The 57671-nt window shown below is 35.3% G+C and carries 59 protein-coding genes (1 of these 59 only partly in view); 41 read left to right on the top strand and 18 right to left on the bottom strand.

Features of this window, described 5'->3' with window-relative positions; all coding sequences use genetic code 11:
• The 6 genes from J2W95_RS00510 to J2W95_RS00485 all read left to right on the top strand — a co-directional run.
• A protein-coding gene (locus J2W95_RS00510; RefSeq protein WP_310002822.1) for a carboxylesterase/lipase family protein crosses the window boundary here: on the top strand, positions 1–930 show its 3' portion. The gene continues 669 nt to the left of window position 1, outside the view; the window shows 930 of its 1599 coding nt (coding positions 670–1599); its start codon lies beyond the left edge, outside the window; its stop codon occupies positions 928–930.
• Between the two features lie 30 nt (positions 931–960).
• Complete coding sequence (locus tag J2W95_RS00505; protein ID WP_310002820.1) at positions 961–2046, top strand: alpha/beta hydrolase; 1086 nt, start codon at positions 961–963, stop codon at positions 2044–2046.
• A 94-nt stretch (positions 2047–2140) separates the two neighbouring features.
• On the top strand, positions 2141–2743 hold the full coding sequence (locus J2W95_RS00500; protein ID WP_310002818.1) for a flavodoxin family protein: 603 nt from the start codon (positions 2141–2143) through the stop codon (positions 2741–2743).
• 18 nt (positions 2744–2761) lie between these two features.
• Positions 2762–3484 (top strand): carboxymuconolactone decarboxylase family protein, encoded by a 723-nt coding sequence (locus J2W95_RS00495; protein WP_310002816.1) that lies wholly within the window; start codon positions 2762–2764, stop codon positions 3482–3484.
• A gap of 6 nt (positions 3485–3490) precedes the next feature.
• Entirely contained in the window at positions 3491–4543 is a 1053-nt protein-coding gene (locus J2W95_RS00490) for an alpha/beta hydrolase (protein WP_310002813.1), read from the top strand.
• 11 nt (positions 4544–4554) lie between these two features.
• Positions 4555–5043 carry a cupin domain-containing protein gene (locus tag J2W95_RS00485; RefSeq protein ID WP_310002811.1) on the top strand — a complete coding sequence of 163 codons (489 nt, stop codon included), beginning with the start codon at positions 4555–4557 and terminating at the stop codon, positions 5041–5043.
• A gap of 140 nt (positions 5044–5183) precedes the next feature.
• On the opposite strand, the gene J2W95_RS00480 is transcribed toward J2W95_RS00485, so the two are convergent.
• The 5 genes from J2W95_RS00480 to J2W95_RS00460 form a co-directional block, all read right to left on the bottom strand.
• Entirely contained in the window at positions 5184–5603 is a 420-nt protein-coding gene (locus tag J2W95_RS00480) for a DUF2141 domain-containing protein (protein WP_310002809.1), read from the bottom strand.
• Between the two features lie 11 nt (positions 5604–5614).
• Entirely contained in the window at positions 5615–6640 is a 1026-nt protein-coding gene (locus tag J2W95_RS00475; RefSeq protein WP_310002807.1) for an NAD-dependent epimerase/dehydratase family protein, read from the bottom strand.
• Positions 6641–6695: 55 nt separating this feature from the next.
• Complete coding sequence (locus tag J2W95_RS00470; protein WP_310002805.1) at positions 6696–7061, bottom strand: VOC family protein; 366 nt, start codon at positions 7059–7061, stop codon at positions 6696–6698.
• A gap of 109 nt (positions 7062–7170) precedes the next feature.
• On the bottom strand, positions 7171–7539 hold the full coding sequence (locus J2W95_RS00465; protein WP_310002803.1) for an iron chaperone: 369 nt from the start codon (positions 7537–7539) through the stop codon (positions 7171–7173).
• Positions 7540–7566: 27 nt separating this feature from the next.
• Complete coding sequence (locus J2W95_RS00460) at positions 7567–7872, bottom strand: EthD family reductase (RefSeq protein ID WP_310002801.1); 306 nt, start codon at positions 7870–7872, stop codon at positions 7567–7569.
• A 272-nt stretch (positions 7873–8144) separates the two neighbouring features.
• Between J2W95_RS00460 and katG the strand changes: the two genes are divergently transcribed.
• Positions 8145–10424 (top strand): catalase/peroxidase HPI, encoded by a 2280-nt coding sequence (gene katG, locus J2W95_RS00455; RefSeq protein WP_310004252.1) that lies wholly within the window; start codon positions 8145–8147, stop codon positions 10422–10424.
• Between the two features lie 69 nt (positions 10425–10493).
• On the opposite strand, the gene J2W95_RS00450 is transcribed toward katG, so the two are convergent.
• The 6 genes from J2W95_RS00450 to J2W95_RS00425 form a co-directional block, all read right to left on the bottom strand.
• A complete protein-coding gene (locus J2W95_RS00450) occupies positions 10494–10883 on the bottom strand; it encodes a DUF1398 domain-containing protein (RefSeq protein ID WP_310002799.1) in 390 nt (129 codons plus the stop codon).
• A gap of 20 nt (positions 10884–10903) precedes the next feature.
• Positions 10904–11338, bottom strand: coding sequence for an acyl-CoA thioesterase (locus tag J2W95_RS00445; protein ID WP_310002798.1), 435 nt, complete (start codon positions 11336–11338; stop codon positions 10904–10906).
• Positions 11339–11448: 110 nt separating this feature from the next.
• Positions 11449–11871: a VOC family protein gene (locus J2W95_RS00440; RefSeq protein WP_310002796.1), complete on the bottom strand. Its 423-nt coding sequence runs from the start codon at positions 11869–11871 to the stop codon at positions 11449–11451.
• A 1-nt stretch (position 11872) separates the two neighbouring features.
• Positions 11873–12949, bottom strand: coding sequence for a DNA alkylation repair protein (locus J2W95_RS00435; protein ID WP_310002794.1), 1077 nt, complete (start codon positions 12947–12949; stop codon positions 11873–11875).
• Positions 12950–12958: 9 nt separating this feature from the next.
• On the bottom strand, positions 12959–13339 hold the full coding sequence (locus J2W95_RS00430) for a nuclear transport factor 2 family protein (protein WP_310002792.1): 381 nt from the start codon (positions 13337–13339) through the stop codon (positions 12959–12961).
• Positions 13340–13503: 164 nt separating this feature from the next.
• Positions 13504–13800 (bottom strand): RNA polymerase alpha subunit C-terminal domain-containing protein, encoded by a 297-nt coding sequence (locus J2W95_RS00425; protein WP_310002790.1) that lies wholly within the window; start codon positions 13798–13800, stop codon positions 13504–13506.
• A gap of 150 nt (positions 13801–13950) precedes the next feature.
• On the opposite strand from J2W95_RS00425, the gene J2W95_RS00420 reads away from it, so the two are divergent.
• Complete coding sequence (locus tag J2W95_RS00420) at positions 13951–14502, top strand: DUF4494 domain-containing protein (protein WP_310002788.1); 552 nt, start codon at positions 13951–13953, stop codon at positions 14500–14502.
• A 72-nt stretch (positions 14503–14574) separates the two neighbouring features.
• Here the strand turns inward: J2W95_RS00420 and J2W95_RS00415 are convergent, their stop codons facing one another.
• The gene (locus J2W95_RS00415) at positions 14575–15018 is read right to left on the bottom strand and encodes a CHRD domain-containing protein (RefSeq protein WP_310002786.1); all 444 of its coding nucleotides are present in this window, start codon (positions 15016–15018) and stop codon (positions 14575–14577) included.
• A 342-nt stretch (positions 15019–15360) separates the two neighbouring features.
• On the bottom strand, positions 15361–15657 hold the full coding sequence (locus J2W95_RS00410) for a hypothetical protein (RefSeq protein ID WP_310002784.1): 297 nt from the start codon (positions 15655–15657) through the stop codon (positions 15361–15363).
• Positions 15658–16073: 416 nt separating this feature from the next.
• On the opposite strand from J2W95_RS00410, the gene J2W95_RS00405 reads away from it, so the two are divergent.
• The gene (locus J2W95_RS00405; protein WP_310002782.1) at positions 16074–16304 is read left to right on the top strand and encodes an HTH-like domain-containing protein; all 231 of its coding nucleotides are present in this window, start codon (positions 16074–16076) and stop codon (positions 16302–16304) included.
• A 271-nt stretch (positions 16305–16575) separates the two neighbouring features.
• On the opposite strand, the gene J2W95_RS00400 is transcribed toward J2W95_RS00405, so the two are convergent.
• A complete protein-coding gene (locus J2W95_RS00400; RefSeq protein WP_310002779.1) occupies positions 16576–17826 on the bottom strand; it encodes an NAD(P)/FAD-dependent oxidoreductase in 1251 nt (416 codons plus the stop codon).
• 93 nt (positions 17827–17919) lie between these two features.
• Complete coding sequence (locus J2W95_RS00395) at positions 17920–18987, bottom strand: class I SAM-dependent methyltransferase (protein WP_310002778.1); 1068 nt, start codon at positions 18985–18987, stop codon at positions 17920–17922.
• A gap of 203 nt (positions 18988–19190) precedes the next feature.
• Here J2W95_RS00395 and flxA point away from each other — a divergent pair, with 203 nt between their 5' ends.
• The 32 genes from flxA to J2W95_RS00235 all read left to right on the top strand — a co-directional run bounded on the left by flxA (position 19191) and on the right by J2W95_RS00235 (position 52026).
• Complete coding sequence (gene flxA, locus J2W95_RS00390; protein WP_310002776.1) at positions 19191–20711, top strand: flexirubin biosynthesis tyrosine ammonia-lyase FlxA; 1521 nt, start codon at positions 19191–19193, stop codon at positions 20709–20711.
• Positions 20712–20875: 164 nt separating this feature from the next.
• Positions 20876–21607 (top strand): flexirubin biosynthesis SDR family reductase FlxB, encoded by a 732-nt coding sequence (flxB, locus tag J2W95_RS00385; RefSeq protein ID WP_310002774.1) that lies wholly within the window; start codon positions 20876–20878, stop codon positions 21605–21607.
• A gap of 16 nt (positions 21608–21623) precedes the next feature.
• On the top strand, positions 21624–22859 hold the full coding sequence (locus J2W95_RS00380) for a beta-ketoacyl-[acyl-carrier-protein] synthase family protein (RefSeq protein ID WP_310002772.1): 1236 nt from the start codon (positions 21624–21626) through the stop codon (positions 22857–22859).
• Positions 22852–23103, top strand: coding sequence for an acyl carrier protein (locus tag J2W95_RS00375; protein ID WP_310002771.1), 252 nt, complete (start codon positions 22852–22854; stop codon positions 23101–23103). Before J2W95_RS00380 ends, J2W95_RS00375 begins: the two co-directional genes overlap by 8 nt.
• 3 nt (positions 23104–23106) lie before the next feature.
• Positions 23107–23988, top strand: coding sequence for an LpxL/LpxP family acyltransferase (locus J2W95_RS00370; protein WP_310002769.1), 882 nt, complete (start codon positions 23107–23109; stop codon positions 23986–23988).
• A 174-nt stretch (positions 23989–24162) separates the two neighbouring features.
• On the top strand, positions 24163–24603 hold the full coding sequence (locus J2W95_RS00365; RefSeq protein WP_310002767.1) for a hotdog family protein: 441 nt from the start codon (positions 24163–24165) through the stop codon (positions 24601–24603).
• Positions 24604–24712: 109 nt separating this feature from the next.
• The gene (locus J2W95_RS00360; RefSeq protein ID WP_310002765.1) at positions 24713–25162 is read left to right on the top strand and encodes an acyl-CoA thioesterase; all 450 of its coding nucleotides are present in this window, start codon (positions 24713–24715) and stop codon (positions 25160–25162) included.
• A gap of 1 nt (position 25163) precedes the next feature.
• Complete coding sequence (locus J2W95_RS00355) at positions 25164–26291, top strand: beta-ketoacyl-[acyl-carrier-protein] synthase family protein (protein WP_310002763.1); 1128 nt, start codon at positions 25164–25166, stop codon at positions 26289–26291.
• On the top strand, positions 26291–26908 hold the full coding sequence (locus tag J2W95_RS00350) for a 3-oxoacyl-ACP synthase (RefSeq protein WP_310002761.1): 618 nt from the start codon (positions 26291–26293) through the stop codon (positions 26906–26908). The genes J2W95_RS00355 and J2W95_RS00350 overlap by 1 nt, the downstream gene beginning before the upstream one ends.
• 2 nt (positions 26909–26910) lie before the next feature.
• Positions 26911–27168 carry a phosphopantetheine-binding protein gene (locus J2W95_RS00345; protein ID WP_310002759.1) on the top strand — a complete coding sequence of 86 codons (258 nt, stop codon included), beginning with the start codon at positions 26911–26913 and terminating at the stop codon, positions 27166–27168.
• 105 nt (positions 27169–27273) lie between these two features.
• Positions 27274–28476, top strand: a complete 1203-nt coding sequence (locus tag J2W95_RS00340) for a beta-ketoacyl-[acyl-carrier-protein] synthase family protein (protein WP_310002757.1) — start codon at positions 27274–27276, stop codon at positions 28474–28476.
• 9 nt (positions 28477–28485) lie between these two features.
• Positions 28486–29550 carry a beta-ketoacyl synthase N-terminal-like domain-containing protein gene (locus J2W95_RS00335; protein ID WP_310002755.1) on the top strand — a complete coding sequence of 355 codons (1065 nt, stop codon included), beginning with the start codon at positions 28486–28488 and terminating at the stop codon, positions 29548–29550.
• Positions 29547–30311, top strand: a complete 765-nt coding sequence (locus J2W95_RS00330) for a polysaccharide deacetylase family protein (RefSeq protein WP_310002753.1) — start codon at positions 29547–29549, stop codon at positions 30309–30311. Before J2W95_RS00335 ends, J2W95_RS00330 begins: the two co-directional genes overlap by 4 nt.
• Positions 30301–30936 (top strand): flexirubin biosynthesis/transport protein LolA2, encoded by a 636-nt coding sequence (gene lolA2, locus J2W95_RS00325; RefSeq protein ID WP_310002751.1) that lies wholly within the window; start codon positions 30301–30303, stop codon positions 30934–30936. The genes J2W95_RS00330 and lolA2 overlap by 11 nt, the downstream gene beginning before the upstream one ends.
• Positions 30902–31549, top strand: a complete 648-nt coding sequence (lolB2, locus tag J2W95_RS00320; protein WP_476400169.1) for a flexirubin biosynthesis protein LolB2 — start codon at positions 30902–30904, stop codon at positions 31547–31549. Before lolA2 ends, lolB2 begins: the two co-directional genes overlap by 35 nt.
• 2 nt (positions 31550–31551) lie before the next feature.
• The gene (locus J2W95_RS00315) at positions 31552–31926 is read left to right on the top strand and encodes an ApeI family dehydratase (RefSeq protein ID WP_310002746.1); all 375 of its coding nucleotides are present in this window, start codon (positions 31552–31554) and stop codon (positions 31924–31926) included.
• Between the two features lie 5 nt (positions 31927–31931).
• Positions 31932–33113 (top strand): DUF2062 domain-containing protein, encoded by a 1182-nt coding sequence (locus J2W95_RS00310; protein WP_310002744.1) that lies wholly within the window; start codon positions 31932–31934, stop codon positions 33111–33113.
• Between the two features lie 3 nt (positions 33114–33116).
• Complete coding sequence (locus J2W95_RS00305; RefSeq protein ID WP_310002742.1) at positions 33117–36806, top strand: MMPL family transporter; 3690 nt, start codon at positions 33117–33119, stop codon at positions 36804–36806.
• 2 nt (positions 36807–36808) lie between these two features.
• A complete protein-coding gene (locus tag J2W95_RS00300) occupies positions 36809–38326 on the top strand; it encodes a phytoene desaturase family protein (RefSeq protein WP_310004250.1) in 1518 nt (505 codons plus the stop codon).
• Between the two features lie 11 nt (positions 38327–38337).
• Positions 38338–40005 carry a C45 family autoproteolytic acyltransferase/hydrolase gene (locus J2W95_RS00295; protein ID WP_310002740.1) on the top strand — a complete coding sequence of 556 codons (1668 nt, stop codon included), beginning with the start codon at positions 38338–38340 and terminating at the stop codon, positions 40003–40005.
• Positions 40005–41303, top strand: coding sequence for a flexirubin biosynthesis putative acyl-CoA ligase FlxY (gene flxY / locus J2W95_RS00290; protein ID WP_310002738.1), 1299 nt, complete (start codon positions 40005–40007; stop codon positions 41301–41303). The genes J2W95_RS00295 and flxY overlap by 1 nt, the downstream gene beginning before the upstream one ends.
• 232 nt (positions 41304–41535) lie before the next feature.
• Entirely contained in the window at positions 41536–42417 is an 882-nt protein-coding gene (locus J2W95_RS00285) for a pirin family protein (protein ID WP_310002736.1), read from the top strand.
• A 223-nt stretch (positions 42418–42640) separates the two neighbouring features.
• Positions 42641–43138 (top strand): thiol peroxidase, encoded by a 498-nt coding sequence (gene tpx, locus J2W95_RS00280; RefSeq protein ID WP_310002734.1) that lies wholly within the window; start codon positions 42641–42643, stop codon positions 43136–43138.
• A gap of 9 nt (positions 43139–43147) precedes the next feature.
• Positions 43148–43522, top strand: coding sequence for a diacylglycerol kinase family protein (locus J2W95_RS00275; protein WP_310002732.1), 375 nt, complete (start codon positions 43148–43150; stop codon positions 43520–43522).
• 18 nt (positions 43523–43540) lie between these two features.
• Positions 43541–45985 carry a DNA translocase FtsK gene (locus J2W95_RS00270; protein WP_310002730.1) on the top strand — a complete coding sequence of 815 codons (2445 nt, stop codon included), beginning with the start codon at positions 43541–43543 and terminating at the stop codon, positions 45983–45985.
• A gap of 438 nt (positions 45986–46423) precedes the next feature.
• The gene (lolA1, locus tag J2W95_RS00265) at positions 46424–47089 is read left to right on the top strand and encodes an outer membrane lipoprotein periplasmic chaperone LolA1 (RefSeq protein ID WP_310002729.1); all 666 of its coding nucleotides are present in this window, start codon (positions 46424–46426) and stop codon (positions 47087–47089) included.
• A gap of 8 nt (positions 47090–47097) precedes the next feature.
• Positions 47098–48549, top strand: coding sequence for an LptF/LptG family permease (locus tag J2W95_RS00260; protein WP_310002726.1), 1452 nt, complete (start codon positions 47098–47100; stop codon positions 48547–48549).
• Position 48550: 1 nt separating this feature from the next.
• Positions 48551–49684, top strand: coding sequence for a 3,4-dihydroxy-2-butanone-4-phosphate synthase (gene ribB / locus J2W95_RS00255; protein ID WP_310002724.1), 1134 nt, complete (start codon positions 48551–48553; stop codon positions 49682–49684).
• Between the two features lie 791 nt (positions 49685–50475).
• On the top strand, positions 50476–51231 hold the full coding sequence (locus J2W95_RS00250; protein WP_310002722.1) for a hypothetical protein: 756 nt from the start codon (positions 50476–50478) through the stop codon (positions 51229–51231).
• Between the two features lies 1 nt (position 51232).
• A complete protein-coding gene (locus tag J2W95_RS00245) occupies positions 51233–51628 on the top strand; it encodes a DUF5675 family protein (RefSeq protein ID WP_310002720.1) in 396 nt (131 codons plus the stop codon).
• A gap of 10 nt (positions 51629–51638) precedes the next feature.
• Positions 51639–51863 (top strand): hypothetical protein, encoded by a 225-nt coding sequence (locus tag J2W95_RS00240; protein ID WP_310002718.1) that lies wholly within the window; start codon positions 51639–51641, stop codon positions 51861–51863.
• Complete coding sequence (locus tag J2W95_RS00235) at positions 51850–52026, top strand: hypothetical protein (protein WP_310002716.1); 177 nt, start codon at positions 51850–51852, stop codon at positions 52024–52026. Before J2W95_RS00240 ends, J2W95_RS00235 begins: the two co-directional genes overlap by 14 nt.
• Positions 52027–52683: 657 nt before the next feature.
• Here J2W95_RS00235 and J2W95_RS00230 read toward each other — a convergent pair.
• From J2W95_RS00230 to J2W95_RS00220, 3 genes are all read right to left on the bottom strand, one after another.
• Positions 52684–53757, bottom strand: coding sequence for a cellulase family glycosylhydrolase (locus tag J2W95_RS00230; protein WP_310002714.1), 1074 nt, complete (start codon positions 53755–53757; stop codon positions 52684–52686).
• Between the two features lie 1336 nt (positions 53758–55093).
• Positions 55094–55690 carry a P-loop NTPase family protein gene (locus tag J2W95_RS00225; RefSeq protein ID WP_310002712.1) on the bottom strand — a complete coding sequence of 199 codons (597 nt, stop codon included), beginning with the start codon at positions 55688–55690 and terminating at the stop codon, positions 55094–55096.
• A gap of 247 nt (positions 55691–55937) precedes the next feature.
• Positions 55938–56753, bottom strand: a complete 816-nt coding sequence (locus J2W95_RS00220; RefSeq protein WP_310002711.1) for a transcriptional regulator — start codon at positions 56751–56753, stop codon at positions 55938–55940.
• Between the last annotated feature and the right edge of the window lie 918 nt (positions 56754–57671).

The raw sequence follows: 57671 nt of genomic DNA, 5'->3' as shown, positions 1-57671 counted from the left end.
CTTCTGACTATACCATCAGCAAAAGGACTATTTCAAAAGGCTATAATTGAGTCTGGAGGTGGACGTGATGGCGTGCTCACAGCCAGACCGATAGATGAAGAAAATGTTGACTTACATTATCCAGTTTCTGCTGAAAGTATTGGAGTTAATTTTGCAAAAAGATATAATATTGAAGGTACAGATGCTGATGCATTAAATAAATTGCGATCACTCAGCGTTGCAGAAATTATTGATGATGGACAAGAAACAGCAGGGCCAAATGGACCACCTACTTATTCGGGGCCTATTCTTGATGGACGTTTGGTAACCGAAACAGCTGAGAGTTCGTATAAAGCAGGAAGACAGCATCGAGTTCCGTTAATTATTGGATCGAATAGTGCAGAAGTGCCGGGTGGTTTTGTTAATGCAAGTTCAAAAGAAGAATTGCTTTCATCGTTTGGTAGTTTGAAAGATGAATTTTCAGCGGCCTATGACCCTGATGGCAAAACTGATTTTGAAAAGATACTGACACTTGTCAACACTGATAAAGTTTGGGCAGAGCCAGCTCGCTTCACTGCAAGGGCTTTTACAACCAAAAAAGTGCCTTCGTACTTATATTTTTTTTCATACGTACCTGAATCCATGAAGGAAAGAATGAAGTATGGAGCATCTCATGCATCGGAGATTCCATATGTATTTGACAATCTAGTCGAAGGATATGGTTTTAAGCCGGTACCAAAAGATAAGGAAGTGGCTAAAATAATGAATGCTTATTGGGTTAACTTTGCTAAAACGGGTAATCCAAATGGTAAAGAATTACCAAAATGGGAAGTTTACAACACAAATAAAAATGAAGTGTTCGAATTCAAAGTTGATGGATCTGCGGGTAATGTCAATGATAATAGGAAAACGCGATTGGATGTAATTGAGAAGTCTGTAGAGAAAAAGTAAACAGTAGTAAATAGAGATAAATAAAATAAGATGAATAACAAAATCATTAGCTATTGGAGTGTTTATTGTTTGTTATTGGTAATGGCCAGCTCATCACTTATAGCGCAAAAAAAAATAAAACAAAAACCGTTACTAATTGAAGAGCAAGGGAGCTTTGCTGTTGGAGGTAAAGTCTTAACAAATCCTGGTATATTCGATCCATATAAACCCACTCCTGAAGGACAAACTTTTCATGGAGACCATGCTTATGTTTTTTATCAAATTCCAACAAATGCACACAAGTTACCATTAGTGATGTGGCACGGCATAGGTCAGTTTTCTAAAACATGGGAGACCACTCCCGATGGACGAGAAGGGTATCAAAATATTTTTCTCCGCAGAAACTTTCCTGTTTATGTGATTGACCAACCAAGAAGAGGTAACGCAGGAAGAAGCACCGTAGCGGCTACCATCAATCCAACACCTGATGAACAGCAATGGTTTGATGTATTCCGTATAGGTATATGGCCCAATTATTTTGAAGGAGTTCAATTTGCTAAAGATTCAATTACACTCAATCAATATTTTCGTTCTATGACACCTAGTATTGGTGCTATTGATAGTAATCTTAATTCGGATGCGGTTTCAGCATTATTCAACAAAATAGGTCCTGGAATTTTGGTTACACATTCCCATTCTGGTGGTATGGGATGGCTCACTGCTGTAAAAAATAAAAATGTCAAAGCAATAGTAGCTTACGAACCAGGTAGTGGATTCTTGTTTCCTGAAGGTCAAATCCCATCACCTTTAACAAGTTCGGCGGGTTCTCTAGAAGCGAGTTCCGTTCCAATGAAAGACTTTATGCAACTTACCAAAATACCTATTGTTATTTATTATGGAGATAATATTCCTGAAAGCCCTTCAAACAATCCTGGTGCAGACGGATGGAGAGTACGTCTCCAAATGGCACGCTTATGGCGAGATGCAGTAAACAAAAACGGCGGTGATGTCACTGTTATTCATCTGCCAGAAATAGGGATTAAAGGTAATACCCATTTTCCTTTTTCAGATTTAAATAATATTGAGATTGCCGACATAATGAGTAAATGGCTAAAGGAAAAAGGTTTGGATAAGTAAAATCTTTAGTCAACTATTTAGGAGTCTTGTTTCATTTAGCAATTAATCCATCATAAAAAAAATAAAAATGAAGAGGCTAACAACATTTTGTTTTATGATAACCACAGTAATTCTTATGTTTTCGGGTTGTAGTAAAGCGCAAGAAACACAACAGAAAAAGGATGGATTCCTAACTGATAAAAATGTATTGATTGTGTATTTGTCAAGAACTAAAAACACTAAAGCAGTCGCTACGATTATTCATAAAAATACTAGCGGATCACTTGTAGAACTTGAATTAGAAAATCCTTACCCTGAAGATTATAAAGCAATAGTTAGTCAGGTAGCAAGGGAAAATGAAACGGGTTTTCTACCACTTCTAAAAACAAAAATTGATCATGTTGAAAAGTATGATATTGTGTTTGTTGGTTTTCCAACTTGGGGAATGCAATTGCCACCACCGATGAAAAGTTTTTTAAAACAATATAATTTGAGCGGGAAAATTATTATTCCTTTCAATACCAATGCTGGGTATGGAATTGGAAGCAGTTTTCAAACAGTGAAAGAGTTATGTCCTAAAAGTACTGTGTTGGAAGGATTTTCTACTAAAGGTGGAATAGAAAGAGATGGTATTTTATTTGTGATGGAAGGTGAAAAAGAAAAACAGGTACAGATTGAAGTTCAAAATTGGTTGAAAGAAATAGGTTTAGTTAATTGATGCATTAAACAAATGAAAATGAAGACATTTTTAAAAGAAATACTATATGTTACGATTGTAATTGTTGCAGTCAATGTGAATGCGCAAAGTGGTGCTGTCCAGAATTTAAGTAATAAAGAACAAGCAATTATAAGTATTGCGGCAGTTACGGCAAAAGGTGATTTAGAAAAGCTAAAAACAGAACTGAATGCTGGGCTGGACTCTGGTTTGACTGTCAATCAGATCAAAGAAGTTCTTGTTCATCTGTATGCCTATTGTGGATTTCCCCGCAGTATTCGTGGATTACAAACTTTTATGACAGTATTAGAGCAGCGTAAAACCAAAGGTATTAATGATGTTGTGGGCATAGAAGCATCACCTATAAAAGTTGGGGTTAGCAAGTATGATCGGGGCAAAGCTATTTTGGCAGAGCTAACTGGCACATCACAAGACGGTCCAAAAAAAGGTTATTCTGCATTTTCTCCTGAAATTGATGTCTTTCTCAAAGAGCATCTTTTTGCTGATATTTTTGAACGGGATATTTTAACTTATGCTGAAAGAGAGTTGACAACAATATCGGTACTTAGTAGTATTGGAGGTGTAGAACCTATGCTTCAATCGCATCTGAATATATGTCTGAATGTTGGTTTAACTCCAAATCAATTACAGCAATTTATAGGAGTAATCAAATCAAAAATAGATGAAAAAGAAGGAGAGGTAGCTCAAAAAGTTTTGAACGAAGTCTTAAAAACTAAAAAATAAAATAGCATGAAAAAGATAATATTTCTACTGACAGTGATTACATCAGGAATAGATGTAGATAATCTAAAAGCACAAAATACATATAAGCAAAATCCCTTTACTTTGGTTTATGAAGGAGCCATTACCAAAAATGAAATAGGAAAAGTAAATATTCATCCTGTCACCTATAAAATTAAAGAGATTACAATAGTTGCCAATGTTTACACACCAGCAAATTTTGACTCATCAAAAAAATATCCTACAATAGTTATTGCTCATCCTAATGGTGGAATAAAAGAACAGGTGTCAGGTTTATATGCACAACGATTAGCAGAACAGGGTTATATTACTATCACTGCAGATGCGGCATATCAAGGTGGAAGCGGTGGTGAGCCTCGTAATGTGGATAAACCGGCAAACCGAATTGAAGATATACACGCAATGGCTGATTTTATTTCTCAATATAATGGGGTTGACACTTCAAAACTTGGATTACTCGGGATTTGTGGCGGTGGTGGTTATTCTTTAAAAGCAGCCCAATCAGACAAGAGATTTAAAGCAATTGCCACTTTAAGTATGTTTAATTCGGGTGTGGTAAGACGTAATGGTTTTATGAACTCACAATTTTCAACAATTCAGGAACGATTAAAACAAGCTTCAGATGCTCGTGCCCAAGAAGCAGCAGGTGGCAAAATTATGTACGTGGGTGATACTCAACTTACGGATAAACAAATAGCAGCACTACCTTTCGATTTATATCGTGAAGGATTTGAGTATTACGGCAAAACACATGCTCATCCTAATTCTACATTTAAATACACAAAGAGCAGTCTGATGGATTTAATGACTTTTGATGCCAGCACCAATATGGACTTGATAAACCAGCCTTTGTTGATGATGGCAGGAAGTAAAGCGGATTCCTTTTATATGACGGACGACGCATTTAATAAAGCCACCAATACGAAAACAAAAGAATTATTTCTAATTGATGGAGCTACACACATACAAACCTATTGGAAACCCGAATACGTATCGCAGGCAGTGAATAAATTGGTGAATTTTTATCAAATTAATCTTTAAAATTTAAAAAGATGAACTTTAAAAAATTAGCTATACTATTTATGATTGGAGTGTTTGCGTTTTCTTGTAAAGCACAAAATAAATCGACACTTTCAACAAAAACAGAATCACAAGAATCAATCATTTTTCCCAAAGGCGAAAAAATAACCAATAATAATTTTATGGGTGCAGTATGGCTGAATAATTTGGTTCAAGCCGATAGTGTAAATCAAAATGCCGTTGGGAGCGTAACCTTTGAACCAGGTGCAAGAACAAAATGGCATTCCCATCCGGCAGGACAGATTATATTGGCGCTTGATGGTGTAGGATATTATCAGGAAAAAGGAAGTCCGAAAGTTATTGTAAAAAAAGGAGATGTTGTAAAATGCCCAGCTAATATTCCTCATTGGCATGGTGCAAGTTCAGATACAAAATTTATTCAGGTAGCAATAACAGGAAGAGAAAAAGGGGAAACAATTTGGTTGGAACCAGTAACTGATGAGCAGTACAATCATTTATAATTTCCAAAATGTGTAATTTTAGAAATATTGAATTGGTTTGTATTTCTTAATGATATTGTGTGTAGGTTTAATGGTATTGCTAAAGTCAGATAGTGTTTGATACAAGATTTCCGTGTCATCTGGAACCAAAATTTTTATTGTTAGTCAAGTAATTTTATCATTATTGACTTATTGTTATTAATTTCAATTTTACAATCATTAAAAGTTGGTTTAGAAAACTTTGGTTTAAAATTATTTGAAAATCCATAAGGTTCTGTTGGTATCCCAATGAAATTCAAATTGCATTTTTTATCAGAGTTTATATCTTGATACAGAGAAATTGCATAATCATCTTGTGTTAAATCTTTCAAGACAAAAACTATTGTGTCATTTGTGACAACTTTAGAACCAGTTCTGTATTCTTTGCCTTTCAAAAGAAATGATTTTTCATTGTTGAAAATTCCTACTTCAACGCTGCCTTTCTGAGTCTTTACATTTGTTACAGTAATTTTTAAATCAAACTTTTCTGCTTCGAAAGAGAAGTTATATAAAGAGATAAATAGAAATAGTAAATAGTTCATAAGTTCTTATTTTATTTGTCCGAATTGAAGAAATGGTCCATCCATTTCTTGTCCTGGTTATGAAATGCAATTAATGGCTCAGATTGTTTTTGTAAATAATTTTTTATTGGCTTTTTAAAGATTGAAATAAATTTTGTTTTAAAATCTGATAATTTATGTTTTTCATTTTCAAAATAATTTTCCAAAGTATCGTTTCTAAAGTGCAATATGTTGTTCAAAATATCTCCATCATCGTAAAAGCCACAATGGAAATTCTTTTCAGCAAATGACTTTGGATGAAAATCAACATCTCCTAAACCATAAATACTAAATGAACGGGACAAAAAGTCTTTATAAGTTATCCTGCAATTTTCACCACCTCCTAAATTGAATATCTTTTTTGATAATTGTTCTTGGTGCTCTATTGCATTGACAAATGCTCTCGCCGTATCAACTGGAGTTGCAATTTCTAAGGAAGTTTTTAGTGGTTGATGAAACATTAATTTAGAGATTTTATGGCCACCCATTATAGCTGCCAATCTAAAGATAGTCCAATCAAGTTTGCAATTTTGTATTATATTTTCAGCTTCAATCTTTGTTTTGGCATATTCATCACCGAGACTTGGTTTTAAATTGTCATTGCTATTTATAAATGGATTCTCAAGTCTGTCTCCATAAACAGAAATAGATGAACTGTAAATAAAAAAGGCTTTTGGCGAGTTTATTTCTAACGACCTAATTAATTTTTCAGTCCCGACTGTATTTACAAGATAAGATAGTTTTGGTTTTTCGTCAGCGAGTGGAGGTATTATTGCAGCAAGATGTATAACGATTTCTTGCCCAGCCCCAATAGTATTTAAATCATTCTCATTAAATATGTTTCCGTAAACAATATTAATTTCATCCTTATAGGAATTGAATTTTCTTTTAGATTTAGATGATTTTACATCAAAAACGGTAATATCGTACAGCTCCTTATTTTTGTATAGTTGTTTTAATACTTCAAATCCAATTGTTCCAGAAGCTCCTGTTAATAATATTTTTTTTCTCGCTTTCAATATGATGTTTTTTATTTATTAAGTATAAGCTTCTAATTCTTTCAAATAGATTCTACTATTTATAAAACTCCCCAATATGCCATAGAATTCCTGACGGATCGTGGATAAAACATTCCTTGCCCCAATCCATTTCTCGGATAGGAACTAATTTTACATTTTCATATTTGGCAAGCAAGTCCAATCTCAAAAGTTCGTTCCAAAATTGCTGAACATCTTCGACTTCCAAAAAAAGCATAGTGTTATCTATCCAATCTTTGACATCAGCGTCCTGTAGATAAAATCCGATTCCTTTGGTTTCAAAATAAGAGAAATTAGGTCCCAATATAATTTCCTTAAAACCTAAGTCTTGATAAAAGCTTCGGGAAATCTGAAAGTCTTTGGAACCAATAAAAGGTCTGATTGATTTGGCTTTGTGAATCATTTTTTTAAATAAGCTAAGTTACTAAGAGTCTAAGTTACTAAGTTTCTGAGGTTCTAAGTGAGATATTTTGTTTAATCTTAGAAACTTAGTATCTCAGGTCCTTAACCGCTTATTTTTCACCATATTTCAACTCATTTTCCTTAACCCTAAACACAACGATCTGTTCTATCAGCCAGTAGGGAATTGGGTGGTCAATAGGAAACTGAACGGAACCTTTTCCCTGTTTATAATTGGAAAGTTCATTGGCAAACTCCGTGTGCCCTGTTGGTGTTGCATAAAAGCCTATGTGTTTTTTATAGCCTGCAAAATAGACCAAAGGTTTTCCGTAGGTCTTGTAGGCGGGCATTCCATAGGAAATACTTTCCACGGCTTCGGGAGCTTTTTTTATAATGGTCATTCGAACTTTTTCCAAAAGAGATTGTATGTCTTTTGGGAAGGTTAGGATGTATTCTTCAACAGAATTAAAATCGGTTTTCATGCCTTATTGTTTTTCGTTGTTTAATTATTAGCTTCCAATTAAAACGGTCGGTAATCCACCTGTAGAAATTCGGTTGGCATCTGCGGCGACTTCTTGCATACCTGCTGATGACATCGCCGACTGAAATGCTTCAGGAGATTCAAAAGGCATTGTAAACATTTGGTAGAAAGGCTGTTGGCCGTTGGGAGTGGGGAGAAATTTTGTTACCGTATAGGGTTTTGCAGTTATAGGTATCCCTGTTTTTTCATGTAATAAAGCGATATGACTAACATATTCATCTTCAAATTGTTGCACATTGACAGGTTGCGGATAGAGTACGATTAATTTTAGCATGTTATTGTTCTATTTTTTGATGCCTACTCTAGTTGGTTTTCGGCTTACCCGTTTAATTGTGCTGATTTTTGCATTAAAATTGAGGTTTTAAACTGTGATTTTGACCTAACTAAATTACAAATAAAAAAGGGATTAAGATCAAATTCAGAATTAATCTAAATTGAAGTTTTACGCTATAACTATAAATTTTATCTATCAAAAAAATAATTTAGATAAATTTAATTTTGTTAAATTAGTCGTAAGTTTTTAAAAATCATTAAATTATGGAAAATATGGAAAATCAGAATGGTCATTCAAGCGGGGAAGGTAAATGTCCATTTTCGGGAGATAGCCCAAAACAAAGTTTAGACTCAAAAAGAAGAAATAATAATTGGTGGCCCAATCAGTTACAAGTTGGAATTCTTCGTCAAAATTCAAACCTTTCCAATCCGATGGACGAGGATTTTAATTATGCGGAAGCCTTTAAAAGTCTTGATCTTGAAACTGTAAAAACGGATTTACATGCACTCATGACTGACTCACAAGAATGGTGGCCGGCCGATTTTGGTCATTATGGCGGTTTATTCATAAGAATGGCATGGCATAGTGCAGGGACTTACAGAGTAGAAGATGGTCGTGGTGGTGCAGGCGCAGGACAACAACGTTTTGCTCCGCTAAACAGTTGGCCAGATAACGTAAGTCTTGATAAAGCAAGAAGATTATTATGGCCTATCAAACAAAAATACGGAAGAAAAATATCGTGGGCAGATTTGATGATCTTAACTGGGAATATTGCCTTAGAATCTATGGGCTTTAAAACATTTGGTTTTGCCGGAGGAAGAGCCGATGTTTGGGAACCGGAAACAGCTGTTTACTGGGGCTCTGAAACTACATGGCTAGGTGGTGACGAACGTTACAAAGACGGTTCCGAAGGTGTACCGCAAGAACATGGAGTTGTTACATCTGACGATAATCCTGATGGACATATTCATTCTAGAAATTTAGAAAAACCGCTTGCAGCCGTACAAATGGGGCTTATATATGTAAATCCGGAAGGTCCAGACGGTAATCCGGATCCTATTGCGGCTGCCAGAGACATAAGAGATACTTTTGGTCGTATGGCTATGAATGATGAAGAAACAGTGGCATTAATTGCGGGTGGACATACATTTGGTAAAACGCATGGCGCAGCTCCTTCTGATCACGTGGCAGAAGAACCTGAAGCAGCTGGTTTAGAACTACAAGGTTTTGGATGGAAAAATAGTTTTAATTCTGGTAAAGGTACAGATGCTATTACAAGTGGTCTGGAAGTTACCTGGACAAAAACGCCAACACAATGGAGCAATAACTTCTTCGAAAATTTATTTGGTTTTGAATGGGAACTTTCTAAAAGTCCGGCCGGTGCACACCAATGGGTAGCAAAAAATGCTGAACAAATCATCCCTGACGCTTTTGACAGTTCTAAAAAGCATTTACCAACAATGCTTACAACAGATTTATCATTACGATTAGATCCGGAATATGAGAAAATATCACGACGTTTTCTTGAAAACCCGGATCAGTTTGCAGATGCTTTTTCACGTGCGTGGTTTAAATTGACACATCGTGATATGGGGCCTGTTACACGCTATTTAGGAGCAGATGTTCCTCAAGAAGAATTGTTGTGGCAAGATCCTATTCCGGCAGTAAATCATGAATTAATAGATCAGAACGATATAGAGCAATTAAAAGGAAAAATTCTAAATTCAGGATTAAGTGTTTCTCAATTAGTTGGAACTGCCTGGGCATCGGCTTCTACTTTTAGAGGATCTGATAAACGGGGAGGAGCCAATGGAGCACGTATAAGGCTAGCTCCTCAAAAAGATTGGGCTGTAAATAATCCGGCTCAGCTTAAAAGCATCCTAGATAAGCTAGAAAGTATTCAGGCAGAATTTAATGCTGCGCAAGGTGGAAAGAAAGTTTCATTGGCCGATTTAATTGTTTTAGCAGGTTGTGCAGGAGTAGAGAAAGCAGCTGCCGCAGGAGGAAGCTCAATCAGTGTGCCTTTTACGCCAGGCCGTATGGATGCGTCTGCAGAGCAAACTGATATTGAATCTGTTGGATTTTTAGAGCCTAAAACAGATGGATTCCGTAATTACCGTAGAACAAAATCATCTGTTGCAACAGAAGAATTGCTTATAGATAAAGCACATTTATTAACGCTTACTGCACCAGAATTAACAGTGCTTTTAGGAGGATTACGTGTATTAGATATAAATGCTGATGGATCTAAAAATGGTGTATTTACACATCGTCCTGGTCAGCTTACAAATGATTTCTTTGTAAACCTGCTTGATATGAATACACAATGGCAATCTGTTTCTAACGATAAAGAACTTTATACAGGAAATGATCGTTCAACAGGTCAGCCAAAATGGATTGGTACTCGTGCCGATCTTGTTTTTGGTTCTAATGCGGAATTAAGAGCTCTTGCTGAAGTTTACGCAAGTAGTGATGCTCAGGAAAAATTTGTAAAAGACTTTGTGGCAACATGGAATAAAGTCATGAACCTAGATCGCTTTGATTTGGACTAAATAATTATCTCCTATTTTATTAAAAAGGCGGTCTGTTTTCAGACCGCCTTTTTTATTTTATTATAAAACTTAAACTGAAATTTTTTCAATTAAAATTGTAGCTCCTGATTGATCAAAATAAGTGCAGGTCATTTCAATAATATCAACTCTCCATCGTGCAATTCCACATTGACCAGCATGATTGCAAAACGTTAAATAATCGGTTTGACCGTCTTGGTGCATCACTAAAAATTCGATGAATCTCTCTTTATTGGCTGATGTGGCAATTTTTATTTCATCATATTTTTCATCTGAGGCAACAGAGTAATTATTTACTCCATAATATTGAACTTTGCCATCATTTACAAAAGTATCGTATCCTTTTACGCCTAAGATAATTAAATCTTGTATGTAATTAGGAAAATCAGCACCACTTTTTACTTTAGAATGGGCTTCTTTTATTTGTTCTATTGTAAACATATTTGATTTTTTTGGATTAATTATAACGAGATAAAATCAGCTGTTTTTGGAAAAACACTTAGGGCATCAACAACAACTTGTGGAGTAGGAGTGGCTAGTTTACGGATTTTAGTATCCATCCAGGCACCATCAACAGTAATAATGGCACATAATACATCTTCTTTGTAAAACTCATGAACAATTGACCAACGGGAGGCATCGACTTTCATTTTAGCCATTTTGGTTTGCATGATAATTTCATCCGATAGATTGATTTCTTTTCTAAAAACACATTCTTCCCTAAATAATATTGGGCCAATATGTTCCGTTTGCATCACTCTTAATGTTAATCCTAATTGTGCTAGTATTTCAACACGGTGTTGTGCTCCAAAATCATAATAGGCACTGTGACGTAAATGAAAATTTGGATCTAAATCAGACCAACGAAAGGATAGTTGCTTGCTAAATGTAGCCATAGGGTTTTTAATTTATGTATGTTTTGTAAGCAAATATAACGAGGATTTTCATAAGGGCAAAGCGAACGGATCGATCATAGAATCTAATTATAGAATAATTCCGTATTCAGCTAAGCATCAAGAAGTGTCTGTATGTCAAACTTGGTCATTTGCATAAATGCTTGTATAACTCTTGGTGATTTTTCTGGGTCAGCCATAAGTTCACCTAAAACTCTTGGAACTATTTGCCACGAAACACCAAATTTGTCATCGAGCCAGCCACATTGATTATAGATTCCGCCTTCGCCTAATTTTTGCCAATAGTGATCAATTTCTTCCTGTGTTTCACATTCTATGACATAGGAATTAGCAGGCGAAAATTGATACATTGGACCACCATTTAAGCCCATAAATTTATTACCGTTTAATTCAAAGTTTACTACAAATTGATTTTCGGAAGAGATTTTTGAGTTTTTGAAAATAGAACAATAATGCTCAGCTGCTGCTTTGGCTTGTCCGTCAAACCATAAGCAAGGATAAATTTGATTTGCCATTTTATTTTAATTTTAAGTAAAAGTCTTTTTCCTGTTTGTCAAGTTTTTCAATAGCATATCGCAGTGTGACTCTTGGCATTGTGGGTGCGAATCGATTCAAGAAATCAATCAGCTTTGTTTTGTCTTTTTTTCCGGCTTCCCTTATCCAACTTCCAACGGCTTTGTTTATTAGTTCTTCTTTGTCGTTCAAAAGGATTTCGGCAATTTTGAAAGTGTCATCAATTTGACCTTTTTTAATAAAAGCATATGTGCTGACAATGGAGGTTCTTCGTTCCCAAATATTTCCCAAATTTGCCAATTGGTACAATATTTCTCGTGGTTTGTCTAATAAATATTCTCCGATAATGTTATACGCGCCCCTGTCCACAAAATCCCAATTATTGAGTCGGTCGTGTCGTTTTAGATAGAATTCAAATAATTCTTTCTTGCGTTCGGTCGTGGTTTTTTTGTGTTTAGCCTGAAAGTCCATAATACTAACTGCACCCATTCTTATTTCATAAAAATCACTATCGAGTAAAATGTCTATTTCGGCAAGGGGCATTTGTGTAAAATCTTCAGCTGTTTTAAAAATGTCTCCAAACTTTACTCCAAAAGCTTTTGTTTTATTATCATTTCCCTTGAAGTATTTTTTAACTTTTCCTAATTCTTCATCCGACTTAAATTGAGACAGTTTTTCAATAAATCGACTAGCGGTTAAGTCTGTTTCGGAATTGATATTTGCTGTATTTGTTTCTATTTCATTTGGCCTAATTTGGTCTGCAAGTTTTTTTGGTGCGATTTCACAATAGGCCGTTATTAAGGAGTCAATGAATAAATCTTCACGAACTTTCTTCATTTCAATTAATGTCCAACCTTGTTTCCCCCATTTGTTATCTACAGGGAAAATAATTGTCTTGTCCGCAGCAGAAAATATGCTTTGGTCTATTTGAGATAATTTGACACAAGCCCTTTTATTTTTGTCGTCATATGTCGCAAAAATTTTCTTTTTCACTCTGAAAGATATCTTTTCAAAATGAGGATCTTCAGTCACTTCGGGAAAGGAAAGTGCAATTTTTCTAAATGTGTCAATAGCTACCATAAATGGGTATTACTTTTTCACAGGCGTTAAGTGTGTCAAAACGCACAGCCATTTTTCATTTTCATTTTTATAAACATCAGTAATCCATTCGTCTGCTTCTACAGATTGTTCGTGCCAAGTTCCGGTATTTTGTCCACGGCCAGTTACTAGCGCAATGTCCCCATATACTTTTACTCTTAAAATCTCTTTGGTCATTGTCGAATGTGAAAGCAAACCTCGTTCAAGTACATAAAAAAAACTTTCCTGTGGAATTATTCCACCTTGACTGTCAATTAGAACCCAGTCGGTTGTTATGCATTTTTTGATTTCTTCAACTCTATTAGAAATTAAAGCTACATTAAAGTTGTCTTCAATTTGTTGAAACTGTTGTTTTAATTGATCTTCTGTCATTTTATCTGTGTGTTGGATGTTTTACAATAACTGCTAACATTTATACGCTTGGTGTATATGACTTTTGAAGCAGCTTATTTTTTACTACAGCTAACGAAGTTAAGAAAAATAAAGAAGTAATTTATTGATTTTTAAAGTGTTGTGGTGTTTTTATTGATGATTTTTTATTGATTTTGTTTTGCAAAAGTCAGATTTTTGGATGCAAGAGCTTCTCGTAATTTTAGAATAGCAGTTTTTCCGATTCCGTGTAATTTTAAAATATCTTCTTCACAGTGTTTGGAGAGTTTTATCAAAGTAGTAATGCCTGCGTTTTCAAGCGCGCGTCTGGCTGGAGCAGAAAGCAGGGAAAGAAAACCTTCTTTTGGTTTGCGTTGCGCTTCACATATAGGGCAAGTTGGGCAATCACTGCTTTTGTAATAGTTATGTCCGTTTTCACAAGTTCGTAAATTTTTCTGTGACATTTTTCGAATCATTTTTGTATAGCTAAAATAGCAAAAATGATCAAAAAAATAACAATCTCATGAGTCATTCGAAATTGTGAATATCTATTTTTTGAATTGTGGAATTTATTTTCTTTAAAATCTATCTTTGGCATCCTTAAAAAAATATATATGAGCACAATTTGGTACGAATGCAAAGTAAAATATAGAAAAACAGATGAAACTGGTGGACAAAAAGTTGTAACAGAACCTTATTTGGTTGATGCTTTGTCTTATACGGAAGCCGAAAGCAGAATTAATGAAGAGATGTCTGCATATGTTAGTGAGGAATTTAAAATCACGAATATAAAAGTGGCTAATTATGCCGAAATTCACCCTTTTGAAAATGCTGATCGTTGGTTTAAGTCAAGAGTTTCTCTAATGGCTTATGACGAAGAAAGTGGGAAAGAAAGAAAGTCGAATATGTATTTGTTGATACAAGCTAATGATGTAAAAGAAGCTTTCGATAACACGACTCATGTAATGAGTACCACGATGGGAGAATATACGATTCCTGCTATTTCGGAATCTCCAATTATGGATGTTTTTCCTTATTTCAGTGGAGAAGAAGGAGAGACTGAACAATTAGAAAGATTCAATGCGTTGAAAGCTTCTAGACCAGCAACAGTTGAGGTAGAAGATACTATGGAATTTGCCCCAGAATATTTGGAGGAAGGTGTTTAATTATAAAAAGGTCCTAGCTACTTTATCTGGACAACTGGTTGAAAATAAGTTTTTGTTAAATTGTAAGAGGGCTCAGCCATTGCTACTTTTAATAAATGTTCCGCTTATTTCTCCATTAGGATAAGCTTCAGTTTGCAAATCTATGTGAAAATGGTTGGCCATAAGTTCCGCAATTTGATCATCAGTAATTGTAAAATGTAGAATTATTGGAATAGATGAAGTATTCGTCTCCGGAAAGGGAAATGCAATTACTCCGTCAACTCGACGTATGTGACCATGTATGGGCAATATTCCTGAATGGGTCACCATAATATCAATTGTTTTGGCAGTTTGGTTAAATTTGAGTGTTGCATTACCAGATGCGGTTGAACCAGTTCCAACTACAGGAGTTAAGACGGCATCAAAAGTCATAATAACAGGAGCGGGTGTAGGAGCGGGATCGTCATCGTCATTTGAACAAGAAACTCCAATAAAAAACAAAAATAAAAGGGCTGAAAAGTTAAAGAAAAGTTTCATAATTTTAATTTTAATGGGTTCAAAAAAAGTTATAAAAAATATCTTAATCAAATTGTTTTGAGATTTTGTAAAGACCTTTAAAATTACACTTTTATTTTTGTTTTGAATACGATAATATATATAAAGTATTGATAATTAGACATTTGTAATTTTTAAAAGTGATATTTTGAGATAATCATATTTATTTGGGTTCCTTTTAAATAATGTGTAGATTTGAAAATAATGTGCAATAAAAATAACGTCAAAAGCAATTGAAATTTGTAAATATCTATTTACAAAAAAGAGGACCAAAAGTCCTCTTTTTTGTTGTTTAATTTGAAAATGTGGAATTGCCAGTATAAATTAGGAAATCTGTTTTAGAATTTCTCTTTTGGAATGGCGAACCAATACTTTGAATTTTTCATACCACCCTTTCCAATCTGCTGTACCCATGTCTTTTGCAAGTTCTTTTTCAAAATCTGCAAGTGTGACATAAGATGATTCAAAAATCAATCGGTAGCTTTCTCCTGTAAAATCGGTTAAAAACCGATTTCCAGTTGTTTGAGGTAACAATCCGCCTTTTGTGGCTTCATCAATCAAAACTTTGGCATCTTTATAACGGCCAAATTGCAGATAAAATATTTCACGAACTATGTACATGAGTATAAAATTTAAGAGTTAAACAAATAATTTTACTCCTATAAAGTTATGAAATAATGGAATTGAATAGGTTTTAATGTATTGAAAAACAGAATCTTGTGTTGTATTCGTTTTTGTGTCAGAAAAGAACTTTAAAATTTTATAATGATCCATTATTTACTTTGCTAGTTGGTTTGGTTACTACTGTTATCTAATATCTAATAAACGAATTCAATTACAGAATGAAGTTGGTTATTTGACCAGACTCATTATTAAAAGCAATTCTCGATGAAAATTATTTTCGTTGAAGCTTCATTTTCTGGGATGTAATTTTAAAATCATAATTTTTAAATAATTTAATATTGTAATGTGTTTATTAGTAGATGTTTGGCATGAATGTTGGTAAATAGATATTGTAACAAATAAAATATGAAATTATGAGTATAGCAGAATTGGGAGCTGTATTAAACAGCATGTATAATGATGCTTCAATGGAAGATGCAGGATTGATGATACGTTTGTTTGGGATAAGATATGCTGCTGAAATAAAAAAAGAGAATTACTCTAATGAGGAAATTATCAAAGCATCAGGAATTTCGGAATTATATGTTTATGAATTGTCAAAAGGGTTGAAACTGTCTGAATATGTTAACTCTAAACAATTATAGCCAGATTTATATTTGTTTTTCTGATTACTTCATTTTGCATTGTTTCAAAAATAAAATAAGCTGCAATATCTAAATTTAGATATTGCAGCTTATTTTATTAATTAAATCTTCTTATGAAAATTGATGCTCTAGCCCTGATGGAAACGACATCCTTTTGTGTTGGGGTTCGATACAAAAGATATAGTGTACAGCAGGAAGTAGCTCCATATATTCTTTTTTATTGGGATATTTTCTCTATAAAAAACTCATTACAATAAATCTTAGTTATGGACTAAGATAATTTTTTGCGGTCTTCCATCTCAATGATGTGAGCCATATTTTTGATGAGATTGTCATGTTTTTTTACAAATGGATTTTCTTCATCCCAGACGTAGCCAGCAAGTACGGCACATATTTTTCTTTTTGCATCTGGGTTTTCAGGTTGATGGAAAAACAGTGTTTGCAGGTTTCCAGTGTACCACTCTTTTACGTAAGTGGTAAAAACGGCAATTCCTCTTTTCATATATCCGGTAAATTCGGTTTCCCAATCTACGGTAATTCCCTCCGTTTCTTTGAGGTATAGTTTGGCGGCAAGCATACCTGATTCGGTTGCAAATGAAACACCAGATGAGAATACAGGATCCAAAAACTCGGAGCTGTTTCCGGTAAGCGCGAAACCGTCTCCATACATTCTTTTGACGGATCTAGAGTAGTTTTCTAATTTTACAGGCTCAAATAAAAATTCAACTCCGCCAAATCGTTTGATATAAAAATCAGAAAGTTGAATTGCATTTTTCAGCGCTTCGGCATTGTCTTTATTGGCAGAAAGCGAATTGATAAAATCCGTTGGTCCCACAACACCAAGACTAGTGTTACCATTTGAAAAAGGAATAACCCATAACCAAACTTGGGTTTCCAATATGTCAAATGAAATCAATGTTCCTTCCTCTCCATCAGGACGATTGATATCTACGACATGAGTAAAAATAGAGGAATGTGGGTCTAATTTGGAAGGTGTGTCCAAATCTAAAAGCCGTGGTAACACTCTTCCATAACCGCTTGAATCAATGATGAATTTGGCGTGGATTTCTTTTAGGTTGCCTTCCTTGTCTTTTACGATAGTAGTTGAATTTTTTCCTTGAAAAGTAACAGAAATCACTTCCGACTCAAATTCTAAATCGATGCCTTTTCGAATCACTTCTTGAGCCATCGTATTGTCAAAATCGGCTCTGGGCACTTGCCAAGTCCAATCCCATCCTTCTGAAAATTTCTGACTGAAATCAAAAACACAAATTTCTTCTCCACGTATAAAACGGGCACCCAATTTTTTTTCAAAGTTCATTGCATCCAAACATTCGAATAGATCTGCTTCCGCAAAATGATCCATCACCCTTGGAATAAGGCTTTCGCCAACGACTAAACGAGGGAATTTTGTTTTTTCGACAACCTTAATTTTGACTCCTTTTTTATGAAGATATGAAGCGGACACACATCCGGATGGTCCTGCTCCGATGATTAAAACATCTACGAATTCCTGTAACATTTATTTGTTGCGATTAAGTTTTATAAAAATGTATTTGGCTTATGATATTGGCAAAAATATGCTGAAATAGCATAAAATTAAAGATTGGTCGAGTTATAAAACTCTTTTTTTACATTTAATCAATGAGTGGCTCATCCCAATCATCTCGTGCATTTCATCTACCACAAATCCTGCTTTTTCGATTACTTTCAGAATGTCCTCTGAATGAAACATTTGACTGTTTCCATTGGCTACTGCCGTAAAATATAAAGTAGTGGCGTGCAAACTATAGGTTGAGGCTTGAAATTTTTGCAAATCCCAAAATGTTTCCAAAATATAAAAACTAGCATCGTCTGCCATAGCTTCATAGGCGCGTCTGAAAAGGCTATAAACTTCTTCCAATGAAAAACAATCTATAAACTGACTCATCCAAACGATGTCGAAGCCTTTTGGAAAAGCAATTGAATCGTCCAGTAAATTGGCTCCTATCGTGGAAATTCGATCTTCAAAACCAGCTTCTGCAATGTTTTTTTGCGCCACTTTAACCTGTCCTGGCAAATCCATAATGGTGATTTTTACATTTGGGTCATATTTGGCACACTGCAAAGAAAATTTTCCTGTATTTCCTCCGACATCCAAAAAGGAGTTAGGGTTATTATCGAATAAAATGGGCATAATTTCCGGAAAAGTATAATCGGAATAAAAGTGGTCAAAGCCAAACCAGCTTTTTTTGATTTTTTCCGGCAATTCGGATAATCCGATATAAACTGTATCCCAATTTCCCAGTTCTTTCAGCCCTTCCGGTTTTCCATTTACTATAGATTCTTCTAGATGGTTAATTGCGAGATAATTCACGTCTTGCGTAAAATCCATATTGACGTTAGTCATTTTGTCTCTTAATATGAAATAGCCCGTTTTGGTGAGTATGAATTCATTGTCTTTCAAATAGACCATTTCCAGACTCAAACCGGCTTCGAGCAAAACTTTTACGCCATAGACGGATAAATTCAATTCGGTCGCAATGGTTTCTATACTGGCTTTACCTTTGTTAAACAAGTATTCCAAAATGCCTAGATTTCGGAGTGATTTTGCCGCTTGAAACATAATTGGGGCAAAAGCAATTTTTTGTGCGTCTAAATTCGCTTGAACAACATTTTTTTTGTCAGAACCAAAATCTTTCATTCTTTTTTGTAATTTAAGATGATTTTATAAATGAATGTTATTGTAATAGTTATGCTTGCTTTTTTTGATTTGTAAAACAAAAAAAATATTGGTTTACAAAATTTAGCGATATTGTGCTACATTTGTTTATCCAAATTAAGCACATTAATTCCTAAATAAAAATTAATTTTTAATATATTTAGTTGAAAAATAACACAAACTGAATGAATAGTATAAAAGAATTTTTAAGTCTACAAGACTTTGAATCTGTAATCTTTAATAATGACAAGATAACTATTAGCCAAGTTGTTTTAGATAGAGTAAATGAAAGTTTTGATTTTCTAAAAGAATTCTCAGTTAATAAAATTATTTATGGCGTAAATACGGGATTTGGACCAATGGCTCAATATCGTGTTAAAGATGAAGACCGTATTCAATTGCAATATAATTTGATTCGTAGCCACGCTTCGGGAACAGGAAAACCGCTGAATGCAACCTTTGTCAAAGCGGCGATTCTGGCTAGGCTAAATACACTTTCTTTAGGTAATTCAGGAGTTCATTCTTCAGTAATTAATCTGATGAAGGAACTAATTAACAGAGATATTACCCCTTTAATTTTTGAACACGGAGGAGTGGGAGCTAGCGGCGATTTAGTGCAATTGGCACATTTGGCCTTGGTTCTTATTGGTGAAGGTGAGGTTTTTTACAAAGGAGAAAGAAGACCTACGGAAGAGGTTTTTGCCATAGAAAAATTAGAACCAATTCATGTTGAAATTAGAGAAGGACTCGCTTTGATGAACGGTACTTCTGTTATGACAGGAATTGGAGTTGTCAATGTTCATTATGCCAATAAATTATTGGATTGGTCGATTAAATTTTCGGGTGCCATCAATGAGATTGTTCAGGCTTATGATGACTTTTTTTCGGAAGAACTAAACGATACCAAACGACATAAAGGACAGCGGGAAGTAGCTTCGAGAATGCGAACGAATCTTGCAGACAGCACTTTGATCAGAAAAAGAGCAGACCATTTGTATTCTGGCGAAAATACCGAAGATGTTTTCAAAGAAAAAGTTCAGGAGTATTATTCATTGCGCTGTGTTCCTCAAATTTTAGGCCCTGTATTGGAGACCATAAACAATACGGCTTCTATTTTGGAAGAAGAATTTAACTCGGCAAATGATAATCCAATTATAGACGTAAAGAACCAGCATGTATATCACGGCGGTAATTTTCATGGGGATTATATTTCTCTGGAAATGGATAAATTGAAAATCGTAATTACCAAATTAACGATGCTTGCAGAACGTCAGTTGAATTATTTATTAAATTCAAAAATAAACGAAATCCTTCCTCCATTTGTGAACTTAGGTACTTTGGGTTTCAATTTTGGAATGCAGGGTGTTCAGTTTACGGCGACTTCAACAACTGCCGAAAATCAAATGTTGTCAAATCCGATGTATGTTCACAGTATTCCAAATAATAATGATAATCAGGATATTGTAAGTATGGGAACGAATGCAGCCGTAATTACGTCAAAAGTTATTGAAAATGCTTTTGAAGTATTGGCTATCGAATTAATCACGATCGTTCAGGCGATTGATTGTTTGGAACAAAAAGAGCAAATTTCATCAGTAACCAGAAAGATTTATGATGATATTCGTGTCATTATTCCTAGATTCGAAAAAGATCAGGTAATGTATCCTTTTGTACAAAAAGTGAAAGATTATTTGATTAATAACTAATAATGAAATAGCTTTATATATGGAATCGGCATAGTTCAAAAAGTATAATTTGAAATTATCTAATTCCAATAAAAGTAGTATCAATGAAATAAATTTAGGATAAAGAAAGGTGATTACTCCAGAAAGTAATCTAAAATCTAAAATCTGCAATCTAAAATAAAAATATGAAATGTGCATTGGTAACAGGAGGTTCTAGAGGGATTGGTAACGCTATTTGCGAAAAACTGTCGCAAGACACCAATTATCATATTTTGATTAATTATTACAACAATACCGAAGAAGCCGAAAAAACTTTGGAAAAAGTTATGGAAAATGGGGCAACGGGAGAAATAATAAAATTTGACGTTTCGAATTTTGAAGAAGTGAAGTCAGTATTGACACAATGGCAAGAGGCTAATCCAGATGCAATTGTAGAAGCGATTATTAATAATGCTGGAATTACCAAAGACGGCTTGTTTATGTGGATGAGTCAGGAAGATTGGTCTAGTGTTATCAATACTAGTTTGAACGGTTTTTTTAATGTGACTAATTTTTTTATGCAAAGAATGTTACGCAATAAATATGGCCGAATAGTGAATATCGTTTCGCTTTCGGGTGTAAAAGGAACTCCAGGACAGACTAATTATTCTGCTGCAAAAGGAGCTATGATAGCAGCAACCAAAGCTTTGGCACAAGAAGTCGCAAAAAGAAATATCACCGTGAATGCTGTGGCTCCAGGTTTTATAAGAACAAATATGACGAGCCATCTTGACGAAAAAGAATTGATAAAAATGATTCCAGTGAATCGTTTTGGCGAAGCCGATGAAGTAGCAGATTTGGTTAGCTTTTTAGTTTCCAAGAAATCGAGCTATATCACTGGCGAAGTAATCAATATAAATGGAGGGATTTATTCATAAATAACATAAAGAGAAAATGAATAAAAGAGTTGTCATCACAGGAATGGGAATTTATTCTTGTATAGGAATATCTCTAGACGAAGTTAAAGATTCCTTATATCAAGGTAAATCTGGTATCTCATTCGATCCTGAACGAAAAGAATATGGTTTTCAATCTGCTTTGACAGGTACGGTTCCTAAGCCGGATTTAAAAAACGCACTTACCCGAAGACAAAGAATAAGTCTAGGTGAAGAAACTGAATATGCTTATATGGCAACAGTTGAAGCTTTGAAAAATGCGAATATTGACGATGCCTTCTTTGATGAAAATGAAATTGGAATTATGTACGGAAATGACAGTGCTTCCAAAGCAGTTGTCGAGGCGAATGATATTATTAGGGATAAAAAAGATTCAGCTTTAATTGGTTCAGGAGCTATTTTCAAATCTATGAATTCGACAGTTACAATGAACCTTTCGACTATTTTTAGAATGAGAGGGATTAATTTAACGGTTAGTGCAGCCTGTGCTAGTGGATCTCATTCTATCGGATTGGCTTATTTCTTAATCAAAAGCGGTTTACAGGATATAATTATTTGTGGAGGAGCACAAGAAATTAACAAATATGCTATGAGTAGTTTTGACGGTTTGGGTGTTTTTTCCCCTAGGGAAGATGAACCAACTAAAGCCTCTAGACCTTTTGACGTTAATCGCGATGGTTTGATTCCAAGTGGTGGTGCGGCTACGTTGATTTTGGAATCGTATGAATCAGCAATAAAAAGAGGAGCAACTATTTTGGCAGAAGTTGTGGGTTATGGATTTTCGTCTAATGGTGGTCACATCTCTACTCCAAATGTTGAAGGTCCTGCTACGGCAATGCAAAGAGCGTTGGATGAAGCTGGATTAAAAGCGAGCGATGTGGATTACATAAATGCACACGCAACATCAACTCCTGTGGGTGACGAAAATGAAGCAAGAGCCATTTTTAAAATTTTCGGAGAAAGCTATCCTTATGTGAGTTCGACAAAGTCAATGACCGGGCACGAATGCTGGATGGCAGGAGCAAGCGAGGTGATTTATTCGGTCCTGATGATGCAAAACGATTTCATTGCGCCAAATATTAATTTGGAAACTCCAGATGGTGATGCCGCAAAATTAAATTTGGTGAAAACGACTTTAAATAAAAAAATTGACATATTTTTGTCGAATTCCTTCGGTTTTGGAGGTACGAATTCAGCATTAGTAGTCAAAAAGTATAAAGAAAATAATGAATAAAGAAGCAATCATAGATAAGATAAATGATTTTTTAATTGATGAGTTTGAGGTAGATGGGGATGATATTCAGCCAGATGCAAATTTAAAAATCACTTTGGGATTGGATAGTTTGGACTATGTAGATTTAGTTGTCGCTATTGAATCAAATTTTGGAGTAAAATTAGTTGAAGCTGATTTTGTAGGAATAGACACATTCCAAAACTTTTATGATTTAATCGAAACTAAATTAAAATCAAAAGCCTAATTAATGAGTCAATGGGATGGAAAATCTAAAGGGACTGTTTTAGGATACAAAATTTTTGTTTTTTTTATAAAAAATGTTGGGATTAAATCGGCTTATTTTGCCCTATATTTCGTAGCATCATATTATTTTTTTTTCCTAAAAAAACAGAATGCCTCAATCTTTTATTATTTTAGAAAAAGATTGGGGTATTCCTATTTTAAGTCAAAGAGAATGGTTTTTAAAAGTTATTATACTTTTGGACAGACCATTCTGGATAAAATAGCCATTGGTGCCGGGATGAAAGATAAGTTCACCTATGAGCACGATGGAGGTGAAATCATAATTAGACTTTTAAAAGAAAAAAAGGGAGGAGTGCTCATTAGCGCGCATATTGGGAACTTTGAAATTGCCAAACATTTTTTTAGCGAGGTTGATGTTGATTTTCAAATAAACCTTGTTGCTACTGATTTGGAACATACTGCCATCAAAAAATATCTTGAAAGCGTAACCGAAAAAGCGACCATAAACTTCATATTGATTGGAGACGATTTGTCACATATTTTTGAGATTAATGCGGCTTTAGAAAGAAATGAACTCGTTTGCTTTACAGGAGACAGGTATTTAGAAGGTGTAAAATCGTTAAGTGAGGAATTACTAGGAGAAGAAGCTCTTTTTCCTGCAGGACCGTTTCTTATATCTTCACGTTTGAAAGTTCCGGTTGTTTTTGTTTATGTAATGAAAGAGCCCAATTTGCATTACCATCTTTACACTAGAGAAGCTAAAGTGAAACATCGAGATGAAAAAGGATTGTTGAAAGAATATACCCAAAGCTTAGAAACGATGGTTAGAAAATATCCTTTGCAATGGTTTAATTATTTTGATTTTTGGAATCAAAACAATAACTAATAAAGACTTATTGATTTTTTTAGAGTCATTTTTGATATTCACCTGCTTCACTTTTTATTGATATTGCAATTGAGATTTGTCATTACCAATCTGACTTATCTCATCAATAGTTTATATATTGCGACTTCTAGTTTATCCATCAAATGGATTCTCAAATTATTTAAAGATTCGTTAATGACAAATACAGAAATTAATCCGTTAGGGGAAAAAGATTTTGTTGAGACTCTAATTCCTCAAAGATTCCCATTTGTAATGGTGGACACTTTGTATTCGTATTCTGAAACAGAATTGGTTTCAGGATTTACGATTCCTAATGATGCCATTTTCTTGGAGAATGACTGTTTAACTGAGTCAGGGTTGATTGAGCATATGGCACAAACAGTGGCATTGCATACAGGATATCAGTTTTTTTTAAGGAATATGAAAGCGCCTAAGGGTTATATTGGTTCTGCAAAAGATATTACGATAAACAAACTGCCGAAACTTAACGACGAAGTAATAACGACAATTTATATATTGCAGGAATTTGCAGGAATTACTTTGGTTGACATTGTGACCAAACTCGATGGAGTTGAAATTGCCAAAGGACAAATGAAGACTGTTTTGGCTAAATAACATAAAAAAATATGGGTTCAAGAAAACTTCAAATCAAATTGCATCCACTTTTCAAAAATATTTTTACTATTTTTATTTTCATAGTAACCACAACTTTTAGCATTGCTGTATGAGAAGAAAAAAAGAACTGTATAACGAGGCAATTGCTTTGACCGTTTCCCAAAATATTCGAGTGCGTTTTAATGAAACCGATCCGCTCGGAATTGTTTGGCACGGCTATTATATTACTTATTTTGAAGATGGGCGAGAGGCTTTTGGCCGCCAACACGGGATTTCGTATCTTGATATTTTAGAAACAGGCTTTACAACACCCATTGTAAAATCTACCTGTGAACATAAATTGTCCTTGCGTTACGGTGATGTTGCCCGTATAGAAACTACAATTGTTGATACGCCTGCGGCAAAAATGATTTACAGATACACCATATTTGATGCCAAAAATGAAATTGCTTGTACTGGAGAAACCGTTCAGGTTTTTTTAGATAGCCAAGGAGAATTAATGTTGACGAATCCTCCATTTTATGAAGAATGGAAGCGAAAAGTGGGTTTGATAGAATAGAATGATAAAAGATGTATATATAACCGAAACGAACTGCATTACACCTATTGGGTTTGATGTGTCTGCCAATATAAAAAGCATTGGCAATGAAGTTTCTGGTATTCAATTGCATGATAAGCCAAAGTTGTTGAATATCCCTTTTTATGCTTCCATTATTGATGATGCCCATTTGGATTTGGCTTTCGCCAAAGTGACTTCGGACAAGAACTTTTCCAAATTAGAAAAGATGATGATTTTGGCTTTGGAACCAATAATTAAAAAATCCAAAGTCGTTCAGGATAAACGAACGGGCTTTATTCTTTCAACTACAAAAGGGAATGTTACCGCTTTGGAAAATCAAAATATAGAACCCGCTTATTTGAATCAATTGGCTCAGAAAGTCGCCGACTTCTTTGAATTTAAGGTAGAGCCGATTGTAGTTTCAAATGCTTGTGTTTCTGGGATTGCAGCTGTTTCGGTAGCCAAAAGGTTGATTCAGGCGGATATGTATGACAATGTGTTTATCGTGGCAGGAGATGAAGTTTCAAAGTTTGTTTTGTCTGGATTCAATTCGTTTCAGGCAATGAGTGATTCGCCTTGTAAACCCTATTCTATAAACAGAAACGGAGTAACATTAGGAGAAGCTTCGGCAGCAGTTTTGGTTTCTTCAAATATTGAAAATGCCAAAATAAAAATCATAGGAGACGGTTCCATCAATGACGCCAATCATATTTCAGGGCCATCCCGAACAGGGGAAGGACTTTACAGGAGTATTCAAAGCGCTTTGGCGGAAGCCCAAAATAGTACTCAAATTGATTATATTTCGGCTCACGGGACGGCTACTCCTTTTAATGACGAAATGGAAGCCATAGCTTTGAATAGGTTAGGGCTTGAAAACGTCCCAGTAAATAGTTTTAAAGGATTTTATGGACATACATTGGGCGCTTCGGGATTGTTGGAGACTGTCATTGGAATACAATCTGTACTGGAAAGCAAATTGTTTGTTTCGTTGGGTTTTGATGTTATAGGTGTAAGTCAGCCGATTAATGTCATCAAAAAAAATCAGGATAAAGATATTCTATATTTCCTAAAAACGGCTTCGGGTTTTGGAGGTTCCAATACGGCAGTTGTTTTTGAAAAAGTAAATTAATGGAAGCAAACAAAACGTACATACAATCTTATTGCTCAATTCAGAATAATCAAATTTTGCTGAATGGAGAAATTGTTTTCAGTACGGAACCAACTGTTTTTTCTGATTTTTCGAAGAAAGCATATCAAAATCTTGAAATAAGTTACTCTAAGTTTTTTAAGATGGATAATTTGAGTAAATTGGCTTTTCTAGGAGCAGAATTGCTTTTGAAATCAGAAAGCGATGCCTCAAAAGAAAATAATACGGCTTTGGTGTTTGCTAACAAATCATCGAGTTTGGACACCGATGTGAAATATCAAAATTCAATTGTTGATCCAGAAAACTATTATCCAAGTCCAGCTGTATTTGTTTATACATTGCCGAATATTTGTTTGGGAGAAATTAGTATCAGACATCAATTGAGAAGCGAAAATTCTTTCTTTATATTTGTGGAGTACAACCCCGAATTTATGGAGAAATACAGCAATATTCTATTGGATACCCAAAAAGCGGATAAAGTCCTGTGTGGCTGGGTTGAATATTATAATGAAGATTACAAAGCCTTTCTGTACTTGGTTGATAAGAAAGGCGAATTAATACACAATCAGGAACTATTAATAAAACTATACAATCAATAATTATGGAAGCATTAAAGCAGGAATTAAAAAGTAAAATCATTGAAGTTTTAAACCTTGAAGATATTGCAATAGCAGATATAAACGATGATGATGCCTTGTTTGGTGACGGATTGGGGCTTGACTCCATAGATGCTTTGGAGCTTATTGTGATGTTGGATAAAGATTACGGAATTAAATTGGTTGACCCAAAAGAAGGGAAAATGATTTTTCAGTCCATTGATACTATGGCTGGCTATATTTTCGATAATAGAGTTAAGTAATTAATTTTCGATTTTAGATTTTCAACAGTTTCTAAAAAAGGAAGTGTTAATCTAATAATCCATAAGGTCTGATCACTTAAGTAGTCTAATAATCTAAAATCTAAAATGCATAAAGGCATCGCTATAACGGGAATGGGTATCATTTCTTCGATCGGGAATTCGGTGGAGGAGAATTATGATGCGTTGTTGCTTAGTCAAGCCGGAATTTCTACTATTGAAAATATTGCAACGGTACATGCAGATGTGATTAAGGTTGGAGAAATAAAGAAAACCAATCAAGAGTTAATCGAGGAACTGCAATTAGGGAAAGATAATAATTTTTCCAGAACGGCAATGCTGGGTACGATTGCGGCCAAACAAGCCGTAAAAAATGCTGGCATCACTTCGATTAATGAATACCGAACCGGATTGATTTCGGCAACGAGCGTGGGAGGAATGGATATGACGGAACGCCACTTTCATGACTTTTTTGATAATCCCGAAACCGTAAAATACATCAACAGCCATGATGCCGGTGACAATAGCCACAAAATAGCCAATGAATTAGGACTGAAAGGAATGGTAACCACAATCAGCACCGCTTGTTCTTCTGCTGCAAATGCGATTATGCTGGGAGCTCGATTAATAAAATCGGGCAAACTCGATCGTGTCATTGTGGGAGGAACCGATGCTTTGTCCAAATTTACCATCAATGGTTTTAAAACGCTTATGATCTTGTCTGATGGTTACAATAAACCATTTGATAATGACAGAACTGGATTAAATCTTGGTGAAGCGGCCGCTTATTTGGTTTTGGAATCGGAGGAATTGGTCAAAAAAGAAAACAAAAAAGTGTTTGCACGGGTTTCAGGATATGCAAATACCAACGATGCTTTTCACCAAACAGCCTCTTCCGAAAACGGAGAAGGTGCTTTTCTGGCGATGAAAAAAGCGTTTAAAATAGCCCAACTGCAACCTGAACAAATCGATTATATCAATGTTCACGGGACAGGAACTCCAAATAACGATTTGTCTGAAGGAAGGGCAATAGCCCGTTTGTTTGGCGAAAGCGAAGTGCCTGATTTTAGTTCGACCAAACCTTTTACGGGACATACTTTGGCAGCGGCAGCAGCTATCGAAGCGGTTTTTAGTGTTTTAGCGATTCAGAATAATGTGGTTTTTCCAAACCTGAATTTTGAAACACCTATGGAAGAGTTTAATTTGGTTCCACAAACAACTTTAAAGCATAAAAATATAGAACACGTACTTTCTAATTCCTTTGGATTTGGAGGAAATTGTTCGACTCTTATATTTTCCAAAAGCGAATAAGAACGGCGTATGAAAAAAACATATATCAATGGATTAGGTTGTATTTCGGCGCAAAAAACGTTCGACACTGTTTTTTTGGAAGAAGCAGAATTGAATGTGAATGATACTGTTTTGCCTTTAAAAACACCTGTTTACAAAGATTTTATTTCGCCTGTTGCAATCAGGAGAATGGCAAAAGGAGTTAAAAACGGAATCGTAGCTTCGGCTCTTGCTTTGAGAGAAGCCAAGTTGGAAACCGTTGAAGCCATTATTACAGGAACGGGAATGGGATGTATCGAAGACTCTGAGAAGTTTTTGAAATCAATATTGGATAATGACGAACAATTCCTGACCCCCACTTCGTTCATTCAATCGACGCATAATACCGTTGGCGGGCAAATTGCTTTGGGTATGCACTGCAAAGGGTATAATCTGACGTACGTAAATGGATCGGTTTCTTTTGAATCGGCGCTTTATGATGCCAAAATGATGATTGAAGAAGAGGAAGCTTCAAGTATTTTGGTTGGAGGAATTGATGAAACTGCCGATTCTGCCACGTCATTGTTTCAATTGGCCGGGATTATAAAAGAAGAAAATCAAAGTCCGTATTCGGTTTTGGAATCAACTACAAAAGGTGTTGTTTTGGGAGAAGGCGCCACTTTTTTTGTTTTGGAAAATGAAATAAAAGTGCATACGATTGCAGAAATTTTGGATGTAGCAATCTTCAATAGATTAGACTTAGAGGAAGTAGAAAGCAAAATCATTTCTTTCCTTGCTTCCAATGATTTGGAAATTAACGATATCGATGCTGTTTTGCTGGGTCATAACGGCGATGTGGATTCTGATTTGTATTATAAAAAGCTGACTGATATTACTTTTTCAAACATACCGCAAGTCTATTACAAGCACTTGAGTGGAGAGTATGACACCGCTTCAGCGTTTGGATTATGGGTGGGATCCAAAATTATCCAAACCCAAAATATTCCTGATATTGCAAAAATAAATACATTGGATAAACAAGTTTACAAAACGGTTCTTTTGTACAATCAACGTAACGGAATTGACCATAGTTTCACTTTAATTTCCAAATCTTGAAACATACTTTAACAACCGCTTTTTTTATTTTGGTGGCATTCCTCTTGTGTTTTTTTGGAGTGAAAGAAATCAAATATTTTGTGTTGGTTGGCTTTGTTTGGTCTTTGATCGTGTTTTGGGGATCTGCGTTTATTGGTTCCAATTATCACGTAAAAACGTACTGTGGAAATCCATTGGTAAAGGAAAAAAAAATTGCCCTTACATTTGATGATGGCCCGCACGAAATGACACTTTTGGTTTTGGATGTTTTGAAAAAATACAATGCCAAAGCCACTTTCTTTTGCATTGGCAAAAACATTGAAACGCATCCTGAGATTTTAAAGAAAGTGATTGAGGAAGGACATACTGTTGGGAATCATACCTACAGTCATTCTCGTTTTTTTGATTTTTACCGAAAAAGCGAAGTGATTGCCGAAATCAAACAAACCGATGCCTTGATAGAATCAGTTTTAGGGAAAAAGACAAATTTGTTCCGCCCGCCTTATGGAGTTACGAATCCATCTATTCGAAGAGCATTGGCAGTTACCAAACACAAAACGATTGGATGGAATATTAGATCATTTGATGGGGGAACCAAAAATAAGAAATTTATTTTGAATCGAATTATAAAAAGAATTAAACCTGGAGGAATCGTACTTTTGCACGATACATCAATTCAAACGGTAAGTGTGTTGAAACAATTGCTGTTGTATTTAGGACAAAATAATTACAGCGTGGTTCCGTTAGAAGAACTCCTGAATATAAAAGCTTATGAAGATTAAAATTTACTTAATAACACTTTTTTTAATTGGTTTTCAATTCAAATCATTGGCTCAAGAGCAGAAAATGAGCGAAAGTGAAATTGCCGTATTCAAACAATCCGTTTCGGTGGTTTCCAAGAAAATCAAGACTTTAAACACTGATTTTGTGCAATACAAGCATCTTGATTTTTTGTCAAAAGACATTGAAACTTCAGGGAAAATGGTTTTCAAGGAACCTAATTCGTTGCTTTGGCAGTACAAAAAGCCGTATAATTATTCGATAGTTTTTAAGAACGGAAAAATATTGATTAATGACGAAGGAAAGAAAAGTGCCCACGATACTGGGAACAGTAAATTGTTTGGAAAAATCAATAAATTGATTGTGGGAAGCGTGAGCGGAAATTTATTTGACGATAAGGAATTTGCCATTTCGTATTTTAAAAATAAAGACCAAAATGTGGCAAAGTTTACTCCAAAAGATGTGACTCTCAAAAAATACATCAAGCAAATTGAATTGACTTTTGACAATGATGACGCCACGGTTGTTCAGGTTAAATTATTGGAATCATCTGCAGATTTCACCCGAATTGTATTCAAAAATAAAGTAATCAATGCCAAAGTCGATGAAGCTTTATTTACGAATTAGCATTTTTTTGGTTTTTGTTTTATCTTCTTGTTCGAGCAATAAAGTGGTGCAGGATTATAAAACTATGGCTATGGAAAAAACTACTTTTGAAGTTCCTTATTTTTCCAACCCCGCGATTGATTATGTTTATAAAGCCAATATTACGGTTTATGGCAAAGAATTGACTGGTATTTTCATTGCCAAGAAAATAAATGATAATAAGCACAGAGTGGTGTTTACCACCGAATTTGGAAATAAACTGTTTGATTTTGAGATTTCCGAGACCGATTTTAAAGTCAATTTTATTCTAGAAGAACTTGACAGAAAAATGGTTATGAATACTTTGGTTGCAGATTTTAGATTGCTTTTGCGAAACCATTATACCATCAGTGAGCAATTTGAAAATGCGGAAAATACTGTTTTTCTGGCATTGGATAAAGACAAAATGAACTATCTGTTTGTTTCAAAATCAACCAAAAAATTGAATAAAATTATACATTCGTCTAAACGAAAAGAAATAATAAATCTTCTTTATAGTTCGGAAAACAATATTTTTGCTGAAAAGATTGTGATTCAGCATCAAAACATAAAATTAAAAATAGAGCTGAATTATTTTAATCAGCCAGCCAATTAGCTATGTTATTAAAAGATTTTTATAAAGTAACCTCATTGGAAAACACCGCCGATTCTAAGTATAGTGCAGTGATTTTTATCAATGCAGAACACGATATTTTCAAAGGACATTTTCCTGATAAACCGACAATGCCAGGTGTTTGTATGTTGCAAATCATAAAGGAGCTGACTGAGCAGATTACGGGAAGTTCTTTGTTTTTGCAAACATTGTCCACTGTGAAATTTACGGCATTGATTAACCCATTTGAAACGCCAGAATTACTTTTGGAATTGGACATCACCGCAACAGAAGACAACTTGGTCAAAGTTAAAAATGCGAGTTATTTTGGTGAAACTCTTGCATTGAAATTGAGCAGTGTTTATAGAAAAAAAGAATAGAATAAATGAATGCTATTTCCCCTCAAATGACAGGATTTGAACAACACAAAGTTTGTGTTATTGTACCAACATACAATAATCACAAGACTTTAAAGCGGGTTTTGGATTCGGTTTTGCAATATACGTCCAATGTTATTGTGGTCAATGACGGTTCTACGGACACCACAGCCCAAATTCTTGAAACGTACCCGAATTTGGTACAAATTCACCATTCCAAAAACAGCGGAAAAGGAATGGCGATACGGAACGGTTTCAAAAAAGCATTGGAATTAAACTATAATTATGCCATTACGATAGATTCAGATGGACAGCATTTTGCCTCTGATATTCCTAGTTTTATTGAAACTTTGGAAACAAGTTCTGATGAGTTGTTGATAGGATGCCGAAATATGACGGGGGAGGATATCCCTAAAAAAAGCAGTTTCGGAAATAAATTTTCTAATTTTTGGTTTTGGGTTGAAACTGGGCATAAGCTCGAAGACACCCAATCTGGTTTTAGAATGTATCCTTTGCGAAAAATTCCGAGACGTTATTTTACCAATAAATTTGAGTTTGAAATCGAAGTTATTGTGCGTTCGGCTTGGAAAGGGATACCGGTGAGGAATATTCCGGTTAAGGTTTTGTATGATCCTGAGGAAAGGGTTTCGCATTTTAGGCCTTTCAAAGATTTTACCCGAATCAGTATTCTCAATACCGTTTTGCTTACCAAAGCCCTGATTTACATAAAGCCGAGAGATTTTTTTCGGAAACTAAAAAAAAAAGGACTTAAGAAATTTTTCTTAGAAAACATATTACACAGCAGTGACTCGAATGAACGAAAAGCGTTTTCGATTGCGTTGGGAGTTTTTATCGGAATTTGTCCTTTTTGGGGATTTCAAACCATACTTGTGCTGTTTTTGGCGGTTTTATTGAAGCTGAATAAAGCCATTGCTTTTGCATTTACCAATGTCAGTTTTCCGCCTTTTATTCCTTTTATCATTTATGGGTCGCTAAAAGTGGGGAGTTATTTTATCACTAGCGACAAACCATTGATTCTGAATTCGGATATGACATTTGCCGATATTCAAAAAAATCTGGCACAATATGTTGTGGGAAGTTTTATTTTGGCAACTTTTCTCGCTGTTCTATTTGGTTTTACGAGTTATTTGCTGTTATCTTTAGTAGATAATAATAAAAACAAAAAATAGCCTATGCGTAATTACTTTTACGATTTATATGCCTTTATGACTAGACGGAAATTCCTTTCTGCAGGTATAGTAGTTGCTATGGCTGTGTTTTTGGGATTTTTTGCATCCAAATTAGCTTTTGAGGAAAATATAAATCAGATGATTCCTTCCAATGATAAATCGGGAGTGACTTCAAAAGTATTGGATCAGGTGAATTTCGCCGATAAAATCACGATCATTATTTCGAGTGAAGGCAATGGCTCACCAGATAATTTGACGGAATATGCCAACGTCTTTATCGATAGTTTGGATGCCAATTGCAAACCTTTTGTAGCCAAAGTACAAGGCAAGATTGAAGAAGAGAATATTCAAGAAACTTTTGATTTTGTGTATGATAATCTGCCTCTTTTTTTGGATCAAAAGGATTATGCATTAATTGAAAATAAACTGCAAAAAGACAGCATAGCCAATAGCGTATCCTCCGATTATAAATCCATAATTTCTCCTGCTGGGTTGGTTTCCAAAGATTTTATACTTCGTGATCCTCTTGGGATTTCATTTATTGCCTTGAAAAAATTGCAACAGCTTAGTGTAGGTGATGATTTTGCGATTCAAAACGGATTCATATTGAGCAAAGACAAGAAGAACTTATTGCTTTTTGTGACTCCCAAATTGCAGGCGAATGAAACGGATAAGAACACTATTTTTATCCATAATTTGGAGAAGATCAGAACCAATCTGAATGAGCAGTTCAAAGGTAAAGTGGAGATGACTTATTTTGGTGCGACGCCTGTTGCGGTTGCCAATGCGACCCAAATCAAAGCTGATGTGCAAAACACCTCGATTTTTGCCGGTGTCACATTGATTATAATTCTGGCTTTTTTCTATAGAAATCTGTCAACTCCGATTATTATTTTTATTCCGTCGATATTCGGGGCTCTTTTCGCTTTGGCTGTTTTATATTTCTGGAAAGGCAGTATTTCGGCTATTTCTTTAGGAATCAGTTCTGTTTTATTGGGCGAAACCACAGATTATTCGATATATGTTTTAACTCATTTGAGGGATAATAAAAATGTAAAATTACTCTATAAAGACATTACGAAACCTTTGTTGCTTTGCGGTATTACGACATCAATCACCTTTTTGTGCCTGTTTTTCATTAATTCGCAAGCGTTGCAGGATTTAGGGATTTTTGCTGGTTTGAGCGTGGTTTCGACTTCAGTTTTCTCTTTGGTTTTGATACCGGTTTTATATCGATCAAATTCAAAAGTATTTATTCCAAAGCCTAATTTTATTGACAAGCTTGGTGCTTATTCGTATCATAAAAGTAAATTTTTGGTCATCTCAATGCTCTTGTTGTTGGCAGTTTCTCTTTTTACCTATTCAAAGGTTACTTTCAATAATGATTTGTCTTCCTTAAATTTTATGACTCCCAAATTAAGAATGGCCGAAAAACAATTGGAACATATCGCCAATAGTGATTCGTCAAAATCCATTTATTTGGCTACTTACGGAAAAAGTTATGAGGAAGTTGTGGCCAATAACAATCAACTTTTTGAGACACTGCAAAAGGACAAAAAAGACAAGGAAATTTTGAATTTCAGTTCGATTGGAGGAATTGTTTTTTCTGCCGAAGTTCAAAAACAAAAAATAGCGGAATGGAATTCTTTTTGGAGTTCCCAAAAAAAATCAAATCTGACGCAAGCCTTAATCAGTGAAGGGAATCAATACGGTTTTAAAGCGACTACTTTTGATGGGTTTTATGAATTGTTGAACAAGAACTTTAGCCCGGTAACGATTCAGGAATACCTTACGGTGAAATCCTTTTTCTTGGATGAATTTATTGCTCAAAAAGATGGATTTTATACTATCTCCACTTTGGTAAAAGTGCCAAAAGTAAAAAGAGATGTCTTTGTAAATCAAATAAAAAAACAGCCCAATTTGGTTGTCATTGACAGACAACAAACGAATGAAACTTTTCTTGGAACACTAAAAACAAGTTTTGAAGACCTTGTCAATTATTCTTTTATAGCAGTGTTTTTTGTTCTGTTATTTTCTTTTAAAAAAATAGAATTGGTAATTATAAGCATCATTCCGATAATGATAAGTTGGGTTTTTACGACTGGTCTTATGGGAATGTTCGGATTGCAATTTAATGTGTTTAATATCATTGTCTGTACTTTGATTTTTGGAATAGGAGTGGATTACAGCATCTTTATGACATCGGCTTTGCAAAAAGAATATACGTTTGGGAAAATTGAATTGCCAAGTTATAGAACCTCAATCATATTATCGTTGGCAACCACAATTTTAGGGACTGGAGTTCTTGTTTTTGCAAAACACCCTGCCTTAAAATCCATAGCCTTAATTGCAATTATCGGTATATTTTCAGCACTGCTGATCACCTTTATTTTGCAGCCTTTGGTATTTAATTTTTTTGTTACCAATCGAGTTAAAAAAGGGAAAGCGCCTTATGAAATCAGACGATTATTGCATTCTGTTTTTTCGTTTGCTTATTTTGGTTTGGGGGGATTTGTATTTGGAATTGTCAGTGGGATTTTGATGAAAATTATGCCTTTTTCCAAAAAATCAAAATTGAGAGTCTTTCATTTTATCTTGTCAAAGTTTATGCATTCGGTTTTGGCTAGCCATTTTATGAATAGACGAAAAACAATAAACAAGTCGAATGAAATTTTTGATAAACCTGCTGTAATCATTGCCAATCATAGTTCCTTTTTGGATATTTTAGCTGTAGGATTGCTGAGTCCGAAAATTATTTTCTTGGTTAGCGATTGGGTTTATAATTCTCCCATTTTTGGAAAAGGAGTTCGTTTGGCAGGTTTTTATCCAGTTTCGAGCGGAATGGACAATGGGATAGATCATTTGCGAACCAAAGTGGAGCAAGGATTTTCGATTATGGTTTTCCCCGAAGGAACGCGATCTGAAGACAACACGATAAAGCGTTTCCACAAAGGGGCTTTTTATTTGTCCGAGCAATTACATTTGGACATTATTCCACTTGTTATCCACGGCTATTCTGAGGTTTGTCCAAAAGGGGATTTTATCCTCAATGACGGAATTACCACTGTGGCTATTTTGGATCGAATCTCACCTGATAATTCAGTTTTTGGAAATACCGTGGCAGAACGTACCAAAAAAATAAGCGCTTTTTTTAAATCAGAATACAGAAAAATGCGTTTAGATTTAGAAGGCCCTGATTATTTCAGATCAAAGTTGATGAACAGTTATGCTTTCAAAGAGCCGCAGATTATACAGTCAATAAAAGAAGACCTAAATCAGCATTTGGATTTATATTATAATTTGAATAAATGGATTGACATTAAAGCTAGAATTCTGCATTTCGTGAATGATTATGGACAATTGGATATGCTGATTGCTTTGCAGGAATCGCAGAGGAAAATTGATTCTGTAATAGCTTTGGAAGAAAACAGAGCGGTTGCCCAATCGAATTATATCGTAAAGAAAAGAAAGATTCTGTATTTGAACCCAACAGAACCGATCGTTTCGAAGAATTATGATGTTGTCCTTATTTCTGATGGAAATGCTGTTGTTAGTTTGGAAACAATTTGTAATTTGGCTACAACAGTTATTTTGTTGAAATCCAATGGTCTAAAATCGGTGGTTTTGAATTTAGGATTCGAAGTTTCATTTGAAACAGAAAATTTGATTGTATTAAAAAAGAACGCAGAATGAAAATGAAAAAACACTATGACGTGGTCGTAATAGGAAGCGGTCTTGGCGGACTCGTTTCGGCTGTCATATTGGCCAAGGAAGGATATAGTGTTTGTGTGTTGGAAAAAAATAATCAATACGGAGGAAATCTCCAGACGTTTGTGCGTGACAAAACCATTTTTGATACCGGAATTCATTACATCGGAGGATTGGGTGAAGGCGAGAACCTACATCAATATTTCAAGTATATTGGAATTATGGATGGCTTGAATCTCAAAAAAATGGATGAGGATGGTTATGACATAATTTCATTTGAGGATCATAAACTGGAATTTCCCCACGCTCAGGGATATGATAATTTTAAAAAACGATTGACTCAATTTTTTCCCGAAGAAAGCGAAGCGATTGAAAAATATTGTGAAGCAATCTTAAAGACTTGTGATCGATTTCCACTCTATAATTTACGATTGGAAGGTAAATATGATCAAGATATTTTGGCAATCAACGCAAAAGAATTTATCGATGGATTGACCGAAAATAAAATATTACGTGCTGTTTTTGCCGGGAGCAATTTTTTATATGCTGGAATGGGAGACAAATCCCCTTTTTATGTCCACGCATTGACGGTGAATACGTATATGCAAAGTGCTTGGCGATGCATTAACGGTGGAAGCCAAATAACAAAACAGTTAATTAAAGAACTGAAGAAATACGGAGGTGTTGCTTTTAAATACAAAGAGGTTTTTGAGTTAAGTGTTGAAGATAACGCTGTCGCAAAAGCCACAATGAAAGATGGATTAAGTGTTTCTGCCCAATATTTCATATCCAATATTGAGCCTAAAACCACTTTAAAAATGGCTGGGGAAGATCATTTCAGAAAAGCTTTTGTCAATAGGGTTTCTGGTTTGGAGGGTGGTGTTTCGGCATTTAGTCTGTATATCGTTTTTAAACCGAAGACGTTTAAATATCTGAATCGGAATTATTATCATTTCAAGGATAGTGACTATGTTTGGAATGCTCAGGATTATACCGAGGAAACTTGGCCAAAAGCGTTTCTGGCTTCGGCGAATGCAACGAAAAAGAATGATGGCTGGGCAGAGGGAATGACTTTCATTGCCTATATGAAATTTTCGGATGTGGAGTCTTGGAAGGATACTTTCAACACAATTGCTGAAGAAAATGAAAGAGGCGAAAGTTATGAAGCTTTCAAAGCGCGTAAAACCGAACGTTTTCTGGAAGAGATTGAACTCAAGTTCCCAGGAATTAAAGATTGCATAAGATCTGTGCATGCCTCTACGCCATTGTCATACAGAGATTATATTGGAGGCCATAACGGAAATATGTATGGCTATGAGAAAGATTCCAATAACCCAATGAAAACTTTTATTCCATCCAAAACAAAGTTGGATAATCTTTATTTAACGGGCCAAAGTATTAATATGCACGGGGTTTTGGGGGTAACGATTGGCGCGGTTGTTACCTGCTCGGAGATTGTGGGTAGGGAGTATTTGGTCAACAAAATTATTCATAATAAGGATTGACTTTAAGGTGTATGAAAAAGCAAATTGACCATATTGTTTTCATCGTTTTAGCTTTCGTGGTCGCATCTTGCGGTACTTCAAAATCATTACACCATCAACCAGAAATTTCAAGTTTTAACAACAGTATTCCCGTTGTCACAAAACAATCTAACACCGTTTTTTATACCGGAAATAATTTTTTACTTAAAAACAAACAAAACTTATGGGAACTCTATGTTGAGGGTGATCCATTGGAACGCGGTTTGGCAATGGGTAGTTTGTCGGATTCTTTAATAAAAAAGCAGGAAAACATATTTTTTGACAGGGTTGATGTTTTAGTCCCGTCCAATTTCAAAAGGAAAATATTGATGCACTTTTTGAATTGGTACAATCGAAAATTATATCTGAATATCGATAATGAATATCAAGCCGAAATCTACGGAATTTCGAAATATGCGCCTGAGGATTTAAATCACGTCGCTCCAAATTTTGTGAGGGATATGTATTTGCACGGTGCACACGATATTGGCCACGCCTTTCAGGATTTGGGTATTGTTGGCTGTACTTCTTTTGCAGTTTGGGGAAATAAAACAGAAGACGGAAATTTAATTATCGGTCGAAATTTCGATTTTTATGCCGGAGATGCTTTCGCAAAAGATAAAATAGTAGCCTTTATAAATCCAAAAGAAGGCTATCCGTTTATGATGGTGACTTGGCCTGGGATGGTAGGCGTTTGTTCAGGAATGAATGCCGAAGGTTTGACATTGACGATCAACGCCGGAAAATCCAAAATTCCATTGAGTGCCAAAACGCCAATTTCCATAGTGACAAGGGAAATATTGCAATATGCCAGAACGATTGATGAAGCAATTGCTATAGCCAAAAAGAAAAAAGTATTCGTGTCTGAATCGATTATGGTAGGAAGTGCGAACGACAATAGAGCCGTTTTGATAGAAATTGCTCCTGATAATTTAGGAGTTTTTGAGATTCCGAATGCTAATCAGTTGGTTTGTTCCAATCATTTTCAAAGTGAAGCTTTAAAGGAAAACAAGCGAAATAAAGATCAAATTAAAAACAGTCATTCCCAATATCGTTTTGATCGTATGACCCAATTATTGAATGAAAATCCAAAAATTACGCCTCAAGTTGCTGTTGACATACTTCGAAACAAAGAAGGATTAAATAATCTGCCTTTGGGGTATGGGAACGATAAAGCTTTGAACCACTTGTTGGCACTTCACGGAATTGTGTTCCAACCCTCGAAGCGATTGGTTTGGGTATCGGCGAGTCCGTATCAATTAGGTGAATTTGTTTGTTATGATTTGAATACTATTTTTAAAAACAGAAAAGCAAATGACAGCATTGTTTCGTTGGAAGACGAAAAAAGAAATATTTCAGCAGATCCATTTTTGGAAACAGTTGCCTATCAAAACTATGAGCAATTTCGTGTTGAGGATAAAAAAATAGATTTGTTTTTGGAAAAGAAACAGGATTTGCCTTCCGATTTCATTGGATATTATCAATCTTTGAATCCTGATTATTGGGTTGTTTATTATAAAGCAGGATTGTACTTTTATCAAAATAAAAAATACGGTTTGGCTCAGGAGCAATTTGAAAAAGCATTGACTAAAGAAATCAGTACGCTTCCTAAAAAAGAGGAGATTGCAAATTATTTAAAGAAAATTAAAAGAAAACGATAATGATTCCAAAGATAGAAACAGCCACTACAGCCGAAATAAAATCGTTTCAGGAACAAAAATTGGCAGAACTTTTGCGCTATGTTAACGTCAATTCGCCTTTTTACAGCTCCCTTTTTTCTAAAAACAATATTGATATTTCCAATATAAAAACAATAGAGGATTTAACTCTATTGCCGGTTACAACCAAAGAAGATTTGCAAAAACACAATGATGATTTTTTATGTGTTCCTGCTAATAAAATAATTGATTATGCCACTACATCAGGAACTTTGGGAGATCCGGTCACTTTTGGGTTAACTGATGGCGATTTGGATAGATTGGCTTATAATGAAGCTATTTCGTTTGATTGCGCAGGTATAAAAGAAGGCGATATTGTGCAGTTGATGACGACAATTGACCGTCGTTTTATGGCAGGATTGGCTTATTTTTTGGGACTTCGAAAATTGAAAGTAGGTGTTATTCGCGTTGGCGCCGGAATTCCAGAATTGCAATGGGATTCCATTTTAAAATACAAGCCAACGTATATAATTGCGGTTCCTTCTTTTTTGCTAAAAATGATTGAATATGCCGAAAAGCATAACATTGATTTCAATAATTCTGGTGTGATAGGTGCTATCTGCATAGGAGAATCTCTTAGGAATCAAGATTTCACGATGAATGCACTGTCCAAAAAAATAACGGATAAATGGAAAATTAAGTTGTTCTCCACTTATGCTTCCACCGAAATGAGTACAGCTTTTACCGAATGTGAACACGGAGTAGGGGGGCACCATCATCCCGAATTGATTATTGTGGAAGTATTGGATGAAAATAATAATCCCGTAAAAAATGGTGAGTCTGGGGAATTAACCTTTACTACTTTGGGAATTGAAGCAATGCCTTTGATTCGTTTCAAAACGGGGGATATTGTTCAGTTGCACTCCGATCCGTGCCAATGTGGACGAAATACATTGCGAGTTGGTCCCGTAATTGGAAGAAAACAGCATATGATAAAATACAAAGGAACTACTTTGTACCCACCCGCTATGCACGATGTTTTAAATGATTTTGATGCTATTGAAAGCTACATCATTGAAATAGCTACTAATGATTTGGGAACCGATGAGATTTTGATAAAGATTGCAGTCAATGATCCCACACTAGTTTTTCTGCAGGAATTAAAAGATCATTTTAGAGCTAAATTGCGTGTAACTCCCAAAATTGAATTCACTACGAATGAAGTGCTGAGGCCTTTAATTTTTAATCCGATGAGCAGAAAGCCTATTCATTTTTTTGATAATAGGAAGAGTATTCTTTAACCTATAACCTCAATTTTAATTCTCTCTTTGAATTGTATTAATGATTTTGTTTAAATGGCATTGGAAATAACTAACAGAATTTTATCTCTATTCATTGTATCTGCAGTTTTTCGGTTTTGATAACAAGATTTGTATCTTTATTCCTCATCTGTTTGTTTTTTAAATTAATTTAGAATGCCTTTTGAATGATACTTTTCTGTCTCTTACCATTTTAAATTTTCAAATTATAACTATGTCAAATATTGGATTAATTATAGAAGAAAGAGCTGCCAATATCGGGAATTTTCTTGTGGGCAGGTTGTTGCCCTTTCGTGAAAAGCGTGCCGTTGGGCCTTTTGTATTTTTGGATCATATGGGGCCGGCAAAACTTAAGGATTACCAAAACTTAGATGTACCACCCCATCCTCACATTGGGCTTTCGACACTCACATATTTGTTTGAAGGAGTAATATTGCATCGGGACAGTATTGGAACAGAAATGGAAATTACACCAGGCGCCGTGAATTGGATGACTGCCGGAAAAGGAGTTGTCCATTCGGAGCGAACACCCGAGCGTTTGAGAATTACCGATAAAAGTCTGCACGGTTTGCAAATTTGGGTGGCGTTACCCAAGGTAATGGAAAATATAGAACCTTCTTTCTTTCATATTGAAGCAAAAGATATACCTGAATGGCAACAAGATAATGTTTCGATAAAACTGATTGCTGGTAAAGCTTTTGGAAAAGAATCACCTGTACCTGTTTACAGTCCGTTGTATCTTATAGAAATAAAAAGCACTAGTTCAGCCACGCTGAATATCGGTAAAGAACTATTTGGAGAAAGCGCTATGTATATTTTGGAAGGTGAAATAAAAAATGACGGTAACACCTATACTTCAAAACAAATTTTGGTTGCTAAGGAAAGCAGTCTTTGTCAGTTTCAAATGAGCGAAAACAGTACGGTCTATATTTTTGGTGGAGAACCCTTTCCAGAAGAGCATTTTATCTATTGGAATTTTGTCCATTCTGATAAAGCAGTAATTGAAAAAGCAAAACAGGATTGGATCGATCAAAAGTTTCCGAAAGTTCCCGATGAAACCGAGTTTGTGCCTTTGCCGCAACCTAAATTTGGATAATCTTCTTAGCAAAAAGTAAATATTTAGTATAAAGAATAAGTAGGGAACTAAAAGAATGATGACTAAAGGTTGTAATATTAGTGAAGAATATTTTTTGTTTTAAAAAACAAATTGAACGACTCATAACGATTCATAATTCTCAACTCAAAACTCGAAAAGAACAAATACTTTTAGATTCAAATATTAATCCTTACTTTTGAACCTCATAAAAAAAACAAACACCATGGCATCAATAACATTAGGGGGAAACCCAATACACACTTCAGGTGAATTACCAAAAGTTGGTTCAAAATTGGCTGATTTTAAATTAGTTCAAAACGATTTATCTGTTGCAGATTTAAGCACTTTTGCAGGTAAAAAATTAGTTTTAAATATTTTCCCAAGTATAGATACTGGAACTTGTGCAACATCAGTTAGAAAATTCAACGAGAGTGCAAGTAATTTGGCAAACACTACTGTTTTATGTATATCAAGAGATTTACCTTTTGCTCAAAAACGTTTTTGTGGTGCTGAAGGTCTTGCGAATGTAGTGAATCTGTCTGATTTTCAAGAAGGTACTTTTGGGAAAAATAATGGTTTAGACATTGTTGACGGACCATTGGCTGGATTGCACTCAAGAGTAATTATCGTTGTTGATGAGAACGGTGTGGTAACTCACACAGAACAAGTGGGAGAAATTGCAAACGAACCAAATTACGAAGCTGCTTTAGCTGTACTTTAATAGTATATAATGGAATTTAAAAAAGACAATACATTACTTACAGGCCGATTGAAAAGCGTGAAATTCGCTTTTCTAGGTGCTGTAAAATTAATTACTACCGAGCACAGCATTATGGTTCAATTTTCTATTGGAATCATAATGACCATTGCCGGTTTTTATTTTCATATCTCCACTACCGAATGGCTTTTTCAAACGATGGCCATAGGTCTAATTATGAGCGTTGAAGGATTGAATACAGCTGTCGAAAAAATAGCCGATTTTATCCACCCAAATTATCATGAAAGAATTGGTTTTATAAAAGATATTGCTGCTGGAGCAGTATTCTTTGCTGCATTAACAGCAATCGCAATTGGTCTAATTATTTATATCCCAAAATTTTTATAGGTTCAATTAAAATCAAGAATGGCAAAATCTACAAAAAAAGAATCTTTAGATACAAAAAAAGAATCGGAATCTAAAGGCATAAGATCATGGGAATTCACTAAACAGCACAAAATTGTTTTTGGATCTCTTTTGGTATTATTTTCAATCGCTTTGTTAGTCGCATTTGTTTCCTTTTTTATCTATGGAAAAATCGACCAAAGTGCAGTTTCCGAATTGACAGACCGCAAAGAAGAAGTTCAAAACTGGCTGGGTAAATTTGGAGCTTATCTTGCCGATTTATTCGTATACCGAGGTTTTGGTATCGCTTCCTTTTTATTTGTGCGTTTATTTTTCCTGACGGGAATGTATTTGGTTTTGAGTCTTTCGATAAAAAAACTAAAAGGAGTTTGGTTTTGGGATTTATTTGCCGTTATTATTTTATCTGTTTTATTTGGTTTTTTTGCCACTTCAATGCCTGAATTGGGAGGGACAATCGGATATGAATTGAATTTATTCGCACAAGATTATATCGGAAAAACGGGTACTCTTCTGGTTTTGATTTTTGGTTTAATTGTTTATTTAATTTTCAAATTGCAGTTATCACCAGAAAAAGTGCAGTCCTTTTTTGAAAGTACCAAAAAAGAAATAAAAGAGGATTTGGCTTCAAGTCCTGTATTAACGCCTAATGATAGTGCTTATAATCTTGAGGAGTTTGCAGTAGAAGAATCTGAAGAAGAAGAAGTGGATGATATCCATTTGAAAACAACTGGTTCTCAGTTTGAGATTAACAAAGAGGCTTTGAAACCGACTATTTCAAATTCTTCCGATATTAATTTAGAGCCTACTCTCAAGCCGCTTCCAATGGAGATTTTACCAACGGTTGCGTCACCTGTAAAAGAAGAAGCATTTGTTATTGAAAAAGCGGTTGAAGAAGATATTATAGAAGATAATTTGGCTTCACGCTTGGTATCTGATTTTGGGTTATTTGATCCTACTTTGGATTTATCCAATTACAAATTCCCAACCATTGATTTATTAAAAGAATATTCGACTGGCGGTATTACTATCAACCAAGAAGAGTTAGAAGAAAACAAGAACAAAATTGTAGATACACTACGTAATTACAAAATAGAAATAGCGCAAATCAAAGCGACTGTTGGACCATCGGTAACTTTATATGAAATTGTTCCTGAAGCGGGAATTCGTATTTCGAAGATTAAGAGTTTGGAAGATGATATTGCTTTGTCACTTTCAGCATTAGGGATCCGTATTATTGCACCTATTCCAGGAAAAGGAACTATTGGTATTGAGGTTCCAAACAAGAATCCAACGATGGTTTCGATGAAAAGTGTTATTGGTTCAGCCAAATTCCAAGAAGCAGAAATGGAATTGCCTATTGCCCTTGGAAAAACCATTTCGAACGAAACTTTTGTAGTTGACTTAGCAAAAATGCCCCACTTATTGATGGCGGGTGCTACCGGGCAAGGAAAATCGGTAGGATTGAATGCAGTTTTGACTTCGCTTTTATACAAAAAGCATCCAGCCGAGGTGAAATTTGTATTGGTTGACCCGAAAAAAGTAGAGCTTACGCTTTTTAATAAAATAGAAAGACATTATCTCGCCAAACTGCCTGATACCGAAGATGCCATTATCACTGATAATGCAAAGGTTGTTGCGACATTAAATTCGCTTTGTGTGGAAATGGACAACCGTTATTCGCTATTGAAAGATGCGATGGTTAGAAACATCAAGGAATACAACGAAAAATTCAAAGCAAGAAAATTGAATCCAGAAAATGGACACCGTTTTTTACCCTATATCGTATTGGTTGTCGATGAGTTCGCCGATTTGATTATGACTGCCGGTAAAGAGGTTGAAGTACCTATTGCGCGTTTGGCACAATTAGCCCGTGCTATTGGTATTCACTTGATTATTGCGACACAAAGACCATCTGTGAATGTAATTACTGGTTTGATTAAAGCCAACTTCCCTGCGAGGATCGCTTTTAGGGTAACCTCTAAAATAGATTCTAGAACCATCTTAGATACGCAAGGAGCTGATCAATTGATAGGAAGGGGAGATATGTTATATACGAACGGAAATGATGTTGTTCGTGTACAGTGCGCCTTTATTGACACTCCAGAAGTTGAAAAAATAACAGAGTTTATTGGTTCGCAAAAGGCTTATGCCACGGCTTATTTACTTCCTGAATTTATTGGAGAAGATGGAGGAGTTAGTTTAGAAATGGATATTTCTGAAAGAGATAGTTTATTTAGGGAAGCTGCAGAAGTAATTGTAAATGCGCAACAAGGATCGGCTTCATTATTGCAACGAAAATTAAAACTGGGTTACAATAGAGCAGGGCGATTGATTGACCAATTGGAAGCTGCTGGAATTGTTGGCCCTTTTGAAGGAAGTAAGGCTAGAAGCGTGAATATACAAGATATGACAGGACTGGATCAGTTTTTTAATAATGAAAGCTAGATTATTAGATTGTAGGTAGCAGGTTTCAGATGGCACATTTTAGAAAATAGATTTCAGATAGGAGATTACAACTCACTAGGCCCTTTTCTATATATTTAGATAAATTCGATAACGAATAAGAATCATCGTAATAAAAAGGCATTCTTAACCGAAATTTAGCTTTTTTTTAGATGCTTTTCATTTTTTTAGCATCTACATTTGCACTAAATAGGTAATTATGCAAATGCGCGTGAGGGATAGTAGGTGGTATCCTCGTAGCGTAGCGGAGAGATAAAGCCGGATAGCCCGACCACATTTAGGAAAGGGGCTTTGTAAACGGTACTATCAGTAAGCCCCTTTCCTAAATGTGGACACGCCCACACGAGCTTTTGCAAACTGACGCTAAATGATTACTACAACAAGAATACATTAATAAGCATACAACAAAACACAGAACAAATGAGATTACAACACAAAATAGGTGTAAAAATGGTAATGGGGCTTTTAGTTGCCTTTTTTATTGGATTTTCGACTCAAGCACAGGACAAAAAAGCAAAGGATTTATTGGATAAAGTGACTGCTAAAGTAAAAAGTTATAACAATATTACGATTGATTTTAAATATTCTTTGAATAATGCCAAGGAGAACATCAATCAGGACAGTAAAGGAACTGTAGTGATGAAAGGGAATCAATATGTGTTGAATTTTATGGGAATCACCAAGATTTTTGACGGTAAAAAAAACTATACTATTGTTCCTGAAGATGAGGAAATCACTATTTCGAATGTGGATGAGAAAGATGATTCGGCAATTACTCCATCAAAAATGCTGACTTTCTTTAATACGGGTTATAAATTCACAATGGATATTGTTCAAACGGTAGGCGGTAAAAAAATACAATACGTTAAATTGACTCCTACAAATGCCAAAGATCAAAGAAAAGAGATTTTGGTAGGAATTGATACTAAAACCAACAATCTCTACAATGTGATAGAAATTGCCAAAAAAGGAACCAAAACGACATTGACGGTTAATTCTTTTAAAACAAATCAGTCATTGCCGAAAAATCAGTTTACCTTTGTTGCGAGTAAATATCCCAACTATTACATCAATAAATTAGACTAATTATTTCGGTGAAAATTCTAGACAGATACTTATTAAAAACATTTCTGGGTACATTTGCTACGGTATTTGTTATCCTTTTTTTTGTGTTCATACTGCAAACCGTCTGGTTGTTTATTGCTGAATTGGCTGGTAAAGATTTGGATTTTGTGATGGTTGTCAAATTTTTGGCTTTTTCGATGCCTCGAATTGTGCCTTTGGTTTTACCGTTATCTATTTTATTGGCATCGATAATGTCTTTTGGAAATCTATCTGAGCATTATGAATTTGCGGCTATGAAATCTTCGGGGATTTCGTTGCAAAGAGCCATGCGAAGCCTGACTGTCTCAATTGCAATATTAAGTCTTGTAGCTTTTTTGTTTGCCAATAATGTTATTCCGTATGCTGAATTTAAGTTTATTAATTTTAGAAAAAATATTGCTCAAGCCAAACCTGCACTTGCTATAACTGAAGGTCAATTTAGTGATGTTGGCCCATACAACATTAAAGTGAATAAAAAATCGGGGGAGAACGGGAATCACCTTACCGGAATTACAATTCATCAAAAATCACAAAATGGTGACGGCAGTAAAACTGTAATTCGAGCCACCGACGGAGAATTAATTAGTAGTGATAAAACGAGTATTCTACAATTGGTTTTGAATGACGGGAATTATTATCAGGATATTGTACCGAAAAAGTATGAGGATCGTGATAAATTGCCTTTTGCCAAAAGTTCTTTTAAAAAATACCGGATCAATATTGATTTGTCCCAATTGAATAAAGTGGATACAAAAGACGAAACAGTGTCCAACACCAGCTCAATGTTGAATGTAAGTGATCTGAAATATACATTGGATTCTTTGGATAAAAGCAGGAATACCGACATTATCTCATTCTCTGAAAACAGTGGAATAAAAGTAGGTACACTACCTGATAATAATGCTCCGCAAGTTGCTAAGAAAAAGTCTTTGGTTAATAATTTGTTGTCTATTTATGACAACAAACAAAAAGTTGAAATTTTAAAAGTTGCCAGTAGTAGTGTTCAAAGCACATTGTATACGATTGACGCAACTAAAAGTGAACTGGACAGCAAAAAGAAAAACATAAACGGACATATTTTGGCTCTTTATGATAAATTTGTTATTGTTTATGCTTGTTTCCTGATGTTTTTTATAGGAGCGCCATTGGGGGCTATTATCCGAAAAGGAGGACTAGGTTTGCCCATTGTATTTGCTGTCTTGATTTTTATATCCTTCCATTTTATCAATACTTTTGGGAAAAGGATTTCTCAAGAAGATGGTATGGCACCTTTCTTTGGGGCTTGGATGTCGTCCATGATTCTTACGCCGTTGGCTGTTTTATTGACTTATCGTGCCACCAATGATATTGGTTTAATCAATATGGATGTAATATTGGCACCTGTACAAAAAGTATTTCAAAAATTGATTCAAAAAATAATTCCATCTCAAAATAAAGAATAAGATGTCCACTACAAAAATACAACTCAACACAATAGAAGAAGCTATTGAAGATATTCGTCAAGGCAAAGTAATTATTGTGGTTGATGATGAAGACCGTGAAAATGAAGGAGATTTTCTGGCTGCCGCTGAAAAAGTAACACCTGAAATGATCAACTTTATGGCAACACATGGTCGCGGTTTAATTTGTGCTCCATTGACGGAAAGTCGTTGTAAAGAACTAGGATTGCATGTGATGGTAAGTAACAATACCGATCCAATGGAAACAGCTTTTACGGTTTCGGTGGATTTAAGGGGTAATGGAGTAACCACAGGTATATCTGCTTCTGATAGAGCAAAAACAGTACTTTCATTAGTAAATGCAGATACTAAACCTCATGATTTGGCACGTCCTGGTCATATATTTCCATTGATTGCTAAGCAAGGAGGGGTTTTGAGAAGAACAGGACATACCGAAGCTGCTATTGATTTTGCACGTTTGGCTGGATTTAAATCGGCGGGAGTAATTGTCGAAATCATGAATGAAGACGGTTCTATGGCCAGACTTCCACAATTGGTGAAAGTTGCCAAGAAATTTGACTTAAAATTGGTTTCTATCGAAGCGTTGGTTGCTTATAGAATGCAGCACGACAGTTTGATTGTAAAGAAAGAAGATTATGATATTGAAACCCGTTTTGGGACTTTCAGACTTAGAGCCTATCAACAAACAACCAACAAGCAAATACATATTGCCTTGACCAAAGGAACTTGGAATATTGGTGAACCAATTCTAACCCGTATCAATTCTACATCTGTAAATAATGATATATTGGGTACGCTGACCAATGATGCCAATAAGAAACTGGATGATATGTTTCAATTGATCAATCAGGAAGGGAAAGGGGCTGTTTTGTTTATCAATCAAGAAGTGGCACCAATAGATTTATTGAACCGCATATCCGAATTGAAGTGTTTGCAAGCTAAAGGTGAATTTAAAGCACCACAAGTAAAAATGGACAATAAAGATTTTGGTATTGGTGCTCAAATATTACATGATATCGACATCTCCAAAATTCGATTATTGTCGAATACACAGCAAACTAAACGTGTTGGTATGATAGGGTACGGCTTGGAAATTAAAGATTATGTATCGTATTAATTAGTAGAAAAAGTAAAAACAAAAAGCCTGTAAATCTTTGGATTTACAGGCTTTTTGTTTTATTTTAAAATGAATATGTAAGTTCACTGAAAAATGGAATGACACTATTAATTTCTTCGTTTTCAAGGAGCTTAATGTGGCTGATTAATCAGTTAATCGAATTTGTACCATGTGAAAAACTACATCAATCATTGTAAATCTCATAAAGTATGTATCCTGATTAGTGTTTGATTATTGAATAGTTATGCTATTATTTAGTCAGCTTTTTGAACTGGTATTGTTATAGTATAGATGAGTGATAGACTTTTTAATTCTTGGATTCCTATCCGATTATACAACGTAAAACATGTTCTAACTGCAGGCCTGAATACGAACAAAATTCCTCTATCGAAATTAACTGATGTGGTTCTTTATTCAAGTTGTCTTTAATTTTGTTTAAATACAACCTTGCCTGTCTGTATGTTTTACCGGTAATACGTTGTACATCTTTTGGATAAATACATACCCTGATGTTTCCTGCTATCACACTACTACTTTTAATACACTATCCATACTTAGGGTAGGGCTTTGAGCCTCTTTCTCCCTACTGGAACAAAGATAAGAAAATTACTTTGTTTTTAAGTTACTAAATGAGTCTATTATAGGCTTTTTACTACCGTTTTTGACCATCCTGTTTTGAAATATGATTTAAATGATGAAATATTTGCCGAGATCAATCCCGATTTAGTTGCAACGAATATTCAGGATGAAAGAGTAGATCAATCATTTTTAAACTTAAATTTTAAACTATTATGGCAAAACAGAAAGGCATAATTAAATTGAAAGGTACTATCGGGGATATTACTTTTTATAAATCAAAGGATGGGTACATTGCCCGCGAGAAGGGTGGTATTGATGCCAACAGAATAGCTAATGATCCTGCATTTCAACGTACACGTGAGAATGGGGCTGAGTTTGGTAGGGCTGGTAAAGCAGGGAAAACTTTGCGTTTGGCTTTGCGAACTTTATTGTTGAATTCTTCAGACAGCAGAATGGTCAGTCGACTTACTCAATTGATGATGAAAGTAATTCAGGCAGATGCGACCAATGAACGTGGTCTTCGAAACGTCATTGATGGCGAGGCAGAATTGCTTAAAGGTTTTGATTTTAACATCACAGGAAAATTGGGAACGACTTTATTTGCTCCATTTACGGGAGGGATTGACCGTGTTAGTGGTGAAATTACAGTTGATTTGGAACCCTTCATACCTGTAAATATGATTGCCGCCCCAGGAGGGACTACCCACTTTAAGATCATATCGGCAGGAGCAGAAATTGATTTTGAAGCTGAAACATTTGTCACAGCAAATTCTGAAACGGCTATCCTGCCTTGGGACAGTGAGCCAACAGTTGTCATTAATCATTTGAATACCGTGACGGCTAATAGTACCAAACCTTTATTTCTGGCTTTGGGAGTTGAATTCTATCAAGGGGTAAATGGTCGTATGTATCCTTTAAAGAATGGCGCATTCAATCCCTTGGCATTGGTTCAAGTAAGTGGATTGTAAGATGGTGTTTTTATTATCCAGAACTTATTTCCCTGATGGGACTAACGGAAAACTTGAATGTGAGGGCAGATTCATTTGCTATACTATTGAATTGCCTTGGCTTGATAATGCCAATCAGGTTTCCTGCATTCCAGAAGGGGAGTATGTCTTGAGAAAGCGATACAGTAAAAAAAATCGATGGCATATTGAAGTAGTTGATGTGGAAAACAGAAGTTTTATTTTGTTTCATCCCGCTAATAATGCTCTAAGAGAATTGAATGGCTGTATTGCTCCAGTAATGAAACTTTCAGGTCCCGGTTTGGGCCTTGAATCGCGACAAGCTTTTATCAAATTGAAAAGCTTAGTTTATAAAAGTTTGGAGCGTGAGGTAAAGGTTTTATTAATTGTTAAATCTTAAAATTGTAATTATGAATATAGTAAAAAGAGCAAAAACGCCCTTACCGAAATTTTTTAAAGTGCTTCGAAATATCGGATTGGCATTGGCAGCTGTTGGTGGAACTGTTTTGACAGCACCAATTGCTTTGCCTGTAGTGATTAGTACCATTGGTGGTTATCTGGCTGTTGCTGGTGGCGTGTTATCTGTAGTCAGCCAGCTTACGAGTCTTAACGATGATTTAGATGCCATCCAGTAATCCTACATTAATTGGTACTGCTGGTGGCACTTTTTTGAGTGTATTGCCGAATTTGCATTCGGAGGATGTTTTGAAAACTGTTTTATTGGCTGCACTTGGAGCTATAGTTAGTTTTTTATTGTCAATGATGCTTAAATTTATTGTTAAGAGGTACAAGAAGTAGTTTTAGTTGAGTCGTTTTGACTTAGTGTGATGTTAGAGAAAGCCCAATCCGAAAGGAATGGGCTTTTTTGTTTAATTGCTTTTTTGTTTAATTGTTTAATTGTTGAATCGTTGAATCGTTTAATTGTTGAGAAGGGTAATCGTTTAATTATTTGGACTTTTTATTTGTTAAGAGCATTTTTTCTTTTGTCTTGATGGAAAAGAAACAAAAGATCAAGCCTGAATATTTTTAAAGATAAAATAATCGAACAGATTTTCTCTATCGCGACCCCAGCCGCTCGTGTTTCACACTCGCTCGGGGGTCACTCCCTGCGGCCAGCGCGCAAATCTTTATCGTTATTTTGTCTTTAAAAATATAAGGGCGACCAAAGACGTTTTCATGAGTCTATTATTGGTGTTTATTTGATTTGGATTGTGGAGCTGCTTGTGGAGGTCCTTCCTTCGTCAGGATGACAATATTGTGTGGACTATATTGTGAATAAAATATAAGGGCAGGGAAGAGGAGGTTTGCATGAGTTTATTATTGGGTTGGTTTTACTTGGTTTGCGGAGCTGCTTGTGGAGGTCCTTCCTTCGTCAGGAGGACAATATTTTGGGGAATTGCGGCTACGGGTGTACGGATTAAATCAGTATTTTGTAATGATGTCATTTAGAACTCATTATTTTCCTGTCATTTTTTTAATGAAAACAATTTCATTAGGGTCAAAAGGGCTTTTGTCTTGGCGTAGAATATCATGAAACCATAAGATTGGTTCTTTTTCATTTGGTTTAGGCTCATCCCATGCAAAAATGGTATTGGTTTTACCAGATACGAACCCCCAATTAATTGCTCCTACCTTGTTTTCTTTCAGCAAAGGCATTATCTCATTAAAGGTGCTTTTATTTCTTCGTGCCATATATTCGGTACACAGTAAGGGACGTCCGTAAAGTTTTAACATATCAATTTGCATTTTGTGCCTATCCTTATTCTCATAATTATGATAGGTGATAACATCTGAATTGCTAAGCTGAAAAACATTCAATTGATTGTATGAATCATCCAAATTCCAAATTCCAGCACTTAATGGTTGTGAGGGATTGACCTCTCGAGCCCATTTGAAAACATTTTGCAATAATGGTAATGATTCTAAGCCATGCTTTTCATTTCCAGGCTCATTGTATAAATCCCATAGTAAAATGCGCTTATCGTCTTTAAAAGTAATCAGCACATCTTTCACATATTTTTCTAATACAGGATAAAGTTTAGACGTATTTGTACGCAGACTCACGGCTGGGTCTTGTACCCACCCCGAATTGTGGATCCCTGGTTTTGGCATTGGTTGCGTACCCGAAACGGTTTCTTTACCCCAGCAGTCATCGAAAAAAACAAATAACGTAAGAATATCATGTTTGCTGGAAATAGTAAGATATTCATCCATTCTTTTTTTGAAACCTTCCGGGTCCTTTTTCCAGACTTCACTACTTAAATACACTCTCATAAGATTAAAACCTAATTCCTGTGCCCATCCGAGTTCTTTATCAATCGTTGCTGCATCAAATGTTTCGCCAGACCACATTTCTACTTGATTCACCGCAGTACTGGGTTGAAAATTACAACCTCTTAACCATGGATATTTAGAATACCAAGTAACTGCTTTTTCTTTTGTCCAAACTGAATGTGAAGGTAATTCTCCCTGTCCAAAAGAATTTGACACCACAAATAGAGTAATGAATATTAAAAATTTTATTTTCATAATTAGTTATTGTTTTTAATTCTAAAATTAGTTTAATAGTTTGAATTTAGTTTGAATTTAGTATAATATTTGGATTATTGTTTGTTATTGTGAAAATTATGACAATCTGGATCTCGTGGTTGTAACTTAGCAAAGGACGTTTTCATGAGTTTATTGAAGAGCATTTTTTCTTTTGTCTTGATACAAAAGAAACAAAAAATCAAGCCTGAATATTTTTAAAGATAAAATAATCGAACAGATTTTTTTTATCACGACCCCAGCCGCTCGTGTTTCACACTCGACTCGGGGGTCGCTCCCTACGGCCAACGCGCAAATCTTTATCGTTATTTTGTCTTTAAAAATATAAGGGCGGGGAAGAGGACGTTTTCATGAGTTTATTGTTGCTGTTGATTTTACGTGGATCGGGAGTTACTTCGCTTGTGGGTTTTTAGTTACGAGTTTATATTTTTTTAAGAGCATTTTACTTTTTTCCTTGATGAAAAAAGTAACAAAAAAATATTCATGGGTTAATATTGCTTTTTGGTATTCATGAATCTTCGATTTCAAGCCTCAATATTTTTAAACTAAAAATCATCGGACGGATTTATCTCACTTAACCCTTATTTTTATTGGTGTTCGATGAACCTCACTTCGTTTCGGTTTCTCCTATCGCGACCCCAGCCGTTCGTGCTGGGCACTCACTCGGGGGTCACTCCCTACGGCCAACACGCAAATCCTTACCGTGATTTTTTGTTTAAAAATATAAGGGCGGGGAAGAGGACGTTTTCATGAGTTTATTGTTGCTGTTGATTTTATGTGGTTCGGGAGTTGCTCCGCTTGTGGGTTTAATGATTGAAGTTTAGTTACGAGTTTGTGTTTTTTTAAGAGATTTTTACTTTTTTCCTTGATGAAAAAAGTAACAAAAAAATCAAGCCTAGAATATTTTTATTTCAAAAATCATCAGACGGATTTTCCTATCGCGACCCCAGCCGCTCGTGTTTCACACTCGCTCGGGGGTCACTCCCTGCGGCCAACGCGCAAATCCTTACCGTGATTTTTTGTTTAAAAATATAAGGGCGACCAAAGACGTTTTCATGAGCCAATTATTGGTGTTTATTTGATTTGGATTGTGGAGTTGCTTGTGGAGGTCCTTCCTTCGTCAGGATGACAATATTGTGTGGACTATATTGTGAATAAAATATAAGGGCGGGGAAGAGGACGTTTTTATGAGTTTATAATTGCTATTGCCTATTTTACTGGGATTGTGGAGTTTCTTGCGGAGTTCCCTCGTACCTCGGGAGGACAATATTGCGAGAAGGTAGTATAGTAATGAGGAAAGATAGTAATGAGGGAAATGTTATCGTTTGTCTTTGGCATCTTTGTCGAAAGCGATAAGGTTTAGTGTGGAGCGTAGTCGGGAACGGACTCGGTTTCCGTAGATTGCTTCGATTTCTGAAGCGGATAGGTTGGTGGTTATGTGAGTCATTATTTTTTTAGTTATAAATAGGTCGTAACGGCTTAAAAGGATTTCGGCCATGACATTGCATTCATTACCGAAGTATTTGAGATTATTTTCTGTTCCTAGATCATCGAAACAAATTGTTTTTGGGGCCGACTTGCTGTATTTGTGGATGATTTCGTAACCGTCCTTGATAAATTCAAAACTGATGTCCCGAGATGGTTTTATCAAGAATTTGTGTGCCGTAGGGGTGAGGTCTTTCATCAAATTCATTAGTGATGTTTTGCCACAACCAACCGGACCTGACAGGAGTATTCCTCTGTCAAGGTTGATTCCATATTGTAAACACATTTGTTCGTCTTTAAGGAAGTATGCTATTAGTTTAAAAATAATTGGATAGTCGGTGTCGAGAATTTTGAAATGGTTACCGTAGCGGTTTTTGCCCTTATTTTCTAACCAGATAATCACTTCTGAATAATTATATGCTTCATTCATAATAAATTTAGTTTTTAGATCTGACAGAAAGAGTCAAGAGGAAAGAGTCAAGATTGCAGATTGCAGAGTGGAGATTGCAGAAAGCAGAGTGAAGATTTCAGATTTCTGAGTGGAGATTTCAGATTTCAGATTTCAGAATGCAGAGTAAAGTGGTTACTTCATGGGAACAAACTAACAGATTTAGCACAGATTTTTGCACTCTTGAACCCCTCGGATTGAGAGGGATTGTGAGAGTACTTGGGGTTCATTATAGTGGTTCCGAGTAATTTTTGTCGGTTTTTGTGGTGAGGTGTTTTGCTCTGTTTGGTTTTGTAGTGGTGCTGAATTTGTTTGCGTTTAGCATCCAGTTTTGTGCAGCGGCAGTCCAGTCGGCCATTGGAGTTTTGCCACCAACGAGCCAGCCATTGCTGGAGAAGTAATTGAAAAATTTTTGGGCTTCGAGTTCTGGAAATTTTTGTTTTTCGAAGTGGGTTTTGATTTCATCAAAAGTAGGTTTGATTTTTTCTTTTTTTGCGGGATTATCCAAATTATTAATATGCCGCTCTTTTTCTATTTTGTCTTTTTCATAGCTGGAGAAAGCAACATGCATTTTGAAATTTTGTGATGGCTCATCCAAGTTTGAAATGTTTAAATTGTTTATATAGTTTATAGAAGGTACCAGCGCTTGTTCAATGCCTGTTTTACTACTTGTTTCCTGCCTGTTTAGAACCTGTTCAGTTTTTGGTATGTTCTTTTTGGTGTTGGAATCTCTTTTTTGAACTGGTTTTGGATCCTCTGAAAAATTGAACAAGACTACCATACTTCCCTTAAAAGGATTGAAGGAAGGCATGTATTTTATATACTTTTTTTCATTCAATTCTCTCATGCATTTGTGATAGGTTGCTTTAGAACAAATTTTGCTGATGTGCATTACCTCTTCCCTGGTTATGCTTATTGGGTTTTTGAAACGGTTGACGTTCCAAAATTGGAATAGTGCCATGTACAGACTAATATGTGTTGGGTTGAGATTTGGGTCTTGGATTATTTTATCGAAGAATCCTGTAAGATGTTTAATGTAATTCATTTTTTAGGTTTAAGGTTTTTCTTAAATTATTTCGATGTAAAATTGTAGGGATTGATTGTTTCTTTATCACAAGGGGGGCACAAGTTGTGAAAGAAAAAACTGTAAGAAGTTTTTTCTGATTGTATGTGGATCAAATTTATTTGAAGATATTTTTACTTTTTTCCTTGATGAAAAAAGTAACAAAAAAATCAAGCCTGAATATTTTTAAACTAAAAATAATCGGACGGATTCTCCTATCGTACCCCCAGCCGCTACGCTAGGGGGGTACTCCCAGCGGCCAGTGCGCAAATCCTTACCGTTATTTTTTGTTTAAAAATATAAGGGCGGGGAAGAGGACGTTTTCATGAGTCTATTTGTGTTACCGATTTCCTATCGTGACCCTAGCCGCTCGTGTTTCACACTCGCTCGGGGGTCACTCCCTGCGGCCAACGCGCAAATCTTTATCGTTATTTTGTCTTTAAAAATATAAGGGCGGGGAGAGGACGTTTTCATGAGTCTATTTGTGTTACTGATTTCCTATTGGGACCCCAGCCGCTCGTGTTTCACACTCGACTCGGGGGTCACTCCCAGCGGCCAGTGCGCAAATCTTTATCGTTATTTTGCCTTTAAAAATATAAGGGCGGGGAGAGGACGTTTTCATAAGTTTATTGCTAGCTTCTTTCGGTTGGCTTGCAAATTCTTATCGGGAATTTTTGGCATTGAAACTATAAGAGTAGAATAGAGAATACTTTTTTTATTTGAAGAGCATTTTTTCTTTTCCCTTGATGGAAAAGAAACAAAAGATCAAGCCTAGAATATTTTTAAACTAAAAATAATCGGACGGATTCTCCTATCGTACCCCCAGCCGCTACGCTAGGGGGGTACTCCCAGCGGCCAGCGCGCAAATCCTTACCGTTATTTTTTGTTTAAAAATATAAG

Source organism: Flavobacterium granuli (genome assembly GCF_031456055.1).
Classification (GTDB): Bacteria; Bacteroidota; Bacteroidia; order Flavobacteriales; family Flavobacteriaceae; genus Flavobacterium; species Flavobacterium granuli_A.
This window is presented reverse-complemented; position numbering and strand designations above follow the sequence as displayed.

Coding starts and splice junctions, on each gene's coding strand:
- J2W95_RS00395 (WP_310002778.1), bottom strand. CDS start 18,987: ATGAAAGATTTTGGTTCTGACAAAAAAAATGTTGTTCAAGCGAATTTA.
- J2W95_RS00365 (WP_310002767.1), top strand. CDS start 24,163: ATGACAAATACAGAAATTAATCCGTTAGGGGAAAAAGATTTTGTTGAG.
- J2W95_RS00440 (WP_310002796.1), bottom strand. CDS start 11,871: ATGGCAAATCAAATTTATCCTTGCTTATGGTTTGACGGACAAGCCAAA.
- J2W95_RS00270 (WP_310002730.1), top strand. CDS start 43,541: ATGGCAAAATCTACAAAAAAAGAATCTTTAGATACAAAAAAAGAATCG.
- J2W95_RS00250 (WP_310002722.1), top strand. CDS start 50,476: ATGGCAAAACAGAAAGGCATAATTAAATTGAAAGGTACTATCGGGGAT.
- lolB2 (WP_476400169.1), top strand. CDS start 30,902: ATGCCAAAGTCGATGAAGCTTTATTTACGAATTAGCATTTTTTTGGTT.
- J2W95_RS00235 (WP_310002716.1), top strand. CDS start 51,850: ATGCCATCCAGTAATCCTACATTAATTGGTACTGCTGGTGGCACTTTT.
- tpx (WP_310002734.1), top strand. CDS start 42,641: ATGGCATCAATAACATTAGGGGGAAACCCAATACACACTTCAGGTGAA.
- J2W95_RS00275 (WP_310002732.1), top strand. CDS start 43,148: ATGGAATTTAAAAAAGACAATACATTACTTACAGGCCGATTGAAAAGC.
- J2W95_RS00300 (WP_310004250.1), top strand. CDS start 36,809: ATGAAAAAACACTATGACGTGGTCGTAATAGGAAGCGGTCTTGGCGGA.
- J2W95_RS00405 (WP_310002782.1), top strand. CDS start 16,074: ATGAGTATAGCAGAATTGGGAGCTGTATTAAACAGCATGTATAATGAT.
- J2W95_RS00445 (WP_310002798.1), bottom strand. CDS start 11,338: ATGGCTACATTTAGCAAGCAACTATCCTTTCGTTGGTCTGATTTAGAT.
- J2W95_RS00430 (WP_310002792.1), bottom strand. CDS start 13,339: ATGACAGAAGATCAATTAAAACAACAGTTTCAACAAATTGAAGACAAC.
- J2W95_RS00495 (WP_310002816.1), top strand. CDS start 2,762: ATGAAGACATTTTTAAAAGAAATACTATATGTTACGATTGTAATTGTT.
- J2W95_RS00340 (WP_310002757.1), top strand. CDS start 27,274: ATGCATAAAGGCATCGCTATAACGGGAATGGGTATCATTTCTTCGATC.
- lolA1 (WP_310002729.1), top strand. CDS start 46,424: ATGAGATTACAACACAAAATAGGTGTAAAAATGGTAATGGGGCTTTTA.
- J2W95_RS00350 (WP_310002761.1), top strand. CDS start 26,291: ATGGAAGCAAACAAAACGTACATACAATCTTATTGCTCAATTCAGAAT.
- J2W95_RS00480 (WP_310002809.1), bottom strand. CDS start 5,603: ATGAACTATTTACTATTTCTATTTATCTCTTTATATAACTTCTCTTTC.
- J2W95_RS00360 (WP_310002765.1), top strand. CDS start 24,713: ATGAGAAGAAAAAAAGAACTGTATAACGAGGCAATTGCTTTGACCGTT.
- J2W95_RS00490 (WP_310002813.1), top strand. CDS start 3,491: ATGAAAAAGATAATATTTCTACTGACAGTGATTACATCAGGAATAGAT.
- J2W95_RS00335 (WP_310002755.1), top strand. CDS start 28,486: ATGAAAAAAACATATATCAATGGATTAGGTTGTATTTCGGCGCAAAAA.
- J2W95_RS00460 (WP_310002801.1), bottom strand. CDS start 7,872: ATGCTAAAATTAATCGTACTCTATCCGCAACCTGTCAATGTGCAACAA.
- J2W95_RS00485 (WP_310002811.1), top strand. CDS start 4,555: ATGAACTTTAAAAAATTAGCTATACTATTTATGATTGGAGTGTTTGCG.
- J2W95_RS00420 (WP_310002788.1), top strand. CDS start 13,951: ATGAGCACAATTTGGTACGAATGCAAAGTAAAATATAGAAAAACAGAT.
- J2W95_RS00240 (WP_310002718.1), top strand. CDS start 51,639: ATGAATATAGTAAAAAGAGCAAAAACGCCCTTACCGAAATTTTTTAAA.
- ribB (WP_310002724.1), top strand. CDS start 48,551: ATGTCCACTACAAAAATACAACTCAACACAATAGAAGAAGCTATTGAA.
- flxB (WP_310002774.1), top strand. CDS start 20,876: ATGAAATGTGCATTGGTAACAGGAGGTTCTAGAGGGATTGGTAACGCT.
- J2W95_RS00310 (WP_310002744.1), top strand. CDS start 31,932: ATGAATGCTATTTCCCCTCAAATGACAGGATTTGAACAACACAAAGTT.
- flxA (WP_310002776.1), top strand. CDS start 19,191: ATGAATAGTATAAAAGAATTTTTAAGTCTACAAGACTTTGAATCTGTA.
- J2W95_RS00380 (WP_310002772.1), top strand. CDS start 21,624: ATGAATAAAAGAGTTGTCATCACAGGAATGGGAATTTATTCTTGTATA.
- J2W95_RS00220 (WP_310002711.1), bottom strand. CDS start 56,753: ATGAATTACATTAAACATCTTACAGGATTCTTCGATAAAATAATCCAA.
- J2W95_RS00245 (WP_310002720.1), top strand. CDS start 51,233: ATGGTGTTTTTATTATCCAGAACTTATTTCCCTGATGGGACTAACGGA.
- J2W95_RS00225 (WP_310002712.1), bottom strand. CDS start 55,690: ATGAATGAAGCATATAATTATTCAGAAGTGATTATCTGGTTAGAAAAT.
- J2W95_RS00315 (WP_310002746.1), top strand. CDS start 31,552: ATGTTATTAAAAGATTTTTATAAAGTAACCTCATTGGAAAACACCGCC.
- J2W95_RS00355 (WP_310002763.1), top strand. CDS start 25,164: ATGATAAAAGATGTATATATAACCGAAACGAACTGCATTACACCTATT.
- flxY (WP_310002738.1), top strand. CDS start 40,005: ATGATTCCAAAGATAGAAACAGCCACTACAGCCGAAATAAAATCGTTT.
- J2W95_RS00450 (WP_310002799.1), bottom strand. CDS start 10,883: ATGTTTACAATAGAACAAATAAAAGAAGCCCATTCTAAAGTAAAAAGT.
- J2W95_RS00230 (WP_310002714.1), bottom strand. CDS start 53,757: ATGAAAATAAAATTTTTAATATTCATTACTCTATTTGTGGTGTCAAAT.
- J2W95_RS00345 (WP_310002759.1), top strand. CDS start 26,911: ATGGAAGCATTAAAGCAGGAATTAAAAAGTAAAATCATTGAAGTTTTA.
- J2W95_RS00505 (WP_310002820.1), top strand. CDS start 961: ATGAATAACAAAATCATTAGCTATTGGAGTGTTTATTGTTTGTTATTG.
- lolA2 (WP_310002751.1), top strand. CDS start 30,301: ATGAAGATTAAAATTTACTTAATAACACTTTTTTTAATTGGTTTTCAA.
- J2W95_RS00425 (WP_310002790.1), bottom strand. CDS start 13,800: ATGTCACAGAAAAATTTACGAACTTGTGAAAACGGACATAACTATTAC.
- J2W95_RS00415 (WP_310002786.1), bottom strand. CDS start 15,018: ATGAAACTTTTCTTTAACTTTTCAGCCCTTTTATTTTTGTTTTTTATT.
- J2W95_RS00410 (WP_310002784.1), bottom strand. CDS start 15,657: ATGTACATAGTTCGTGAAATATTTTATCTGCAATTTGGCCGTTATAAA.
- J2W95_RS00295 (WP_310002740.1), top strand. CDS start 38,338: ATGAAAAAGCAAATTGACCATATTGTTTTCATCGTTTTAGCTTTCGTG.
- J2W95_RS00375 (WP_310002771.1), top strand. CDS start 22,852: ATGAATAAAGAAGCAATCATAGATAAGATAAATGATTTTTTAATTGAT.
- J2W95_RS00400 (WP_310002779.1), bottom strand. CDS start 17,826: ATGTTACAGGAATTCGTAGATGTTTTAATCATCGGAGCAGGACCATCC.
- J2W95_RS00435 (WP_310002794.1), bottom strand. CDS start 12,949: ATGGTAGCTATTGACACATTTAGAAAAATTGCACTTTCCTTTCCCGAA.
- J2W95_RS00500 (WP_310002818.1), top strand. CDS start 2,141: ATGATAACCACAGTAATTCTTATGTTTTCGGGTTGTAGTAAAGCGCAA.
- J2W95_RS00305 (WP_310002742.1), top strand. CDS start 33,117: ATGCGTAATTACTTTTACGATTTATATGCCTTTATGACTAGACGGAAA.
- J2W95_RS00465 (WP_310002803.1), bottom strand. CDS start 7,539: ATGAAAACCGATTTTAATTCTGTTGAAGAATACATCCTAACCTTCCCA.
- katG (WP_310004252.1), top strand. CDS start 8,145: ATGGAAAATCAGAATGGTCATTCAAGCGGGGAAGGTAAATGTCCATTT.
- J2W95_RS00470 (WP_310002805.1), bottom strand. CDS start 7,061: ATGATTCACAAAGCCAAATCAATCAGACCTTTTATTGGTTCCAAAGAC.
- J2W95_RS00370 (WP_310002769.1), top strand. CDS start 23,107: ATGAGTCAATGGGATGGAAAATCTAAAGGGACTGTTTTAGGATACAAA.
- J2W95_RS00285 (WP_310002736.1), top strand. CDS start 41,536: ATGTCAAATATTGGATTAATTATAGAAGAAAGAGCTGCCAATATCGGG.